Annotated in this window: 42 protein-coding genes (1 of these 42 running past the window's edge); 23 read left to right on the top strand and 19 right to left on the bottom strand. The window is 65.0% G+C overall.

The window, feature by feature from the left end; all coding sequences use genetic code 11:
* From AC1Q6P_RS18430 to AC1Q6P_RS18405, 6 genes are all read left to right on the top strand, one after another.
* Positions 1–927, top strand: partial view of an NAD(P)(+) transhydrogenase (Re/Si-specific) subunit beta gene (locus AC1Q6P_RS18430; RefSeq protein WP_492665409.1) — the 3' portion only. 498 nt of this gene lie to the left of the window's left edge; only the last 927 of its 1,425 coding nucleotides appear in the window; its start codon lies beyond the left edge, outside the window; it ends in the stop codon at positions 925–927.
* 112 nt (positions 928–1,039) lie between these two features.
* The gene (locus tag AC1Q6P_RS18425; RefSeq protein ID WP_492665410.1) at positions 1,040–2,722 is read left to right on the top strand and encodes a long-chain-fatty-acid--CoA ligase; all 1,683 of its coding nucleotides are present in this window, start codon (positions 1,040–1,042) and stop codon (positions 2,720–2,722) included.
* 78 nt (positions 2,723–2,800) lie between these two features.
* The gene (locus AC1Q6P_RS18420) at positions 2,801–3,271 is read left to right on the top strand and encodes a hypothetical protein (protein ID WP_492665445.1); all 471 of its coding nucleotides are present in this window, start codon (positions 2,801–2,803) and stop codon (positions 3,269–3,271) included.
* A 155-nt stretch (positions 3,272–3,426) separates the two neighbouring features.
* Positions 3,427–5,757, top strand: a complete 2,331-nt coding sequence (locus tag AC1Q6P_RS18415; RefSeq protein ID WP_492665411.1) for a M1 family metallopeptidase — start codon at positions 3,427–3,429, stop codon at positions 5,755–5,757.
* Positions 5,754–6,635, top strand: coding sequence for a hypothetical protein (locus AC1Q6P_RS18410; RefSeq protein ID WP_492665412.1), 882 nt, complete (start codon positions 5,754–5,756; stop codon positions 6,633–6,635). Before AC1Q6P_RS18415 ends, AC1Q6P_RS18410 begins: the two co-directional genes overlap by 4 nt.
* A gap of 65 nt (positions 6,636–6,700) precedes the next feature.
* Positions 6,701–7,435 carry a 16S rRNA (uracil(1498)-N(3))-methyltransferase gene (locus tag AC1Q6P_RS18405; RefSeq protein ID WP_492665413.1) on the top strand — a complete coding sequence of 245 codons (735 nt, stop codon included), beginning with the start codon at positions 6,701–6,703 and terminating at the stop codon, positions 7,433–7,435.
* Positions 7,436–7,445: 10 nt separating this feature from the next.
* Here the strand turns inward: AC1Q6P_RS18405 and AC1Q6P_RS18400 are convergent, their stop codons facing one another.
* From AC1Q6P_RS18400 to AC1Q6P_RS18390, 3 genes are all read right to left on the bottom strand, one after another.
* On the bottom strand, positions 7,446–8,036 hold the full coding sequence (locus AC1Q6P_RS18400; protein WP_492665414.1) for a hypothetical protein: 591 nt from the start codon (positions 8,034–8,036) through the stop codon (positions 7,446–7,448).
* A 5-nt stretch (positions 8,037–8,041) separates the two neighbouring features.
* Positions 8,042–9,193, bottom strand: a complete 1,152-nt coding sequence (locus AC1Q6P_RS18395) for an AAA family ATPase (RefSeq protein ID WP_492665415.1) — start codon at positions 9,191–9,193, stop codon at positions 8,042–8,044.
* Between the two features lie 128 nt (positions 9,194–9,321).
* Complete coding sequence (locus tag AC1Q6P_RS18390; protein ID WP_492665416.1) at positions 9,322–10,620, bottom strand: THUMP domain-containing class I SAM-dependent RNA methyltransferase; 1,299 nt, start codon at positions 10,618–10,620, stop codon at positions 9,322–9,324.
* A 393-nt stretch (positions 10,621–11,013) separates the two neighbouring features.
* Between AC1Q6P_RS18390 and AC1Q6P_RS18385 the strand changes: the two genes are divergently transcribed.
* Positions 11,014–12,090, top strand: coding sequence for a pre-peptidase C-terminal domain-containing protein (locus AC1Q6P_RS18385; RefSeq protein ID WP_492665417.1), 1,077 nt, complete (start codon positions 11,014–11,016; stop codon positions 12,088–12,090).
* A gap of 62 nt (positions 12,091–12,152) precedes the next feature.
* Here AC1Q6P_RS18385 and AC1Q6P_RS18380 read toward each other — a convergent pair whose 3' ends face one another.
* The 8 genes from AC1Q6P_RS18380 to argS all read right to left on the bottom strand — a co-directional run bounded on the left by AC1Q6P_RS18380 (position 12,153) and on the right by argS (position 20,586).
* Entirely contained in the window at positions 12,153–13,166 is a 1,014-nt protein-coding gene (locus AC1Q6P_RS18380) for an SGNH/GDSL hydrolase family protein (protein WP_492665418.1), read from the bottom strand.
* 195 nt (positions 13,167–13,361) lie between these two features.
* The gene (locus tag AC1Q6P_RS18375; RefSeq protein ID WP_171827226.1) at positions 13,362–14,891 is read right to left on the bottom strand and encodes an RNA polymerase factor sigma-54; all 1,530 of its coding nucleotides are present in this window, start codon (positions 14,889–14,891) and stop codon (positions 13,362–13,364) included.
* 98 nt (positions 14,892–14,989) lie between these two features.
* Positions 14,990–15,799, bottom strand: a complete 810-nt coding sequence (gene lptB, locus AC1Q6P_RS18370; protein ID WP_492665419.1) for an LPS export ABC transporter ATP-binding protein — start codon at positions 15,797–15,799, stop codon at positions 14,990–14,992.
* Complete coding sequence (lptA, locus tag AC1Q6P_RS18365) at positions 15,796–16,434, bottom strand: lipopolysaccharide transport periplasmic protein LptA (RefSeq protein ID WP_492665420.1); 639 nt, start codon at positions 16,432–16,434, stop codon at positions 15,796–15,798. The genes lptB and lptA overlap by 4 nt, the downstream gene beginning before the upstream one ends.
* Before the next feature lie 193 nt (positions 16,435–16,627).
* On the bottom strand, positions 16,628–17,308 hold the full coding sequence (locus tag AC1Q6P_RS18360) for a thiol:disulfide interchange protein DsbA/DsbL (RefSeq protein ID WP_492665421.1): 681 nt from the start codon (positions 17,306–17,308) through the stop codon (positions 16,628–16,630).
* 47 nt (positions 17,309–17,355) lie between these two features.
* Positions 17,356–18,012, bottom strand: a complete 657-nt coding sequence (locus AC1Q6P_RS18355) for a thiol:disulfide interchange protein DsbA/DsbL (protein ID WP_492665422.1) — start codon at positions 18,010–18,012, stop codon at positions 17,356–17,358.
* A gap of 97 nt (positions 18,013–18,109) precedes the next feature.
* Complete coding sequence (locus AC1Q6P_RS18350) at positions 18,110–18,871, bottom strand: SPOR domain-containing protein (RefSeq protein ID WP_492665423.1); 762 nt, start codon at positions 18,869–18,871, stop codon at positions 18,110–18,112.
* Positions 18,868–20,586: an arginine--tRNA ligase gene (gene argS, locus AC1Q6P_RS18345; protein WP_492665424.1), complete on the bottom strand. Its 1,719-nt coding sequence runs from the start codon at positions 20,584–20,586 to the stop codon at positions 18,868–18,870. The genes AC1Q6P_RS18350 and argS overlap by 4 nt, the downstream gene beginning before the upstream one ends.
* Before the next feature lie 40 nt (positions 20,587–20,626).
* Between argS and AC1Q6P_RS18340 the strand changes: the two genes are divergently transcribed.
* Positions 20,627–21,988, top strand: a complete 1,362-nt coding sequence (locus AC1Q6P_RS18340) for a serine/threonine-protein kinase (protein WP_171827220.1) — start codon at positions 20,627–20,629, stop codon at positions 21,986–21,988.
* Between the two features lie 113 nt (positions 21,989–22,101).
* Positions 22,102–22,503: a hypothetical protein gene (locus AC1Q6P_RS18335; RefSeq protein WP_492665425.1), complete on the top strand. Its 402-nt coding sequence runs from the start codon at positions 22,102–22,104 to the stop codon at positions 22,501–22,503.
* Positions 22,504–22,602: 99 nt separating this feature from the next.
* On the opposite strand, the gene AC1Q6P_RS18330 is transcribed toward AC1Q6P_RS18335, so the two are convergent.
* Positions 22,603–23,514 (bottom strand): LysR family transcriptional regulator, encoded by a 912-nt coding sequence (locus AC1Q6P_RS18330; protein ID WP_492665426.1) that lies wholly within the window; start codon positions 23,512–23,514, stop codon positions 22,603–22,605.
* A gap of 283 nt (positions 23,515–23,797) precedes the next feature.
* On the opposite strand from AC1Q6P_RS18330, the gene AC1Q6P_RS18325 reads away from it, so the two are divergent.
* On the top strand, positions 23,798–26,596 hold the full coding sequence (locus AC1Q6P_RS18325) for a TonB-dependent receptor plug domain-containing protein (RefSeq protein WP_492703283.1): 2,799 nt from the start codon (positions 23,798–23,800) through the stop codon (positions 26,594–26,596).
* A 53-nt stretch (positions 26,597–26,649) separates the two neighbouring features.
* On the opposite strand, the gene AC1Q6P_RS18320 is transcribed toward AC1Q6P_RS18325, so the two are convergent.
* Positions 26,650–26,820 carry a hypothetical protein gene (locus AC1Q6P_RS18320; protein ID WP_271007995.1) on the bottom strand — a complete coding sequence of 57 codons (171 nt, stop codon included), beginning with the start codon at positions 26,818–26,820 and terminating at the stop codon, positions 26,650–26,652.
* On the opposite strand from AC1Q6P_RS18320, the gene AC1Q6P_RS18315 reads away from it, so the two are divergent.
* Positions 26,819–29,041 carry a malate synthase G gene (locus AC1Q6P_RS18315; RefSeq protein ID WP_492665428.1) on the top strand — a complete coding sequence of 741 codons (2,223 nt, stop codon included), beginning with the start codon at positions 26,819–26,821 and terminating at the stop codon, positions 29,039–29,041. The genes AC1Q6P_RS18320 and AC1Q6P_RS18315 overlap by 2 nt on opposite strands.
* 341 nt (positions 29,042–29,382) lie before the next feature.
* Here the strand turns inward: AC1Q6P_RS18315 and AC1Q6P_RS18310 are convergent, their stop codons facing one another.
* Together AC1Q6P_RS18310 and AC1Q6P_RS18305 are read right to left on the bottom strand one after the other, a co-directional pair.
* Positions 29,383–32,469: a TonB-dependent receptor gene (locus AC1Q6P_RS18310; protein ID WP_492665429.1), complete on the bottom strand. Its 3,087-nt coding sequence runs from the start codon at positions 32,467–32,469 to the stop codon at positions 29,383–29,385.
* 405 nt (positions 32,470–32,874) lie between these two features.
* Entirely contained in the window at positions 32,875–36,018 is a 3,144-nt protein-coding gene (locus AC1Q6P_RS18305; protein ID WP_492665430.1) for a TonB-dependent receptor, read from the bottom strand.
* Positions 36,019–36,594: 576 nt separating this feature from the next.
* Between AC1Q6P_RS18305 and AC1Q6P_RS18300 the strand changes: the two genes are divergently transcribed.
* The 10 genes from AC1Q6P_RS18300 (at position 36,595) to AC1Q6P_RS18255 (ending at position 47,254) form a co-directional block, all read left to right on the top strand.
* Entirely contained in the window at positions 36,595–37,821 is a 1,227-nt protein-coding gene (locus tag AC1Q6P_RS18300; protein WP_492665431.1) for an NAD(P)/FAD-dependent oxidoreductase, read from the top strand.
* Between the two features lie 91 nt (positions 37,822–37,912).
* Positions 37,913–38,668 carry a class II glutamine amidotransferase gene (locus tag AC1Q6P_RS18295; protein ID WP_171827212.1) on the top strand — a complete coding sequence of 252 codons (756 nt, stop codon included), beginning with the start codon at positions 37,913–37,915 and terminating at the stop codon, positions 38,666–38,668.
* Positions 38,669–38,767: 99 nt separating this feature from the next.
* Positions 38,768–39,913, top strand: coding sequence for a sensor histidine kinase (locus tag AC1Q6P_RS18290; RefSeq protein WP_492665432.1), 1,146 nt, complete (start codon positions 38,768–38,770; stop codon positions 39,911–39,913).
* A complete protein-coding gene (locus tag AC1Q6P_RS18285; protein WP_492665433.1) occupies positions 39,910–41,043 on the top strand; it encodes a histidine kinase in 1,134 nt (377 codons plus the stop codon). The genes AC1Q6P_RS18290 and AC1Q6P_RS18285 overlap by 4 nt, the downstream gene beginning before the upstream one ends.
* Before the next feature lie 20 nt (positions 41,044–41,063).
* Positions 41,064–42,227 carry a sensor histidine kinase gene (locus AC1Q6P_RS18280; protein WP_492703281.1) on the top strand — a complete coding sequence of 388 codons (1,164 nt, stop codon included), beginning with the start codon at positions 41,064–41,066 and terminating at the stop codon, positions 42,225–42,227.
* Positions 42,224–43,402 (top strand): sensor histidine kinase, encoded by a 1,179-nt coding sequence (locus AC1Q6P_RS18275; RefSeq protein ID WP_492665435.1) that lies wholly within the window; start codon positions 42,224–42,226, stop codon positions 43,400–43,402. The genes AC1Q6P_RS18280 and AC1Q6P_RS18275 overlap by 4 nt, the downstream gene beginning before the upstream one ends.
* 22 nt (positions 43,403–43,424) lie before the next feature.
* A complete protein-coding gene (locus AC1Q6P_RS18270) occupies positions 43,425–44,201 on the top strand; it encodes a LytR/AlgR family response regulator transcription factor (protein ID WP_171827207.1) in 777 nt (258 codons plus the stop codon).
* 100 nt (positions 44,202–44,301) lie between these two features.
* A complete protein-coding gene (locus AC1Q6P_RS18265) occupies positions 44,302–46,005 on the top strand; it encodes a M14 family metallopeptidase (protein WP_492665436.1) in 1,704 nt (567 codons plus the stop codon).
* Positions 46,006–46,200: 195 nt separating this feature from the next.
* Positions 46,201–46,827, top strand: a complete 627-nt coding sequence (locus tag AC1Q6P_RS18260; protein ID WP_492665437.1) for a hypothetical protein — start codon at positions 46,201–46,203, stop codon at positions 46,825–46,827.
* A gap of 19 nt (positions 46,828–46,846) precedes the next feature.
* Positions 46,847–47,254, top strand: coding sequence for a GNAT family N-acetyltransferase (locus AC1Q6P_RS18255; RefSeq protein ID WP_102768506.1), 408 nt, complete (start codon positions 46,847–46,849; stop codon positions 47,252–47,254).
* 15 nt (positions 47,255–47,269) lie between these two features.
* On the opposite strand, the gene AC1Q6P_RS18250 is transcribed toward AC1Q6P_RS18255, so the two are convergent.
* From AC1Q6P_RS18250 to AC1Q6P_RS18240, 3 genes are all read right to left on the bottom strand, one after another.
* The gene (locus AC1Q6P_RS18250) at positions 47,270–50,932 is read right to left on the bottom strand and encodes a beta strand repeat-containing protein (RefSeq protein ID WP_492665438.1); all 3,663 of its coding nucleotides are present in this window, start codon (positions 50,930–50,932) and stop codon (positions 47,270–47,272) included.
* Between the two features lie 135 nt (positions 50,933–51,067).
* Entirely contained in the window at positions 51,068–54,085 is a 3,018-nt protein-coding gene (locus AC1Q6P_RS18245; RefSeq protein ID WP_492665439.1) for an ATP-binding protein, read from the bottom strand.
* Positions 54,086–54,170: 85 nt separating this feature from the next.
* Positions 54,171–54,434, bottom strand: coding sequence for an ankyrin repeat domain-containing protein (locus AC1Q6P_RS18240; RefSeq protein ID WP_171827201.1), 264 nt, complete (start codon positions 54,432–54,434; stop codon positions 54,171–54,173).
* A gap of 956 nt (positions 54,435–55,390) precedes the next feature.
* Between AC1Q6P_RS18240 and AC1Q6P_RS18235 the strand changes: the two genes are divergently transcribed.
* Both AC1Q6P_RS18235 and AC1Q6P_RS18230 read left to right on the top strand, forming a co-directional pair.
* The gene (locus tag AC1Q6P_RS18235) at positions 55,391–56,317 is read left to right on the top strand and encodes a hypothetical protein (protein WP_171827200.1); all 927 of its coding nucleotides are present in this window, start codon (positions 55,391–55,393) and stop codon (positions 56,315–56,317) included.
* A gap of 48 nt (positions 56,318–56,365) precedes the next feature.
* Positions 56,366–57,301 carry a hypothetical protein gene (locus AC1Q6P_RS18230; RefSeq protein ID WP_492665440.1) on the top strand — a complete coding sequence of 312 codons (936 nt, stop codon included), beginning with the start codon at positions 56,366–56,368 and terminating at the stop codon, positions 57,299–57,301.
* A 169-nt stretch (positions 57,302–57,470) separates the two neighbouring features.
* On the opposite strand, the gene AC1Q6P_RS18225 is transcribed toward AC1Q6P_RS18230, so the two are convergent.
* Positions 57,471–57,626 carry a hypothetical protein gene (locus tag AC1Q6P_RS18225; RefSeq protein WP_492665441.1) on the bottom strand — a complete coding sequence of 52 codons (156 nt, stop codon included), beginning with the start codon at positions 57,624–57,626 and terminating at the stop codon, positions 57,471–57,473.
* Between the last annotated feature and the right edge of the window lie 45 nt (positions 57,627–57,671).

The raw sequence follows: 57,671 nt of genomic DNA, 5'->3' as shown, positions 1-57,671 counted from the left end.
GGCACGCCGGTGTCCTTCCCCGGTCAGCACAAGCTGAACCTGGCCCTGGGACTGGCGGCGCTGTTCTTCTGCTTCGGCTTCTGGCATTCGCAGAGCTGGCTGGACTTCGGCCTGATCCTGGCCCTGGGCTTCGCGCTGGGCGTGCTGCTGATCATCCCGATCGGCGGCGCCGACATGCCGGTGGTGGTGTCCATGCTGAACAGCTATTCGGGTTGGGCGGCGGCCGGCATCGGCTTCAGCCTGAACAACAGCATGCTGATCATTGCCGGCTCGCTGGTGGGCAGCTCGGGGGCCATCCTGAGCTACATCATGTGCAAGGCCATGAACCGCAGCTTCTTCAATGTGATCCTGGGCGGCTTTGGTGGGGACACCTCCAGCGCAGCGGCCGGGGCCGCCGTGCAGCGCACGGTCAAGAGCGGCAGCGCCGATGACGCCGCCTTCATCCTTGGCAATGCCGAGACGGTGGTGATCGTGCCCGGCTACGGCCTGGCGGTGGCGCGCGCCCAGCATGCGGTCAAGGAACTGGCCGAGAAGCTCACGCACAAAGGCATCACGGTCAAGTACGCCATCCACCCGGTGGCCGGCCGCATGCCCGGCCATATGAATGTGCTGCTGGCCGAGGCCGAAGTGCCCTACGACCAGGTCTTCGAGATGGAAGACATCAACGGCGAGTTCGGCCAGGTCGATGTCGCCATCGTGCTCGGCGCCAACGATGTGGTGAACCCGGCCGCGCTGACCAAGGGCAGCCCGATTTACGGCATGCCCATCCTCGAGGCCTACAAGGCCAAGACCATCATCGTCAACAAGCGCTCGATGGCGGCCGGTTACGCCGGCCTGGACAACGAGCTCTTCTATATGGACAAGACCATGATGGTCTTCGGTGACGCCAAGAAGGTGGTGGAGGATATGGTCAAGGCGATCGAGTGAAAAGGCCGCGGGCGGCACGCGGGTGCCGCTCTAGAGTCTCGTATCGAATCCCCTGATGAGACCAGGGGTCTCCATCGGTCAGAATCCGGGGCATCGAATGGAGACAAAGAAGATGGACAAGACCTGGCTCAAGAGCTACCCCGAGGGAGTTCCTGCCGAGATCCATGCCGAGCAATATCCGTCCCTGGTGGACCTGATGGACTCGGCCTTCAAGAAGTACCCGCAGCTGGCGGCCTACACCATGATGGGCCGCACCATGAAGTTCGCCCAGGTGGACGAGGCCTCGCGTGCCCTGGCCGCCTATCTGCAGAGCCTCGGCCTGGAGAAAGGCGACCGGGTCGCCGTGATGATGCCCAATGTGCTGCAGTACCCGGTGGCCGTGGCCGCCATCCTGCGCGCCGGCTATGTGGTGGTGAACGTCAACCCGCTCTACACCCCGCGTGAACTGGAACATCAGCTCAAGGACGCCGGCGCCAAGGCCATCGTCATCCTGGAGAACTTCGCCGCCACCTTGCAGCAGGTGATCAAGCAGGTGCCGACCCAGCATGTGATCTTGGCGTCCATGGGCGAGATGCTGGGCTTCCCCAAGAGCCTGATCGTCAACTACGTGGTGCGCCGGGTGAAGAAGATGGTGCCGGCCTTTGAGCTGCCCGGCGCAGTCGAGTTTGGCGAGGCGCTGGCGCGCGGCCGCGGCCTGGCCTACAAGGCGCCCAAGGTCGGCCCCAACGACATCGCCGTGCTGCAGTACACCGGTGGCACCACCGGCGTGTCCAAGGGCGCCGTGCTCTTGCACCGCAATCTGGTCGCCAATGTGATGCAGGCCGAGGCCTGGTACATGCCGGCGCTGAAGAAGGTGCCGGCCGGCGAGCAGGTGGTGGGCATCGCCGCCCTGCCGCTGTATCACATCTTCGGTTTCACCACCAATATGATGCTGGCCATGCACATGGGCGGCTGCAATGTGCTGATCCCCAATCCGCGTGATTTGCCGGCCATGTTCAAGGAACTGGCCAAGCACCGTTTCCATTGCTTCCCGGCCGTCAATACCTTGTTCATGGCCATGGCCAACCACAAGGACTTCAACGCCGTGGACTGGAGCCATCTGGTCATCTCGGTGGGCGGCGGCATGGCGGTGCAGCAGGCCACGGCCAAGCTCTGGCTGGAGAAGACCGGCTGTTCCATCTGCGAGGGCTACGGCCTGAGCGAGACCTCGCCCGTGGCCAGCTGCAACCCGACCGACAGCACGCAGTACACCGGCTCCATCGGCCTGCCCCTGCCCAGCACCGAGCTGCGCCTGCTCGATGACGCGGGCAACCCGGCCGCGCCCGGCGCCACCGGCGAAATCGCCATCCGCGGCCCGCAGGTCATGGCGGGCTACTGGCAGCGCCCGGACGAAACCGCCCAGGTCATGACGGCCGACGGCTTCTTCCGCACCGGCGACATCGGCACCGTGGACGAAAAAGGTTACTTCCGCGTTGTCGATCGCAAGAAAGACATGATTCTGGTCAGCGGCTTCAACGTTTACCCCAACGAGGTGGAAGACGTGATCACCATGATGGACGGCGTGCTCGAATGCGCGGCCGTCGGCATCGCCGATGCGAAAGCGGGCGAGGCGGTCAAGGTGGCCATCGTGCGCAAGCCCGGCGCCGCCAAGGAAGTCAGCGAAGCCGATGTGCGCGCCTACTGCGAGGCTCACCTGACCGGCTACAAGCGCCCCAAGGTCATCGAGTTCCGCACTGAACTGCCCAAGACTCCGGTCGGCAAGATCCTGCGGCGTGAACTGCGCGACAAAACCTGAGCGTGTTGCGGGCGGGGTTTCTGCCTCTCGAGGCCCACTCTCCACTAGAGTCGGGCCCCTGAGGAAGGAAAAACCGTGATGCTGGAACAGGCCTACACCAAGACCGAACAAGGCCGCGCCGAGATCAAGAACCGGGCGCTGCCGCTGTCGCGCAGCCTGCGCAACCTCCTGCTGGTCATCGATGACAGCAAGAGTGCCCAGCAATGGCTGGGCCTGGTGCAGGGCATCACGGCGGCGGACATCGCCTTTCTGATCGACCAGGGCCTGATTGCGCCATCAAGCCGGGCTGGATCCGCAGCCGGGCTGGCGCCCGCCGCCCCGCAAGCCCCTGCGCTGCCAAGCCTGGACTACCAGGCCCTGTACGCCTACCTCACCGGTGCCGCGCGTGAGCACCTGGGCCTGATCAAGGGCTACCGCTGGGTGCTGGATGTGGAGCGCTGTGGCGACCTCCCGGCCCTGCAGCAGCTGGCCCTGCGCTTTGTGGACGAAGTGCGCCAGGCTCAGGGCGATGCGGTGGCGTTCAAGGTCCGCCAGTCTCTGGGCCTGTAGCGGCCATGCAGCGAGCGGGCGATGTTCGCCCGTCGGGGTGGCCGGGCTGTCCCTGGCTGGCACGCCGGCCGGCCGCCTGACTCGGTGATTCCACGGGCTGGCGCCGCGCCAGCACCCGCCTACCATCGCGCGTTCGCCACTTTTGAGCGCCAGCCATGCTTGCACGTCTTTCGCGCCGATCCCGCGCTCCGCTTGCCTTGTGGGCCGGGGTCCTGGCCTCATTGCTGGCATTGAGTGCCTGCCAGAAGGGCGGGGCCAGCGACGGCGCTGCCGCGTCGGCGAGCGGGGCTTCTTCGGCCGCCTCCAGCCCTGCCGTGGCGGCTGCCGCCTCGGCCGTACCGCCTGCGCTGGACGGCATCGCCCTGGCTGCGCCCGATGCTGCCGCGGTGCGTCAGCCCAGCAGCCCGCAGGCCTGGGGCGGCCCGCGCAGCGGCCAGGAGCCGACGCTGTCCGACCGGGTGGTGGACTACCAGATCGAAGCCCGGCTCGACCCCGAGGCCCACACCATCGAGGGCAAGCAGCGCCTGAGCTGGCGCAACCGCAGCGCCGTGCCGGTGCGCTCCGTCTACCTGCACCTCTACCTCAATGCCTTTGAGGGCGAGGGCAGCACCTTCATGAGCGAGCAGCGCCGCCTGGGCTTTGCCTTCCGCAGCGATGTGCCGATCAAGAAGGGCGACTGGGGCTATATCGAGCTGAAGAAGGTGCAGCAGGCCGGCGTGGCCGTGCCCTGGTACTTTGTTCAGCCCGATGGCGGCCCGGCCACCGACCGCACCGTGGTGCGCCTGGACCTGCCGCAGGCGGTGGCACCCGGTGGCAGCACCACGCTGGACATCGATTTCTTCGACCAGCTGCCGCGCGTGCTGGCCCGCACCGGTTATTTCGGCAGCTTCCATCTGGTGGGCCAGTGGTTCCCCAAGATTGCCGTGCTGGAGCTGCCCGGCGAGCGGGGCGCGACAGCGCCGCGCTGGAACGCGCATGAGTTCCATCTGCACAGCGAGTTCTACGCCGATTTCGGGCGTTATGAGGTGCGCATCGACGTGCCCGAGGGCTACACGGTCGGCGCCACCGGCGAGCTGCAGGGCGAGCCCAAGAAGCAGGGGGGCCGTGTCATCCACCACTACGTGCAAGGCGATGTGCATGACTTCGCCTGGACGGCCGACAAGCGCTTTGCCCCGCCGCTGAAAGCGGTCTACGAGGGCGAGGGCAGCCCCAAGGTGCAGGTCCAGGTGCTGTACCCGCCCGAGTACGCCCACAACGCGCCGGTGGTGCTCAAGGCCACGCTGGATGCGCTGGCCTGGTTCTCCAAGACCTTGGGCCCCTACCCCTACCGCACGGTCACGGCCGTGGTGCCGCCCTTCAATGCCAAGGAAGCGGGCGGCATGGAGTACCCGACCTTCTTCACCGCCGACAGCTATGCCGACCAGACCCCCGGCACCCTGGCCCATTTCGGCCAGGAGTTCGTCACCATCCACGAGTTCGGCCATGGCTACTTCTACGGCATCCTGGCCTCCAATGAGTTCGAGGAGCCTTTTCTCGACGAGGGCCTGAACGAGTTCTGGGACCAGCGCATGATTCAGGCCCGCGGCCAGCGGGCGCCCGTGACCACGGCTGCGCTCAAGCGCCTGGGCGTGGGCACCACCGTCGATGTGTTCGAGGGCGAGCGCCTGGGCGCCGGTCTCAAGGACCCGCCGGACGGCCTGGGCCAGAACAGCTGGCACCGCCATTCCAGTGGCAGCTACAGCACGGTGTACTCCCGCACCGCCACCGCCTTGCGCGACCTGGAGGCGCAGATCGGCCGCGAGAAGCTGGAGCTGGCCTTCAAGACCTACTACCAGCGCTGGAAGTTCCGCCACCCGAGCACGGCCGATTTGCGCGAGGTGCTGGCCGAGGTCAGCGGCCAGCCGGCCCTGGTGCAGCGCCTGTTCGAGCAACACATCTACGCCAGCCGCTCGGTCGATGACCGGGTGGAGAGCTTCAAGAGCGTGGAAGAGCTGCCCCTGCTGGGACGGCATATCAGCCCCGATGGCCGGCGCAGCGAGCTGGACAAGGACGCACAGGAGGACCTGGTCGAGAAGCTGCGCAAGCAGTGGAAGAAGGACCACCCGGCCTCGTCGTCCAAGGCCGAGGCCAAGAAGGACCCGCAGACCGGCGAAGTGCTGGCCGAGCCCGGACCTTTCCCCTACCGCACCACGGTGGTGTTGCGCCGGCGCGGCGCGGCGGTGCCGCAAACCCTGCGCGTGCGTTTTGCCGATGGCAGTGTGGAGACGGTGCGCTGGGACGACCAGCAGTCCTGGGCCCGCTTCAGCTGGGTCAAGCCGGTCAAGGCTGTGTCCGCCGAGCTGGACCCCGAACGCCTGCATTACCTGGATCAGAACCAGCTCGACAACAGCCGCGCCCTCAAGAGCGACGGCCGGGCCGCCCGCCGCATCGCCAGCGATGCCGGCAGCCTCTTGCAAACCCTTCTCGCCCTGGTGGCCACGCTATGAACATGCCGGCGCTCTTGACCCCCGCTCCCGATCTGCGCGGCCAGCTGCGCACCGGTGCCCGCCTGGCCTCGCAATGGCGCTTGCTGCTGCTCTGGCTGCTGGCCCTGGCCTTGCCCTGGTTGCTGGCCCTGCTGCCGCTCTGGCGCGCTCTGGCGGCTCAGCTGGACCAATCGCTGGCTGCAAAGCGCCTGGTGGATGGCTTTGAGCTGCCGGTGCTGGCCGAGGCCGTGATGGGCCTGGGCCCCAACGGCTTTGGCGCCTCGGCCCTGCTCAGCAGCGTGCTGCTCTTGGCCTTGCTGTTGCCCTGGCTCAGCGGCTGCCTGATTGCGGTGGTTCGCTCGCCCCAGCCGCTGGGCTTCATGGCCTTGCTGCAGGGCGGCCTGCGCGAGTACGGCCGCATGACGCGGCTCTGGCTCTGGGCGCTTTGCCTGCTGGGCGCGGTGGCGGCACTGGGCGGCGGGTTGATGCATTGGGTGGGCGAGAAAGCGACGCTGATGCAGCTGGAGGCCGAGGCCGATCGCTGGAGCCAGGCGGTGATGCTGTTCACCGGCCTGCTGTTCCTGCTGGTGCATGCCAGCCTGGATGCGGCGCGCGCCCGCCTGGCCCTGGAGCCGCAGCGCCGCTCGGTGTTCAAGGCCTGGCGTCTGGCCACGCGTGACCTCTGGCGCCAGCCGCGCCGCATCGGCGTCTATCTGCTGATCACGGCGCTGGGCTTGCTGGCGGCGGCGCTGATCGGGCTCTTGCGGGTGCAGCTGGCGCCGGTGGGGGCGGGCAGCCAGCTGCTGGCCTTGGCGATGGGTCAGCTGCTGGTGCTGGCCCTGGTGTGGATGCGTTGCGCGCGCGTCTTTGCGCTGGCGGCCGCCGGGCGCCTGGACTGAATGAATGAAAAAGGGCGGCCCTGAAGGCTGGCACACTGGCGACTTCTCGTCCGTCTTTGCCTGCCATGCCGCCGCGTTTTTATGTCGACCAACCCCTGGGCACCTCGTCCAGCGAGCTCAGCCTGCCGCCCAGCGCGGCCCGCCATGTGCAGGTGCTGCGCCTGCAGCCGGGCAGCCCGCTGACCCTGTTCGATGGCAGCGGCGCCGAGTGGCAGGCGGAAGTGCTGGCCATGGGCCGCAGCGAGGTGCGTGTGCACTTGCAGGCTCGCCAGCTGGTGCAGCGTGAGCTGCGTCAGCACATCACCCTGGCCCTGGCCATGCCGGCCAATGACCGCATGGACGGCGTCGTCGAGAAGGCCACCGAGCTCGGCGGCAGCGCCGTCCAGCCCGTGATGAGCGAGCGCTCGGTGCTGCGCCTCAGCGGCGAGCGCGCCGAGAAAAAGCAGGCGCATTGGCGCGGTGTGGCCATTGCCGCGGCCGAGCAATGCGGCCGCACCCGCATCCCCGAGATCGGCGCGGTGCAGTCCCTGGCTTCATGGTTGGCCCAGCTGGGCCCGCAGCCAGCCACGCAGCGCCGCTGGCTGCTCAGCCCCACGGCCGCTCAGCCCCTGCAAGCCCTGGCGGCCGCGCAGGCGGAGGCCAGTCACACCTTGGTGCTCAGCGGCCCGGAGGGCGGCCTAAGCCCCGCTGAAGAAGAGGCGGCCCGCGCCCAGGGTTTCGTCGCCGTTCAGCTGGGCCCGCGCATCCTGCGCGCCGACACGGCGCCGCTGGCGGTGCTGGGCTGGCTGGCGCTAAGTTAGGCGCGTTGAATCAGAAAGAGCGTGCAGCCAAGTCTTGTAAACGACGGCGTGCGCGAGCGAGGCTGGGTGATCGTTCAGAAGCTCGCTCAGGGCTCCAAGACGATGAAACTAAAGCCCGAAGTCTTGCGTTATAGCCAATACCCTGGCTAGCGACTGCACCCTTTTCTTTCACGAGATCTTCTCTGACTTCTCGCGGCGCAAGCTTTGCAAGTTGTAGCAAGTGGCTTTTCGGATCCGGCAAATCGTCGGGGACCTGTGGAAGTTTGCCCTTGGCACCTATCAGTTGGCGCATCGCTTCATGGTCGGCTAAGACCCAGGACTCGACTTCTCTCACGGCGATACGTAGCAATAGATTGGGAGGTGTCGGTGAGCCGGTCAGCCATGCGTCCCTTAACTGCCGGGGGCATGCAAGTCGATCTAGGTCAGTTATGAGTAGCACCGGTTTGAGGCGCGCCAGAGCTTTCCAGGACTCGATCTTGGACTGAAGGTAGCCGAAGCCGTCTTTACGCAACAGCTGGACGCTCCTTGGCGCTAAGTTGATCTCCGCCAGCAATTGGAGGCCAACTGATTCACTGAGTACATCTTCAGTTGCCAGGGCCATCTTCGTCATTGCCACAGGCCCAATTGATTGACCTCTGAGGGGCGAGTTTTTGGCAAAACTACCTCAGCGACCGAAAGCCCGGCTTCAATCGCCTGTGCTTCGTCAGGCGCCAGGGCCCGCGCAGTTGTGCCCTGCGGTCCAGATTCGAGCAAAACAACACCTCGCCCGTCGATACCCGCATTGCTGAGCAAGGCTTCGCTGTGAGTGCTGAGAATGATTTGTCGTCTTACTTTCTTGTCACGCTGCAGTCGTTGCAAGATCAACGGAATTTCTTTGACGATCGCATCGTTTAGAGAAATTTCCGGTTCTTCCAAAAGCAGCAGGGAAGAACCTTCAAGCAAGGCCCATAGCAACCCAAGCAAGCGCAAAGTTCCATCAGAAAAATGCTCCTCTGATTGCCAGCCCGCATTGGGGCGGTGGTGGGCATAGAGCGCTTCCAAATGGGGGTGGCCCAGCTTGTCTTGGATAAAACGCAGCTCCTCAAACTGGGGCACTGCAAGCTTTAAAGCCTTGCTGATTTTCACCAGGCGAGCTGATCGGGTCTTCTCTGGAGTTTTGGCAATTCGCTCTAAAAAGCCTTGACCAAAGGGGTCATCCTCTATCCGATGCCCCCCCATTTTCTCCGCGAACTTCAGCAGCTGCGGCACCAGGTGAAGGTAAGTGATTGAGCCAAAAAACTCTGGCAAGTCACGGAATTCTCCATTGGCTGCGATCTGTTCCAGCCGTGTCTGCGTGAGCAGCATAGGATCGGCGCGATCCTTGTTGTCTGGGCGAGTGAAGAGGTTGCTCCCGCCTTTCCAAACCTGTTCATCGGAAATCAAAATGCGTTGCGCCCCCTTGCCCTCGGGCTTGAAGCCAAGCACATAACGCCATGAAACCGGGGCGTCTGTCGAAGGTGCCAACTCAATTTCCAATCGGACTTCCGGATCGCGTCTAGCATGCAGACAGCGCACTTTGGAGATTCCTCCGCGATCTGCCACCGCAGTTTGCAAGCCACCGCCCTTCGCTTTGCTTACGTCTCGTAGGAAGCGCAACGCGTCCAGCAGATTTGACTTTCCAGAAGCGTTTGGCCCCAGCAAATACGAGACCTCCCGAAGAGAAACATCGATCGCTCTAAAGTTGCGCCAGTTCTTGAGCTTTATCCTGGTCACCAACATTTTTGAATTCCCAAAGGCTGTGCACCTGCGAAAAAGTGCTGCTGTTTCAAGAGGTGGATGGGCTTGAGCATGGTTACGAATGTAGCGCCCAAAGATGCTTCATGGCGCCTGCAAATTAGCGCAAGAGCTCAGTTGGAGGCTGCGTCATCCTCACGCCCAGGCTTGTGCTGTCGCGCCGAACCCTTGATCAGATCGAAGCGGAACAAGCGGCACTCGATAGGGCCGTTCCACATCGGGAACTTGCGCGATTCTTTGAGGCGCATCTTGCTGGGCAGCTTCATGTCGGGGCAGAGCAACCAGGCGGTCCAGCCGGCCGGGTTCTGGGTGTAGGCGCGCTTCCAGTGGGCGGCCAGGCGAGGGAAGAAGTCGTCGCCGGCGTCGCGCGCCTCGGAGCCGCCGGCATCGCGGCTCATCTGCACATTGCCGGCCTTGCCGCGCACTTCGATGCGCTCGCCGTAGGGCGGGTTCATCAGGATGGTGCCGGGCATGCCCTCGGGCAGCTCGGGGGCGGGGCGTTCGAGCGCATCACCGCCGTTGAACTGGATGTACTGGGCCACGCCGGCGCGTTCGGCATTGCGGCGTGCGAAGTCGACCATGCGGAAGGCCACGTCGCTGCAGAAGATGGGCACGGCGGGGGCGTGTTCGCGGTCCTTGGCGGCCTGCTTGATGGCCTGCCAGCGGCCGCGCAGAGGCACAAAAGGCAGCTGGCGCTCGAAGGCAAAGCGGCGCTGCATGCCGGCGGCCATGCCGCAGGCGATCTGTGCGGCCTCGACGGCGATGGTGCCCGAGCCGCAGCAGGGGTCGTGCAGGGCGCCGCCGGTCTCGGGCGTGCCCTTCCAGCCAGCCGCGGCCAGCATGGCGGCGGCCAGGGTTTCCTTCAGCGGGGCGTCGCCCTTGTCCTCGCGCCAGCCGCGCTTGAAGAGCGGTTCGCCCGAGGTGTCGATATAAAGCGTGGCGTCGGTTTCGCTGAGGTGCAGCATCACCGGCAGGTCGGGGAAGCGGGTGTCGACACTGGGGCGCTCGCCGGTGGCATCGCGCAGCACATCGCAGATGGCGTCTTTCACGCGCAGGGTGGCGAAGTTGAGGCTGCGCAGCGGTGAGCGCTGGGCCACGGTGTCGACGCGGATGGTCTCGGCCGGGGTGATCCACTCGTTCCAGTCGACCCGGCGGGCCAGGGCGTAGATGTCGTCCTCGTGGCGGTAGCCGCCCGAGACCAGCTCGATCAGCACGCGCTGGGCCAGCCGGCACTCGAGGTTGAGCTTCATCACGCCCTCGAGATCGCTCTTCAGCGCGATGCCGCCGCGCAGCACCTCGATATGGGTCTTGGGCAGGATGGCCCGCACTTCCTCGTCGAGCAGACGCTCCACGCCCGAGGGGCAGGAGACGAAGAGGTAGTGAAGGTCTTTGGGGGATTCTTTGGCGGCCATGGGCCGATTGTCCCAGGAATGGCGAGGGAGGGCCGCGGCCCTCGGCTGCAGCGCTCGGGCGGAATCCGGCGCGAAGTCTGTCGCCAAGTCACCCTGTCAACTCTGACAGCTCCGCCCAGAAATTCGAGATAACCCTGTATTCAGGCGGCGCGGCTGCGGTCAATCTTGTGCTGCGGGCGCTGAATAACGTGCATCTCCGACGTCAAGGACCGAAGCTGGACCTGGTCGCGGCGCATGAAGGACGTGGCCCGCGGGCGGCCGGGATCGATCTGCCGGCTCGCCTACGGCGTTCTCCATCCACCACCCCGGCTCTCAGCGCCGGTGCGGCGCCGCACTTCACAAGAGTCCGCGCCGCTCGGCCGGAGTCACTCTGTGAAAGAAAGCCTCATCACCATGTCTCAGCACACACCCTCTCCGCGCCGCCAGGCGCTCAAGCTCATGGGCGTGGCCTCGGTGGCCGCGCTCGGCAGCAAGGAAGCCAGCAGTCAGTCGCAGACGCCCTACGGTGCCGCCGCGGCCGCCTGCAAGGCAGACACGGAATCGACCGCCGGGCCCTACCCGAACATCAGCGCCGCCGAGCGCCGCGATCTGCGCGCCAACACCAGCGGCAACACCACGCCCAAATCCGGCGCTCCGCTGACCCTGCGCCTGCGCGTGCTCGATCTGGAGAGCAACTGCGCGCCCATCCCGGGCGCCGTGGTCGACATCTGGAGCTGCGAGGCCACGGGCCTCTACTCCAGCTACGCCCCCTTCGGCACCCAGGGGCAGAACTTCTGCCGCGGCTACCAGAAGACCGGGGCCGACGGCGTGGCCGAGTTCCTGACCCTGTTTCCAGGCAGCTACAGCGGCCGGGCCCTGCACATCCATTTCTCCATCCAGAGCGCGGCGCGCAACATCCGGCCCAATGACGATGGCCGCAATCTGCCCGACGTCTTCGTGGCCCAGCTCTACTTCAACGCCGCCACGGCGGATGAGGTGTTCCGCAGCTTTCCCATCTACCAGCAAGGCGCGCCACGCACCCGCAACGAGGCCGACAGCATCTACGCCAGCGATGGCGGCGCCGGCTATATCGTGCAGGTCAGCAAGAGTGGCAATGCCTACACCGGCACCATCGATGTGGGGGTGAGGCGCTCAGCCATCGGCATGGGCAACAGCCAGAACGTCACGCCCCTGGTCAGCGGCCAGGCTCAGACTGTCAGCCTGGGCCTGCGTCAGTCGCGGCTGTACAGCATCCAGGTGCCGCCGGGCCGTCGGCAGCTCAAGTTTCAGCTTTCCGGGGGTACGGGCGATGGCGATCTCTACGCCCGCCTGGCATCGGCGCCGAGCACCACGGTGTATGACAAGAAATCCGATGGCTCGAGCAATGCAGAAACCATCAGCTTCGCCTCACCCGTGGCGGGCACCTACTATCTGCTGCTCAATGCCTACGCGGCGGTCAACAACGCGCGCCTGCTGGCGACCTTGAGCTGAAGCCGGGCGGCGCTGGCCGCCAGCTTCGGGGCCGGTGCTCCAGGCGACCGGCCCTTGTCTTTTCAGCTGCGGCGCTGGCGACCGGCGCGCAGACCCAGGGCTGCCAGGCCCAGGCCCATCAGCAGCCAGGTCTGCGGTTCCGGCACGGCGGCCAGCATGCCCTGGCCGAGGTAGCTGTGGGTCAGCGTGGTCGGGTGGATGCGGTCCCAGTACATATAGCTCTCGGGGTTGCTGCAGGTGCTGCCGTCGGGCTGGCCGACATAGCCGGTGAAGCAGGCCGCCGTCACATTGCTGAAGCCGTAGAGCGCCGCGTTGTCGACCAGGGCTTGCTGCGTGCCCAGGGTGTCGAAGTAACGGATGTCGATGCCGGGCAGGGCGCGCAGCTGGCCGATAGCCTGATTCAGGCCGAGGTTGAAGCCCAGGGAGAGCTGGTGCAACTGGCCCGAGAGGCCGGAGGACAGGCCGGCCGGCGTCTGGCCCAGATCGGGCAGGCCCGGCATCAGGAAGTTGCGTGCGCCCAGGCCGTAGAGGGTCTGCACGGCATTGCTGAGGTTCTGGATGGCCGCTTGCGCCGTGGCCTGCGAGAAACCCAGGTACTGGAAATCATTGGCCCCGCCCCACAGCAGGTACAGCGCCTGGCTGTCGGCGGCCGTGCCGGCCAGGCCGGACTGGAAGGCGCCCACTTGCGAGAGCATGCCCGTGTTCTGCAAGGCGGCCGGGGCACCTGCGGCCACCGCCGCGCCGTTGAGCCAGCCGGTTTGGGCACCGCCCCAGGCGTAATCCTGCAGGCTCACGCCCAGGCCTTGCGCGAGGTGCTCGACGGCCACCTGGCCGTTGGAAAAACGACCCTGGAAATAGTTGCCCGGCTGGGGCACTGCGCCGCCGGTGGCGCGGTAGAAATTGCCGTTGTCCGAGAGGCTGTCGCCGAAGGCGATCACGCGGCTGTAGCTGGTGGCGGCGCTGCTGCCCGTGGCCTGAGCCTGAGCTTGGGAGGGGGCGGCCCAGGCCAGGTTGGCGGCGAGTATCAGCAGGGCGGGCAGGCGGGCGCCGGCCGGGGAGCGGAGGGTGGTGTTCACGGCAGACCTTTCAAGTAACGATCCAAGTCAGCGGCATGATGGCATGTCTCGAAATGGGAATCACCTGAAATCGGTGTGCGTGTTCACGTTTGGGGGTGAACAGGTGAACGGGTGAACAGGTGAACAGGTGAATGGTGAATCGTGGGGTGTGGTTCACCAGTTCACTGATTCACCCGTTCACTCAAGCTTCAACCTTCAAACCACCCGCCGCATCGTCGTCGTCCCGATGTGCATGCCTTCGCGGTATTTGGCGACGGTGCGGCGCGCGACCTGGATGCCTTGTTCTTCCAGCATGCTGGCCAGGGCGCTGTCGGACAGGGGTTTGGCCGGGTTCTCGGCGGCGATGAACTGCTTGATCAGCTCGCGCACGGCGGTGCTGGAGGCTTCACCGCCAGCCTCGGTGGACAGGCCCGAGCCGAAGAAATACTTGAGCTCGAAGGTACCAAAGGGCGTGGCCATGTACTTGGCCGTGGTCACGCGCGAGATGGTTGATTCGTGCAGGCCCAGCTCGTCGGCGATCTCGCGCAGCACCAGGGGTTTCATGGCCACGGCGCCGTGGCTGAAGAAACCTTTTTGCCGCTCGACGATGGCGGTGGAGACGCGCAGGATGGTGTCGAAGCGCTGCTGGATGTTCTTGATGAACCAGCGCGCCTCCTGCAGCTGGCCGCCCAGGGCGCTGTTGCTGATGCCGCCGCGCGTCTGGCGCAGGGCGTTGGCGTAGAGCTCGTTGATGCGCAGCTTGGGCGCGACCTCGGGGTTGATGATGACGCGCAGCTCGCGGCCGACCTTGCGCACGATCACGTCCGGGATCACGGCCGGCGCCTGGCCGCGGGCAAAACGCCGGCCGGGCTTGGGCTCCAGGGCCACGATCAGGGCTTGCGCTTCACGCAGCAAGGCATCGTCGGCGCCGGTCAGCAGCATCAGGCGGCGGCTGTCGCGCTTGGCCAGCAGGTCCAAGTGCTTTTTGCAGATCATGATGGCGATCACCTGCGGCGCGCTGCGCGGCAGCTGGCGCAGCTGCAGCTCCAGGCATTCCGTCAGTTCGCGGGCACCGACGCCGGGCGGGTCCATGTGGTGCAGCCATTTGAGGGCGATGCGCAGGTGGTCGAGCAGCTCCTCGCGCTCGGCGGCGCTGTCCTCGTCGCCGTCCGGCACCAGGGCCTCGGCGATGGCTTCCAGGCTGTCCTCGAGATAGCCGTCCTCGTTGAGCGAATCGATCAGCAGGCGCAGCGCCAGCTGGTCGGTATCGCTGAGGTGCATGCCGGCCATCTGCTGGACCAGATGCTCTTGCAGGCTGATCTCGGCCGATTCCTGGTCGCTGCGTTCGCCGTCTTCATCGTTGCTGCCCGAGCCGCTGCCGTTGTTGCTGGGCAGTTCGCGGATGCCGTCGAAATCGTCGCCCTCGGTGCCGTTCTCCCAGTCCTCGCGTTCGGTGCTGCCGAAGTCTTCGGCCTGCAGCTCGGGCGTGGCCTCGGCCTCGGCGCCGCCGCCCAGCTCACGGTCGGCGCCGCTGTCCTCGGCGGCACTGGCCGGGCGCAGCTCGGGCAGCTCGGGCGTGGCGACGGAGAAGTCTTCTTCGGTTTCGAGCAGCGGGTTCTGCGCCAGCATCTGCTCGACTTCCTGATTCAGCTCCAGCGTGGACAGTTGCAGCAGGCGGATCGATTGCTGCAGCTGCGGCGTCAAGGCCAGATGCTGGCTCAGTCGAACCTGGAGTGACTGCTTCATGGCGCGGGCTCAGGGGCAGTCGTGAGATGCAGGAATCCCAGCATCAGCCCCGCGCGGGGCTGCCGTGGCAGCGGGCGTGTAGGCATCCATGGCCGGCTCTACATGCGGAAATGTTCGCCGAGATAGACCTTGCGCACATCGGCGTTGGCCACGATCTCGTCCGGCGTGCCCTCGGCCAGCACCGAGCCCTCGCTGATGATGTAGGCCCGGTCGCAGATGCCCAGGGTCTCGCGCACATTGTGGTCGGTGATCAGCACGCCGATCTGGCGCGCCTTCAGGAAGCCGATGATGCGCTGGATCTCCAGCACCGCGATCGGGTCCACGCCGGCGAAGGGTTCGTCCAGCAGGATGAAGCGCGGCTGAGTGGCCAGGGCGCGGGCGATCTCGACGCGGCGGCGTTCGCCGCCCGAGAGCGCCGGCGCCGGGCTGTCGCGCAGCTTCTCGATGCTGAGGTCGTGCAGCAGCGCTTCCAGCAGCTCCTTGATGCGCGGCTCCTTGAGCGCGCGGCCCTGCTCGTCGCGCTGCAGCTCCAGCACGGCGCGGATGTTCTGTTCCACCGTGAGCTTGCGGAAGATCGAGGCCTCCTGCGGCAGATAGCTCAGGCCCAGGCGGGCGCGCTGGTGGATGGGCAGGTGCTCGACCGACTGGTCGTCGATGTGGATCTCGCCGGCATCGGCGCGCACCAAGCCCACGATCATGTAGAAGCTGGTGGTCTTGCCGGCGCCGTTGGGGCCGAGCAGGCCAACCACCTCGCCGCTGTTGACGCCCAGATGCACGTTCTTGACCACGCGGCGCACGCCGTAGCTCTTGGCCAGGCCCTCGGCTTCCAGGCGGCTGCGCGGGCCGGATTCGAGGGCGGCCACGGGCGCGTGATGGGGGCTGGCGACGCTGCTGTTGCTGCTGCTCATGGCGCTTTGCGGGGGCTCAGGCTGGTGCTGGGCTTGAGTTGCACGCCGGAGGCCGCGGCCGCGGGTGCCGAGGCGGCCTCGGGCGCGCCGCCGCGCGGCATCATCACCACACGGACCCGGCCGCTCGGGTGGGGCGAGGTCTGGCCGCCCTCGAGGGTGAAGACCTCGCTGCGGTTGTCGAACAGAATGACTGCGCCGGTCACCTCGTCGGCCACCGTCGTGCCCTGCAGGCGGCGCACCACGGCATTGCCGATGAAGCGCACGGTGTCGCTGCGGGTGTCGTATTCGAGCTGGTCGGCCAGGCCTTCGATGGCCTCGCCCGGCACATCGCGCGCCTGGCGGAAGCTGACCTGCTTGCCGGTCTGGCCATTGGCATAGACCTGGTAGTAGCCGTCGCCGGTTTCGCGCACATCGAGCTTTTCGGCGCGCAGCACCAGGCTGCCCTTGCTCAGCACCACATCACCGTTGAACTCGGTGCGCTGCTTGGCGATCTCGACGCTGCCGCCGTTTTTGGAACTGATGTTCAGCGGCTTGGCGCGGTCGCCTTTTTCCGCCCAGCCCGGCGTGGCGCCCAGGCCCAGCAGCAAGGCTGCCAGCAAGCCGGGCAAGACGGAAGGGCGCGGTGACAGCTTCATGGACAGCAGCGGGTGGGAGGATGGAGGAAGGGCAGGCCGGGCAAACACATCAAGCAAGGGTTCGCCGCCCAAGAAGGCGGCACAAAACTTGCAGATCATTCTAGTACGGGCCTGAGCCAGCCCGACGCGCCTGCCGCGCGTGAAACCTGAGCATCACGCCGCAGTGCCTGCGGTGCCATCACATCATCAGGCTTCAGGCCTTGCCACTGCCGCGCAGCTGTTGAATCAGCTGATTGCTCAGGCTCAGCGAGGCCTGGCGGCCTGCATCGGCGTTCTGGCTGGCGCCGGCTGCCATGCTGGGGCTGGTCAGGAAGCGGCCGCCGATGCCGATGGCCGGCACGGTCTCGACCCCATAGCCCTTGGCCAGGCTGGTGGCCTGGTCGATGCGCCGCTGGGTGTTGAAGCGATCGTTGAAGGCCGCGCTGAACTTGGCTTCGTCCAGGCCCAGGCTGACCGCGAACTTGATGATGGCCTTCTCATCGCTGAGGTCCAGGCGCTGCACATGGACGGCCTTGAAGACCGCCTCGTGCAAGTCGCCCAGGCGGCCGAGGGATTCGAGGGCCGCCATCAGGCGCTGATGCAGCTTGTGCATGGCACCCACGCCGACATGGATGCGGCGGAAGCTGACATCGGCCGGCAGTTGCTTGACCCAGGCCGAGACCAGAGGGTCGAAAGCAAAACAGTGCGGGCAGGTGTAGAGAAAGAACTCGTACACCTCGATCTTGCCCGGCGTGGCCGGCAAGGGTTGGGGCAAGCGCAGGTACTGCTTGCCCTCGACCGGGGCGGCACCCTGAGCCAGGCTCAGGGCTGGCAGGCCGGCCAGGGCCAGCCCGAGGGTTGAAGAGAACTCACGGCGAGAGATCAAGGTCTTCATGTCAGAGCGGGCAGAGGCAGAGCGGGGTTCAGCCAGGGATGGGGCGATCAGCCCTTGCTGGCGCGGGCCAGCTGGATCAGGTGCTCGGCAACGGCCAGGGCGCGGCGGCCGTTGGCCTGCTCGTTGTCGCCACGCAGGCCGGCGATCGAGGGCGAGGTCAGGTAGCGGCCGCCAATGCCCAGCGCCGGCACGCCGTCGATGCGGTAGGCCTCGGACAGCTTGGCGCCCTGGCCGGCCTTGGTGACCACGCCGAACGCGTTGAAAGCATCCTTGAACTTGGCGCCGTCCACGCCCAGTCGCACCACCAGTTCGGTGAGGCTTTTCTCGTCGTTGAGCTCGAGGCGCTCGACGTGGAAGGCATGGAAGATCTTGTCCTGCAGCTCGGCGGCCTTGCCCAGGGCTTCCAGGGCGTAGAACAGGCGCTGGTGCAGCTTGATCATGGCGTTGAAGCCAACGTGCACGCGGCGGAAGGCCACATCGGCCGGCAGCTGCTTGATCCAGGGCGCCAGCACCGGCTCGAAGGCATAGCAATGCGGGCAGCCGTACCAGAAGAACTCGACCACCTCGATCTTGCCCGGGGTGCTGCTCGGCAGGGCTTGCGACAGGGTTTGGTACTTGCCCGCGAAGGGGTCGGTCTGGGCCAGGGCCAGCTGCGGCGCAGCGGCCAGCGTGCCCAGGGCACCCAGGCTCAGAGGTGCGGACAAGAGGGCAGAAAACTCGCGACGTTTCATCATCTTCATCTTCTCGTTCATCTCGGTGGACAAAAGAGGCCTCGGCAGGCCCTGGGTGATGGACAGACGATCAGCGCTTGACGCCGACCAGATTGGCTTCGATGCCGGCGGCTTCGATCTTGCGCTGCATGCCTTCGGCTTCATCGCGGCTGTCGATGGGGCCGATGCGAACGCGGAACACGGTGCGCCCCGACTGTTCCTTTTCCATGACCTTGGCGCTGAAGCCCAGCAAGGCCAGGCGGGCGCGTTGCTGCTCGGCGTCCTCGTTCTTCACATAGGCACCGGCCTGCACGAAGTAGAGATTGGGGTCGGCTGCGGCCGCGGCGGCGCTGGCGGCGGCTGCCTTGGCCTCGGCCTTCTTGTCGGCCGGGGATTTGTCGGCGGCCTTCTCGGCAGCTTTCTCGGCAGCCTTGTCGGTGGCCTTGTCAGCTGGCTTGGCGGCCGGTGCTGCCGCTGTGGAGGCAGCTGGAGCGGGCGCAGGCGTTGTCACGGCGGCAGGGGCGGCCGGAGCCACCACGGCAGGAGTGGGCGCCGGGGCGCCGCTGACTACGCCGCTGGCCACCTTGGCGCCGGCCTTGCCGGCCAGGGGGGCGTTGGGGTCCCAGTTCTTGTTGCGCTGGGCTTCGGCCGCATCCTGCTCGGCCGTGCGCTGGGGCACCTTGTCGATGAAGGGGATGGGCACCTTGGCGATGTAGAGCGCCACGCCCAATGCCACGGCCAGGCCCAGCAGCAAGCCGACAATCAGGCCGAGGACAAAACCGCCCCGTTGTTGCTTGCTCTTGTTGCCGTTTCTGCTGTTGTTGTTGCTGCTGCCAGATTGAGCCGTGCTCATGCCTTCTCCGTCGCTTCAGGGTTCGCTTCGCGGGACATCACCTCGGGTGCGCTGACCCCCAAAACTGCCAGGGCATTGCGCAGGACCTGGCGCGTGGCGGCCAGCAGTGCCACCCGGGCTGCGCTCAGCTCGGGCGCCTGGTCCAGCACGCGCTCAGCCGCATAGTAGCTGTGATAGCTACCGGCCAAATCGCGCAGATAGAAAGCCACATCGTGTGGGGCCAGGCCGGCGGCCGCGCCGGACAGCATGGCCGGGTACTCGGCCAGCTTGAGCATCAGGGCCGCCTCGGTGGGCGCCGTCAGCAGGCTGAGGTCGGCCTGGGCCAGGGTGCTTTCGTCACCGCCGCGGGCCACCCAGTTGCGAATCACCGAGCAGATGCGGGCGTGCGCATACTGGACGTAGAACACCGGGTTCTCGTCGTTTTGCTTCAGCGCCAGGTCGACGTCAAAGATGAACTCGGTGTCGGCCTTGCGGCTGATGAGGAAGAAGCGCACGGCGTCGCGGCTGGTCCAGTCGATCAGGTCGCGCAGGGTGACGTAGGAGCCGGCGCGCTTGGAGATCTTGACCTCTTCGCCGCCCTTCATCACCGTGACCATCTTGTGCAGCACGTAGTCCGGGAAACCCTGGGGGATGCCCACATCGGCCGCTTGCAGGCCGCCGCGCACGCGGGCGATGGTGCCGTGGTGGTCGGTGCCCTGGACGTTGATGCACTTGGTGTAGCCGCGCTGGAACTTGTCGATGTGGTAGGCCACATCGGGCACGAAGTAGGTGTAGCCGCCTTCGGACTTGCGCATCACGCGGTCCTTGTCGTCACCGTAGTCGGTGCTGCGCAGCCAGAGTGCGCCGCCTTCTTCGAAGGTCTTGCCGTTGGCCACCAGCTTGGCCACCGTGTCTTCGACCCGGCCCGAGCTGTAGAGGCTGGATTCCAGGAAGTAGTTGTCGAACTTGAGGCCGAAGGCCTGCAGGTCCAGGTCTTGCTCGTGGCGCAGGTAGGCGACGGCGAACTGGCGGATGCCGTCCAGGTCTTCGACATCGCCCGAGGCGGTGAATTGGCGGTCGTCGGCGACCACGGTCTTGCCGGCGCGGAAGTCGTCGGCGATGTCCTGGATGTAGTCACCGTTGTAGGCGCTCTCGGGCCAGCCGGCGTCACCGGGCTTGAGGCCCTTCAGGCGGCACTGGGTCGAGTTGGCCAGCGTGGCGATCTGCACGCCAGCGTCGTTGTAATAAAACTCGCGCGTGACCTGGCTGCCCTGGGTTTGAAACAAACTGCAAATGGCGTCACCGAGTGCAGCCTGGCGGGCATGGCCCACATGCAGGGGGCCGGTGGGGTTGGCCGAGACGAATTCGACCATCACATGCTGCTCATTGGCGGGCTGTTGACCGAAGTGATCGGCGGCGCCCAGCACCTCGGCCACCACGGCCTGCTTGGCCGCAGCGGTCAGGCGGATGTTGATGAAGCCGGGGCCGGCGATCTCCAGGGCCGAGACCCAGCGCTGGAAGGCCGGGCGGCGCTGCAAGGCCTCAATCAGGGCCTGCGCCAGCTCGCGCGGGTTCTTCTTCAGCGGTCGCGCCAGCTGCATGGCGGCCGTGCAAGCGAAGTCGCCATGGGCGGCTTGCTTGGGAGATTCGAAGGCGGCAACCAGGTCGGTGCCGGGGCTGAGTTCTTGAATGGCTTCGGCCAGGGCGGCGAGCAATTCTTGCTTGGCTTGGATCATGGGCGAATTCTACGGGGCGGGCGTCAGTATGATGTTCGGCATGTCCCTGGATTCAGCCCCCGTCCTCGAGAGCGCTTCGGACCTGCCCGCCCACATCGGCAAGTACAAGGTCTTGCGCCGCCTCGGCGAGGGCGCCACCAGCGATGTCTTCCTGGCTGTGGACGAGTTCCACCGCAGTGAGGTGGCCATCAAGCGCATGCGCGCCTGGGCCGCCGTCAGCCGCGCCGGGCAGGGCAGCGATTTCAGCCTGCGCTTCTACGCCGCCGAGGCGGCATTGGCTGGGCGACTGCAGCACCCGAATGTGGTGCAGATTCTCGATGCCGTGCCCGAGGAAGACGCACCTTACCTGGTGATGGAGTATGTGCCGGGCGTCACGCTCAAGCATTTCTGCCGCAGCGACCGCCTGCTGCCGCTGGACCAGATTGTCGAGCTCGGCTTCAAGTGCGCCATGGCCTTGAGTTATGTCTTCCGCCAGGGCTTGATCCACCGCGATGTGAAGCCGGCCAATCTGCTGGCCGTGCTCGATGCCCAAGGCCAGGTCACCGATGTCAAGGTCAGTGATTTCGGCAGCGCGCTGAATCTGCATTCCGACTCGACCCAGGTGCACCGGGTCGGTTCGCTCGCCTACATGCCGCCCGAGCAGATCGAGGGGGGTGATGTCGATTGCCGCGCCGACATCTACGCGCTGGGCGCCGTGCTCTACCACCTGGTCGCCGGGCGCGCGCCCTTCGATGCGCCGAGCCAGATGGCCTTGATGCACCAGATCTACCACCAGGCGCCACCGCCGCTGCAAGGCCTGCGGGGTGGGGTGACGCCGGAGCTGGAGGCGGTCATCCTCAAGGCCCTGGCCAAGCATCCGCAAGAGCGCTATGCCGATTGGGAGGCTTTTGCCAAGGCACTGTCGGAGCTGGTCTCCAAGCAGTTGGTGCCTCTGGCGCGGCTTTACGAGGTCAAGGATTCGGAGCGCTTCAATATGTTGCGCGAACTGGAGTTCTTCTCCGACTTTGGCGACGTGGAGCTCTGGGAGGTGGTGCACCGGGCGCGCTGGCGGCGTTTTCCGCTCGACCATGCGCTCTACAAGCGCGGCCAGGAAGGCAATACCTTTCACATCATTGCCCAGGGGGCGGTCGATGTCTTCCGCGATGGCAACAAGGTGGCGACCCTGGGTCAGGGCACCTCGGTCGGCGAGATGGCCTATCTGGCGCCCAACCCGGACCTGCGCCGCCACAGCACCGATGTGCGGGTCAGCGAGGTCTGCATCACCATCTCGTTCACTCCGGAATCGCTAGGCCTGCTCAGCCCTGAATGCCAGCACCGATTCGACCGCGCCTTCATCCAGGTGTTGGTGCGCCGCCTGCATGCCGCGCACGAGGCTTTGGCGCATCCGCGCCGCATCATGTAAACCCGTCTTGAGGCTGTCGCGTTGCCGTGCTGGAATCAAGTTCGAGCGGATGCCACGCGATCTTGCCTCTGACCCTGCCCCCTTTCTTTGACGCCTTTGAAGGACATTTGCACATGAAGACGACGACGCTGAAATCCCTGCTGGCCCTGACGCTCTGCGCGGTGGCCGGTTTCGCCCAGGCTGCGGCCAGCTGCGATGCCCAGGCGACCGAGAAGAAGCTCGCCGGTGCTGCGAAGACCAGCTTCCTGAAGAAGTGCAATGCCGACAACCCGGCCGCCGCTGCAGGCAATGCCGCTTGCGACGCCGCCGCCGCCGAGAAAAAGCTGGCCGGCGCGGCCAAGAACAGCTTCCTGAAGAAGTGCAATGCCGACGGCGGCCCCAGCGCTGCCGCTGCACCGGCGGCCAACGACGCGCAAGCCAGCTGCGAGGCCAAGGCCGCCGAGAAGAAGCTGGCCGGTGCCGCCAAGACCAGCTTCACCAAGAAGTGTGTGGCGGACGCTGCGGCTGCCAAGTAAGCCGACTCGCCTGCCCAACCCCGGGGAGCACCCCTGCCGCCCGGGGTTTTCTTTTGGCCCGGTGTGGTGTGGCGGGTGATGGGTGATGGGTGATGGGGTTCAGGCCTGCCGGCCCCAATAGTCCGGCCGGCCGTAGTTCGCCTTGAGGAAGTCGATCCACAAGCGCACCCGCAGCGGCAGGTGCTTGGCCTGCGGGAACAAGGCGTAGATGCCGTTGGGCGGCGCGGCGAAATCATCGAGCACGCTGACCAGGCGGCCGGCGGCGATGTCACCCTCGACCTCCCAGGTGCTGCGCCAGGCCAGGCCCTGGCCGGCCAGGCACCAGTCATGCAGGACCTGGCCGTCGCTGCAATCGAGTCGGCCATTGGGCCGCAGATGCTGCACCGTGCCGTCGATGGCAAAGGCCCAGCCACGGGTCTGGCTGGCATCCGAGCTCAAGGTCAGGCAGGCATGCCGGCCCAGCTCCGAGGGATGTTGGGGCACGCCGGCGCGTTTCAGATAGGCCGGGGTGGCGACGCAAAGGCGTCGGTTGTCGGCCAGACGCACGCTGATCAGGCTGGAATCAGGCAGATCGCCGACCCGCACGGCGCAGTCAAAGCCTTCGGCCGCGATGTCCACCACCCGGTCGCTGAGGTTGAGCGACACGCTCACGTCTGGGTGACTGGCCAGGAACTCCGGCAGCAGCGGTGCCACATGACGGCGGCCGAAGCCGGCCGGCGCTGTGATGCGCAAGTGCCCGCTGGCCTTGACCCCGCCCGCGCTGACACTGGCTTCAGCGCTGTTGAACTCGGCCAGCAGGCGCTGGCAGTCCTCCAGAAACGCGCTGCCCTCATGCGTCAGGCTCAGCCGCCGCGTGGTGCGCAGCAGCAGCTTCACCCCCAGCCGGGCCTCCAGCGCATCAATGCGACGCCCCATCACGGCCGGCGCCACCCCCTCCAGCTGCGCCGCTGCCGTCAGGCTTCCCTTGGTGGCGACGGAAACGAAGGATTCGATCTGTTTGAGGCGGTCCATGACGCTAGATTGTGACTTCTAAAGTTGTAATAAGGTTATTTATGCCTTTATTGCTTCTTTGTGGGTGAATCATGTCAAAAGTAATAGATCAAAAAATTTGATTAACGAGTGGGCGATATGACGACCAAGTCGTTGCTAGGGTTATACATACCGTGGAGAACCCTTACTTTTGGCTCTAGAGGGCCTTCCTAGACTTTGTTCACTTTTGTTACGCCAGACGGCACGGACCACAAGCCAGCGTCTGGCTCCCTTGTTTCAAAAGCCACAAAGCATAGGAAACGACATGTTGAGGAATTGCAAGTTCAGCGCCGTGAGCGCGGCTGTTTTGGCCATGGTGGCCGTCTCGGCTCAAGCACAAACGCAGGCCCCGTCGGAGCGCCTGGAACGCGTGGAAGTGACGGGTTCGAACATCAAGCGTGTTTCGGCTGAAACCGCCTCGCCGGTGCAGGTGTACAGCCGCACCGAAATCAAGCAGACCGGCGCCAACACCGTGCGCCAGGTGCTGGACACCATCACTGCCACCTCGACTTCCGAACTGGTGGACAACGGCAATTCGAACAGTTTTGCTGCGGGCGCATCGGGCGTGTCCCTGCGCGGCCTGGGCAAGGGCGCGACCCTGGTGCTGTTGAACGGCCGCCGCGTGGCGTACTACGCCCTGGCCGATGGCGCCAAGGAAAACTTCGTCAACGTGGACGCCATCCCCGCTGACGTGATCGAGCGCATCGAAATCCTGAAGGACGGTGCCTCCGCCGTCTACGGTTCCGACGCCATGGCCGGTGTGATCAACATCATCACCCGCAACGAGTACAACGGTATTGGCATCAGCGCCTCCTACCAAACCGGCGTGGAGCCGAAGCTGCAGAAGCAGGCGACGGCCGCCGTGGTTGCCGGTTTCGGTGATCTGAACAAGGACAAGTTCAATGTCCTGGGCAATATCGAGGTGTACAAGCGCGAGGGTTACACCATCGCCGACGTGCGGCCCTCCTTCGCTCCGTGGCACAAGGAAATCGTCAACCCTGCGTTTGGCGACCCGAGCCTGAACTCTTACCCTGGCAACCTGATCAAGGGCAAGCTGGTCGGCGGTTCCTTCGTCCAGGCTTCGGGCAATCCTCGTGTGCCGACGGCTGCTTGTACCAACAAGAACGCCGCCGGTGCTTGCGTGATGGATATCAACGGCCTGAACCAGACCTATGACCCGGCTTCGCGCGTCAATGCCTTCGTCAGCGGCCGCCTGGCATTGAACAACGACCTGGAAGCTTTCGCGGAAGCCAGCTATTCGAAGACCAAGACCGAATACTTGTCCCTGCCATTCGCCATCAACGCACCGGCCACGCCTTTCCGCTGGTTTGACGGCAATGCCAAAAAGATCCAGATCGTGCCCAAGCCCGTGCTGGCGGCCAACAACCCGGCCAACACCACCGGTGATGTGGCCGGCTTGGAGTACCGCTTCATGGATCCTGGCATGAACTGGGACATCCCCGGTGACGCCAGCCAGTACCGCGTGTTGGCCGGCGTCAAGGGCTCGACTGCCGGTTGGGATTGGGAAACCACCATCGGTCGTGTGGGTGCTGATGGCACGAAGGAAGGCATCGGCGCACATCGCGTGGACTTCATCAACGCGATCAACAGCGGTGAGTACAAGATCGCCGGCAGCAACAGTGCCGATCTGCTGAACAAGATGTTCCGTAAGACCGAGCTGAAGGGTGAGAACCACCAGAACTTCATCGATGCCAAGGTCAGCGGCGAGCTCTACAAGCTGCCGGCCGGCATGATGATGGGCGCCTTCGGTGTCGAGTACCGCGCGGAAAGTGTGCTGGTCAAGTCGGGCCAGAATCTGCTGAACGCTGAGATCATCAACAACGGTTCAGTCTGGGTGGAAGGCAGCCGCAAGCTGGGCTCGGCCTTCGCTGAAATCGAAGCGCCTTTGGCCAAAGGCTTGCAAGCCAACGTGGCAGCCCGCTTTGACAAGGCATCGGGCTCAGACAGCCGCCTGTCTCCCAAGTTGGGTCTGACCTATCTGGTGGCCGACAACTTCAAGGTTCGCGGCACGGTGGCTGGTGGTTTCCGCGCCCCCAACATCCCTGAAGCCATGGGCAAGGTGGGCTTGACCGGTTTCTACAACAGCATGGTGGACCCCAAGCGTTGCGAGACGGCCACCAAGATCCGCGACATCTTGAAGAAGGGCAACGACAACGACAAGGCCGATGCCACCGCCGCCTTCAATTCGGGCTGTTTGGTGTCCATCCCCGCCATGATCTCGGCCAACCCCGGCATCAAGCCTGAGCTGTCCAAGAGCATGACCTTTGGTTTTGTGTTCGATCCGGTCAAGGACCTGTCGATCGCTGTGGACTACTACAAGATCGAACGTCGCAATGAGATCGCCAACCGTGATCCTGACTACGTCCTGGCCCGCGAAGGCCAAGCGGGCTATGACAGCATGATTGCCCGTGCGCCCGTCAGCGGCACCGACCTGGCCCGCGCGGCTCGTGCCAACGAGCTTGATCCTACGGCCAAGATCAGCTGGGCTGCCGGCGACTTGACCACCTTGTTGCTGCAGTATGAGAACTTCGGCAAGACTGAGCGCTCGGGCATTGACCTGGACGTCAAGGGTCGCATCGGTCTGGGTGAACTGGGCAACCTGAACCTGGGACTGACCACGACTTACGCCCTGACGGCCAAGGAGTGGGACATCGAAGCCAACGAGTACCGCCCGAACCGTGTTGGCCTGCGCAATGAGCCGCGTGTGCGTGCCGTGTTCAGTGCCGCTTGGAGCAACGGTCCCTGGGGTGCAGGCCTGCGCTTCAACTACACCACGGCTCGCGCGCTCAACAACGACGAGACCGATGAAGCCAACTGGGGCGAAGCTGCTTGCCGTAAGCGCCTGAACCCCACCGGCACTTACCCTTGCATCCAGCAGCGCGATCTGCGTACCGACCTGAGCGTGCGTTACAGCGGCTTCAAGAACCTGAACCTGGGCCTGAACGTGCAGAACCTGTTCGACGAGCCGGCACCGATCAGCCTGCGTGACGGCTTTGTGCTGCGTCCGCGCGCTGTGAAGGTCACTATGGACTACAAGTTCTGATCTGAACCCTGCGCTGGTTTGCGGGCTGTCTGTGGGCAGCCTTCGAACCCACTTCAAAACCCGGGCTTGGCCCGGGTTTTTTCATGCCGATTCACTTTGAATTTCATCTGTATTCCTGCAAATATCTCAAGTAATTCATAAATTTCCGGGTTCGAATCGAGCAGCCCTTTGCGGCTAAATTGCCGAGCATCCCGTTTCACTGTCTTGCCGAGGAACTCTTTCATGAACGCCCCCCACACCCCAGCACGCACGGCGGTTCACGGCCTTCAGGTCGCGACCGAGTTGTTTCGATTCATCGAAGACCGGGTCTTGCCCGGCACGGGTCTCAGCAGCGAGCGCTTCTGGACGGGTTTCGACGCCATCGTCCGGGACTTGGCACCCAAGAACCAGGCTTTGCTGGCCGAGCGGGACCGCTTGCAGGCGGCGTTGGACGATTGGCACCGCAAGCATCCGGGACCGATCCGCGACATGGCGGCCTACCGGGCATTTTTGGAAGAGATCGGCTACCTGGTGCCGCCGCCCGGCGCGGTGCAGGTGAGCACCGCAAATGTGGACGCCGAGCTGGCGCTGCAGGCCGGCCCGCAGCTGGTGGTGCCGATCCTGAATGCGCGTTATGCCCTCAATGCCGCCAATGCGCGTTGGGGCTCCTTGTATGACGCGCTCTACGGCACCGATGCCATTCCTGAAGCCGGCGATGCCGAGCGTGCGGGGGCTTACAACCCGGTGCGCGGTGCCCAGGTGATTGCCTATGCTCGCCGTGTGCTGGACCAGGCCGCACCCCTGGCCGGCGCTACGCACACCCAGGCGAACAGCTACCGCGTGGAAGCTGGCCGTCTGGTGGTCGGCTTGATCGGTGGCGCCAGCACCGGCTTGGTCGACCCCGCGCAGTTTGTGGGTTATCAAGGGGAGGCCGCGGCGCCCAGTTCGGTGCTGCTGCGCCACAACGGCCTGCATCTGGATGTGCAGATCGATCGCAGCACAGCCATCGGCGCCAGCGATGCGGCCGGCATCAGCGATGTGGTGCTGGAGGCGGCGTTGTCCACCATCCTCGACCTGGAGGACTCGGTGGCCGTGGTCGACGCCGAGGACAAGGTGCTGGCCTACGGCAACTGGCTGGGCATCTTGCAAGGCACGCTGACCGAAACGCTGAGCAAGGGCGGCAGGACCCTCACCCGCCGTCTCAACCCCGACCGTGTCTACACCGCGCCCGAAGGCGGCGCGCTGAGTCTGCACGGCCGCTCGCTGATGTTTGTGCGCAATGTCGGCCACCTGATGAGCAACCCGGCGATTCTCTACACGGACGCGCAGGGTCAAACCCGCGAGATTCCTGAAGGCATCATGGATGCCGTCGTCACGACCACGATCGCTCTGCACGATTTGAAGGGCGAGGCGGGCCGCGCCATCCGCAACTCGCGCGCTGGCTCCATCTACATCGTCAAACCCAAGATGCACGGCCCGGCCGAGGTGGCATTTGCGGCAGAGCTGTTCGCCCGCGTCGAGCAGATGCTGGGCCTGCCGGACAGCACGGTGAAGCTGGGCATCATGGACGAAGAGCGTCGCACCAGCGTCAACCTCAAGGCCTGCATCGCCGCAGCGGCCAGCCGTGTGGCCTTCATCAACACCGGCTTCCTCGACCGCACCGGCGACGAGATGCACACCGCCATGCTGGCCGGACCCATGTTCCGCAAGGGCGACATGAAGACCAGCGCCTGGATCCAGGCCTACGAGCGCAGCAATGTGCTGACCGGCCTGGGCTGCGGCCTGCGCGGTCGGGCCCAGATCGGCAAGGGCATGTGGGCCATGCCCGACCTGATGGCCGCCATGCTGGAGCAAAAAATCGCCCACCCCAAGGCCGGCGCCAACACCGCCTGGGTGCCCTCGCCGACCGCCGCCACCTTGCATGCCCTGCATTACCACCAGGTTCATGTGCAGGCGGTGCAGCAGGAGCTGCAGCAGATCGACGCCGACGCCGAGCGTGACGCCATCCTGGACCGCCTGCTGCAGATCCCGGTGGTCGAGCAGGTGAGCTGGAGCGCAGCCGAGATCCAGCAGGAGTTGGACAACAACGCCCAGGGCATCCTGGGTTATGTGGTGCGCTGGGTGGACCAGGGTGTGGGTTGCTCCAAGGTGCCGGATATCCACAACATCGGCCTGATGGAAGACCGCGCCACCCTGCGCATTTCCAGCCAGCACATCGCCAACTGGCTGCACCACGGCGTGACCCATGCCGCCCAGGTGCACGAGACCTTCCAGCGCATGGCGGCGGTGGTGGACGGTCAGAATGCGGGCGATGCGGCCTACCAGCCCATGGCCGGCCATTTCGAAACCTCGGCAGCCTACCGCGCTGCGCTTGACCTGGTGTTCAAGGGGCTGGAGCAGCCGAGCGGCTACACCGAGCCCCTGCTCCATGCCTGGCGTTTGAAGGTCAAGGCGGGTTCAGTCTGACGGACCGCCGGCCCCTCCTGAGGCCGTGAACGAACAGAGCGGGCCTGTGGGCCCGTTTTTTTTGCTCGAGACTTGATCGTTGCGCGCCGCTTGCATGGCGCGAGCTTTTGGCCCGAATCAACCGCCGTCAATCCCCTCTTCGCCCCAGCGTCCGAATCAGGAAAATCCGAAGCCGAAGGTATGGCGACAGGTTAGCTTGTGGATCGAGGTCGTATGCAGCGCGATTCACGGGCATACAGTGCTCGTCAGCTTCTCCGTGTGCGTAGCGTCGCGCTGGAGCTTGTTGCAACAAAAAAGGCCCGCTCGCCTAGCGAGCGGGCCTTTGCCCTGGGGGGACGCTTTTAGAACTCGTAGCGTGCGCTGAACTGAATTGACCGCGGCGACTGGAAGTTTTGCGGTTGATCGTAGTTCGGGTTCAGCTTGCCGGGAGCAGGAGGCGTGGCCCACTGTGCGTTGGTGTCTGCACGGCTGAAATCGCGGACTTCATTCAGGCGAACGGCTTTTTGCGAGTTCAGAACATTGAAGACGTTGGCTTGCAGCGTGAGGCGACCATGATTTGTCTTCGGTGTGAACGAGAACTGCAAGTCCAACTGACCGGTCCAAGGTGTGCGACCTGCTGCACCACGTTGGGTCAGCTGGGTTTTGCCGTTGTCATCCAGGCAGTAGTAGCTGGATGCGCTGGTGTAGTCCCCTGAGCCGCTGTGACCATCGACCTTATTGAAGTCCGCCACTGTTTTCGGGACAAAGCCAATGCAGCTCTTTGGGCGACCCGAGGAGATGATGGCTGTTGCGCCGACCTTGAAGGATTCCGCCACAGCGTAGTTGCCAAAGAACTTGAAGACATGAGTTCGGTCATTCGGCAGGTAGCCGCTGGAGCCGTGGCTGAATGAGCCGAAGTCAAAGTCCTGAGTGATACCGGCGTCTTCTTGCTGCAGGGTGGACTGGACATAGCCTTCAGCGCTGCCCTTGGATCTCGACCAGACGTAGCTAAAGTTGCCACCCCAGGTGCCATCAAACGGGTGCTCCAGCGTCAGCTCAAGAGCCTTGTACGTGCGCTTGTAAGGCTCCAAGCCAAAGTAGGAAGCCGGTATGGTCACTTCCTTCAACACGCCATCGTTCTTGACGTCTACCTTCAGGGACACATCGCGGCCAGGGTTCAGCAAGATGCAAGACGCTACATCGGTAGCCTTGTAACTGGGGTAGCCATTGGCAACAGCCCAGTTCTTGATCGCGTAGGCACCGCAGAAATCGTCCATGCCATCATTGATCTTCCGATTGACGAACTTGGCGCCGACGGTCCAGTCTTTGCTGAGAGCACGCTGAATACCCAGAATCCACTCATCCTGGTTCATCGGCCGCAGTTTGGTGTCAGCCACGGTAGCAGGATCAGGCAGTGCGAAGTTCTCTCCGCCTGTCACGGTGCCCACTTGGGTGACGTTCTGTGGCGCTGCGGTGACGGGATCCATGCCGTTGTAGGTGTACCAGGACTCTGAACTACCTTCAGCGCGCGTCATGCGGATGTTTGAGTTCGAAGCCACCGGAATGTAGTAGCGACCAAACGAGCCGTACACCTTGGTCGAACCATCGCCCAGCGCATTCAGCGAGAAGCCTGCGCGCGGGGCCAGCAGATTGTCTGCCTTCACGAAACTCACGCCATCGCCATTGCGGTTGTCAAAGGACTCGCCTCGCACGCCGCCGTACACGAGCAAATTCTTCGTAGCTTGCCAGCTGTCTTCCAGATACCAGGCCTTGTTTTCGACTTCGAAGGTTCCGGATGTGGACAGATAGGTGCGCTTGCGAACGACGGGTGTGCCGGCAGGAACGGCGACGCCGTTGACAGTGCCTGTTGACACAAAATACCGCCAGTACGCACCGCCGGAGTAGGACGAGCCGCCGGCTTGACTGGAAGTGAACTTTTGATTGTCGAGGCCGCCGCGGATCACATGGCTGCCGATCGAGTACTCAAGATCCAGACGCCAAGAGGTGCGGATGTCGTCATCAGTCGCCGGAGCCTTCGGATCACGACCGGGGGCGCCAGGGAAAATGCCGTTCCAGCAGCCCAGCGCCTTGGTGGCGCCGACGTTGTAAACCGTCGGGCAATCTGCGCCGTCTTGTCGGCTACCAAGCACCAAGGGCTGTTGGTTCTTGACCCGACCAGCAAGCGCTGAAACGGTCAGGGAGTCAGTCAGATAGCCCGTGTACTTGCCAATGGCCACGGTGCCACCGGAAGCTTCTTCGCTTTGACCTGCGACACCGGCATGTTCCGTCGCGTACCAGTACTTGGCTCGTTGCGCATCGGACACCCCGCTCATCAATGAGCTTCCGGCCTTGTCGCGTTCGTAATCTACGAAGCTGCGCTCGCGCTTATTGTCAATCGCAGTCAATTCAAACGAATGACTGTCGTTGGGCTGAAAGTCAACTTTGAGGAGGCCGCGGGGACGGCTGTCACGGATGATGGTGCTGCGAGTCTGTCCAAAGGTCTCGTCACGGTTGTGACGACCTTCGACCAGGGCGAACACGAACAGCTTGTCCTTGATCACCGGTCCGCCGATGTAGGCGTTGTAGTTCAGTCGGTCGTAAATGCTGTCTTGACCGAAGACGGTGTACGCAGGCAGCTTCGTTTGGGTGTCGATGGTGTCCTTGTCGAGATTGACAACATTCTTGCCCTTGCTGCGGAACTCCGAGGGAGTCCAGTAGGCCGAGGCGCCACCCTTCCACTCGTTGGTGCCACGCTTGGTCACGATGGAAACCACCCCGCCCAGCGAGCGGCCGTACTCGGCTCCATAGCCACCCGCCTTAACCTGCTGTTGTCCGACTGCGTCGAACGGCAGTTCTGCATAGGACAGGAAGTTGCGGATGTTGGTCACATCAAAACCATTGATGTAGTACCCATTCTCACCAACCGATGCGCCGCCAAAGGAGGGGAGGTCACCAGTGCCCATGCCTGGGTCGCCCTTCACCACACCTGGAGCCAGCAGTGAAATGGCATTCGGGTTACGCGCGACAGGCAGTTCACGAATCGACTCAGCTGTGAACACCGAGTTTGTTTCCGTGCTCGACATGTCGATCGTGCGGACGCGCGAGCCCTTGATGTCGATGCGCTCCAATGTCTCTGCCTGTAGGGAAACGGAGGACGTGGTGCCGACAGCCACGAAAACATCCTTGCTGATACCCTCGGTTGTCACTTTGTACTTGCCCGGGACCATCTTGGTCAGGGCAAAGTTGCCGGACTTGTCTGCCTTGACGGTTCGAGTCTGTCCCGTTTCAACGTTGACGACGGTGATGGTCGCTTCTGCCTTGGCAGAGCCGGACAGCGAGCCTTCTGAGCTCTGTGCCATGGCAACGGAAGCCATGAGCAGGCTGGTGGCGACGGCGATGGCCGTTCTGGAGGTCAGGCGGATCGCGCCTGTTCGATTGCTAGTTCCCATTGATGCCCTCTGTTTGTTGAATGCATGGAGTCGGCCAGTGCATTCCCGCGAGCGCGTGGTCAGCAAATGGCCCGAGCTGAGTTTCCTTGTGTGGGCGCTGGTCGCCCCTAGGGGTATGCCTAATGGCAGGTGTCATTCGTCACAATGGATGTCAATCAGTCGGGTGAGCTGTCAGTCGTAACAGTTTGATTCAATTGGGTTTTTGGCTTGAGGGTCGGCCGGTTTCGGTGGCCGACTGATACTGCTGATGAGCGTCTGGGGTGGCATGACTGCAACAGTCTTGTTTGGATTCGAAGGTGAATTCAGTCGCTCAGAAATGAAGCGGCCCACTGGTTTGCACCAGCGGGCCGGGATCGCTTTCATCAAGTACCTTGACGCGTCAAGGTACCCGTTGAATCAAGCGCCTTAGAACGGCTTGTTGTAGGTCACCGTCAAGCGCATGCTGCGCGGAGCGGCGTTGCCGACCGGCATTTCATAGATGTTGCGCTTGCCACCACCGTTGGTTTCACCGCGCTCTTCAACCGCCAAAACGGCCTGGTTGTTGAACACGTTCAGCACTTCACCGGTCAGAGCCAGGCCAGGAACCATGCTGGGCTTAAACGTTGCGCTCAGGTTGAGGCGCGAGTTCTCAGCCAAGCGGCCCACAGCACCGCGCGGGGCTGGCTTGCCGAAGCAGTAGTGGTAGTTCGAGCCGTAGTTGTTACCCGCGGCCCACCAGTTGGGGTTGTTCCAGGCGGTTGGCAGGCCTTCATGCTTGCCTTGGTAGGTGCCCAGGCAGCTACGGGGACGGCCGGACTCGTAGGTGAACGTGCCGCCCAGTTGGACTGCCGAGGTCACTTCATAGAAGCCATAGGCCTTGATCTGATGGCGACGATCATTGGGCAGATAGCCTTCGCCGTACTGCATGAGTTCGGGGTGATCCCAGGTCATGGTGGCCGACACGTCGCGTTGAGCGCGGTCAGACAGGGTTTGACCCTCTGTATTGCCCTTGCTCTTCGAGTAGGTGTAGGTCATCTTGCCGTACCAGCCGTCGCGGAACGGATGCTCCAGGAAGAAGTCGAAGGCGGTGTAGGTGCGCTTGGGCTTGACGCTGCCGTAGCCCATCTCTTCTGGTGAGAAGGTCACACGGGTGTAGGTCTTGCCGTCGCCATTGAAGTTCATGTCGAAGGTGTTCGACCGGCCTGGATTGAACGAAGCGCAGCTCCAAGGGGCGTGAGCATCGCCGTCGCCGGCATCAGCCAGGGCGATGAAATCGCGCCAGGGCTTGGCGTCCAGTTGCGGGTTGTCCTTGACGTACTTGCTGAAGGGGCGAGCGTCGCAAGTGTCGTCGATCGTCGACTTCATGGTGCGGTGGGTGAACTTCACACCACCCGTCAAGCTCTTGCTGAGAGCCCGTTCGATACCCAGGATGATTTCGTCTTGGTAGGCCGGCTTCATGTCGATGGCCGCCACGCTGCGAGGATCCTTCGGTTGACCGTACTCGCTGTTGGACGAATAGGCCTTGGCTTGGTCAATACGACCTGTAGGCATGCCGTTCGCGTCCACGCCGGTGTAGGTGAAGACCTGGGTGGTGTTGGTCGAGCCGTTGGCACCGCGCAAGGCGATCAAAGTCGGGATCTGGATGGAGTAGCGGCCAGCGCTACCAAACACCTTGGTGGAGGAGTCCCCCGACACGTCCCAAACTGCCGAGAAGCGAGGATTCAGCTGATCCTTGATCTTCAGGAAGGCAACTTTGTCCGAGTTCAAGTTCTCGTAGGTTTCGCGACGCAGGCCGAAGGTCAGTTGCAGGCCCTTGGTCACGGCCCACTTGTCTTCGATGTACTGTGCGGTCTGGTTGGAGTACGCGCTGCTGGTGGTCGAATTGACGTTCTCAACGCCATAGAAGCCCTTGGCAGCGAGAGCGCCGTTGGCGGGGTTGCCGATCCAGAGCTTGGTGCCGCCGGACTGGGAAAGGATCAGCTCTTTGTTGGCGATCGCGGCAGCATCCAGTGCGCCGGAGTAGGTGATGCTACGGCCTCCCGGGGGCGCTTCCTTGCCGCCATTGAGCGTGGACATCTTGTTGTCGTCCAGACCCACCTTGATCGTGTGCTTGCCGAGCTTGTACTCGACATCCAGTCGGAAGCCCTTGACCTTGTCTTCGTTGTTCGCGGGGTAGAGCTGGCCCGTGAAGGTGTTCAGCTGGGGGTAGCTAACGCCAGGTGCTTGAGAGCTGACGCCGTTCTCGAAGCCAACGTTGGGAACTTGGGTGTTGATCCCGCTGGTGGAAGCTTCGCGACGCGTGCTGCTTTGGCCGGCAAGTGCCGTCACGGTCAGATTGTCGGTCAGTTCACCGACATAGCGCAGGATCTGGACATTGGCGCCCGAGGCGGTCAAGCCGTCTTCGTCGTTCTTCCACTTCTCAACGTGGTCAATCTTCCCGTTGCGTTCTCCCGTGACAGCGTTGACGCCGGAAACGGTCCGGGTCAACTTGGGGGTGTCGCCAATCAGGGTCAGGTCGAGGCGATGGCCATCGGTGATGTTGAAGTCGAACTTGCCCATCACGCGGGTCGTGATGGTCTTGTCATCGTTCCATCCGCTGGTAGCGGCGGCCGCAGGAACCGAGGTGTTCCCGTTGGTCGCGTCCATATTGCCGGACTTGACCGTGCGCTGTTCCGCAGACACGAACATGAACAAGCGATCCTTGATCAGCGGGCCGCCGACATAGGCACCCAACTGAGTTTCGCTCAGGGTGTTCTTTTCGCGCAGCAGGCGCAGCTTGCCGTCGGTAGCAGCAACGCCCGCATTGCCGTAATAGCGATTGACCGGTGCGTTGCGGAAGCTGGCGGGCGAGAAGCTGGCTTGGGCGCCGTACTCCCAGTTGTTGGAGCCGCTCTTGGTGATGACGTTGACCACGCCGCCGATGGAGCGGCCGAACTCAGCACCGAAACCGCCATTCAAAATCTGAGCTTGTTCAATGGCGCCAAATGGCAATTCCGAAGAGCCCAGCTGGTTCAGCGGATTCGTCACCGGGAATCCGTTGATGTAGTAAGAGTTTTCCGATGCCGCGCCGCCGCCGATGCTGGCGCCGCCGGGGTAGCGAGGGTCAGCGTGGGTGGTGTTCGGCGCCAGGGCAATGATGGCGCCGAGGTTGCGAGCGGTCGGCAGTGCGTCGAGTTGCTTGGCGGTGAAGCTGGCGCCACTGTCAGCATTGGTCACGTCCAGCAGCTTGCGCGTGCCCGAAACCGTCACGGTTTCGAGCTGCTGACCGAAATTGACTTCAGCGCCCTGGCCGATCTGCACCTGAATGCCTTCGCGCGTTTGGATGGCCTTGCCATCGCGCATCAAGGTCACTTTGTAGGTACCAACAGGCAAGTTGGTCACTTGAATGCGGCCGGTCGAATCCGGTGTCGTGACACGACGGAAGCCGGTCGCCGGGTTTTCGATCACGACGGTTGAGCCTGGGGAGACTTGGATGCTCCCGTAGATGCTGCCGGTCGCGTTGGACTGCGCGTAGACCGTTCCGGTCGCAACGAGCAGACTGACAGCGGCCGCAACGGCGGATCGCTTCACGAATAGATTCATAGACATGGATTGATTTCGATTCGACATGAAAGCCCTCACTTCTTTGGTAAAGAACATCTCGTCCGGAAGCTCCGGTTCTTTTGGTGGCCGGAACGCTACAAAGGCAAATGCGCCGGGCGATTGTTGATTCGGGCGTGAAATCGCTGACTAGGGGAAGTCCTTGAGGACGCATGGCAATCGGCACCAAATGCCATGCGGTTTTTGTGTGCCTTTCGTAAGTTGTTGAAAAGCAAGGTGTTTTGTCGAATGGGGCGTCGATGCGCACGCCCTTGAGGGCGCGGCACTAGGGTTCGCACGTGTGGAACTACGGCAACGAGTCGACACGCATGGGGCGTCGAGGGGGACCCTTGTCAGCGCCATTTGCCGCTTGAAACGAGGCCTAGCAACAGATCGGCTTGACGATTGGCACGCTCAAGGCCCAGTGATCTGGTGTACGCGTCGAATGCGCCGCTCGGCCCATGAGCCCCGCGCCTCTTGTGCATGCCTGCTGACTAGAATGCGCTCCCGACCTCTTCTCAGACTCGCACCGGTGCTGGATGTCCGCCTGGCTTGCGTCCGCCATCCATGTTTGCCACCCCCCCCTCCAATTGCTCCACCCTCATCATCGGCGCCGGCCCCGCCGGCAGTGCCTGCGCGCGGGTGCTGGCGCAAGCCGGCTTGGACGTGGTGCTGGTGGACCAGCAGCCGCAGGGGCGGGACAAGATTTGCGGGGATGGCTTGATTCCGGACAGCCATGCGGCGCTCAAGCGACTGGGGCTGTTGGATCAGGTGATGGCGCGGGCCCAGCCGGTGCAGCATGTGGCATGCATTGGGCCGCGCGGCGGGCGCATCGAGGTGCCCGGCACGCTGGCGGTGCTGCCTCGGCGTGAGCTCGATGAAATGCTGTGCCAGGCGGCGCAGGACGCGGGCTCGCGCTTTCTGGCGCCGGCGCGCTTCGAGGCGCCGCTGGAGGATGAGCAGGGCCGGGTCTGCGGGGCGCGGCTCAAGATCGGCGATCAGTTGCACGAGATTCGCGCGGACTGGGTGATTCTGGCCACCGGTGCCGTGCCCAAGGCCTTGACCGCGGCCGGCCTGTGCGAGCGCCACACACCCAGTGGCGTGGCTCTGCGCGGTTATGTGCGCGCACCCTCGATGGTGGGGCGCATCAAGGCCATGGATGTGGTCTGGCATGAGTCGGTGCGCCCGGGCTATGGCTGGATCTTCCCGGCGCCCGATGGTTGCTTCAACATCGGCGTCGGTGTGACCGACAGCCACAAGGCCGTCGGCGGCAAGGGCGAGAAGAAAGAGCTCAATCTGCGCGCCATCTTCGACGCCTTCGTCGCCCACTACCCACCGGCCGCCGAGCTGATGCGCGAGGGTGAATTGGTGGGCGAGCTCAAGGGCGCGCCGCTGCGCTGCACCCTCAACGGCGCGCGCTGGAGCCGCCCGGGCTTGCTGGTCACCGGCGAAGCGGCCGGCAGCACCTACTCCTTCACCGGTGAAGGCATTGGCAAGGCCATGGAGACCGGCATGCTGGCGGCCGACGCCGTGCTGCTGGGCCGCAGCCGCGATTGGCAGGATGCCCAGGTCCGTGCGGCCTACGAGGAAAGCCTGCGCGCGCTCAAGCCCAAGTTCGATCTGTACGAGCGGGCCAACCGTGTCAACGCCCACCCCTGGCTGGTCGATCTTCTGATCTGGCGCGCTAAACGCAGCCCGCGCCTGGTGCAACGCATGAGCGGGGTCTTGAATGAAACCAGCAACCCGGGCAATCTGATCAGCCTGAGAGGTTTCAAGCGCCTGTTCCTCGAGTGAGGTCGGGCGCTCGGCTTCCGGTTTTAGTCCCCTTCTTTTTTCCTCAACCCAAGCCAGGATGGGCCGCCCGCGCGGCCCCGGGATTCGCGCCATGTGTCAACTGCTGGGCATGAATGCCAATGTGCCGACCGATGTGATGTTCAGCTTCACCGGCCTGGCCAACCGCGCCGATGAGCACAAGGACGGCTTCGGCATCGCCTTTTTCGAAGGCCGCGGCCTGCGCCATTTTGTCGACCACCACAGCGCGCGCGTCTCGCCCCTGGCCGAGCTGGTGCAGCGCTACCCGATCCGCAGCGACAACGTCATTGCCCATATCCGCAAGGCGACGCAAGGCCAGGTCTCGCTGGAGAACACCCATCCTTTCGTGCGCGAGCTTTGGGGCCGCTACTGGGTCTTCGCCCACAACGGCAACCTCAAGGATTTCCAGCCGCGCCTGCATGCCGCCTTCCGCCCCGTGGGCCAGACCGACAGCGAGCTGGCCTTTTGCTGGCTGATGCAGGAGCTGGCCAAGGCCCACTGCACCGTGCCCAGCATTGCCGAGCTGAGCCTGACTCTGGCCGAGCTGATGCCGCAGTTGAACGCCTATGGCACCTTCAACATGCTGCTGTCCAATGGCCAGGCGCTCTGGGCCCATGGCTCCACCCACCTGCACTACCTGCTGCGCCGCCATCCCTTTGGCCGCGTGCATTTGCAGGATGAAGACCTGAGTGTCGATTTTGCGCCCCAGACCACCGAGCAGGACCGCGTGGCCATGATCGCCACCCAGCCGCTCACCCGCGACGAGCCCTGGGTGGCCTTCCAGCCCGGCGAGCTCAAGGTCTTTGTGGGCGGCGAGCTGCTCACTTGATCCGTCGCCGCCCTCGGGCCGCCCGCCATTCGCCGCAGGATCCTGCCATTCGCCGCCTGAGCCCGGCCTCGCCGTTCGGCCTCGCCTAGACTGCCGCCCATGCAGCAAGCGCCGTCATCCCGGGATCACCCCGCCCATCTCGCGCTGGACTGGACCCAATGGGTCTGGCCCGGTCCGCGTCGCGTCTTCAGCGAGGAGGAGCTGGCGCGTGCCGGCCGGCAGCCCTGGCCGGTGTCGATCGATCTGTATGTGCTCAGCAATGTGCTGGTGCTGCTGGCCATCAATGTTCCGGAGTTGCCGCGTCAATGGGCGGGCTGGATCAGTGCCGGCGTGCTCGCCGTCCTGGCTCTGGTGCTGGGACTGGCGCGCACCCTGTGGCGCCGGCCCAGCCGGCGGCGCCTGAACCTCATCAGCTATGCCGCGGTGCTGGCCTTCGTGCTGGCCACCCTGCCGATCTCGCACCCCGAGCTGGCCTCGCCCGAGTTGATCGCCAGACTCAAGGCGCACCGCGAGGCCGTGACGTTCTTGGCCATGTTCGGCATGTCGGCCTTCCTGGTCACCTACACCTCTTTCCTGTTTCTCACCGTCATGCGGGCGCAGCAAATTGAAGCGCGCCTGCGCGAACTCGACGAGCAGGCCCATGCGCTCAAGCTGGCCCGCCGTCTGGCCTCGGCGCAGATGCAGCCGCATTTCCTGTTCAACACCCTGGCTTCGGTGCAGCACTGGGTGGACACGCAGGACCCACGCGCCGGCAGCACCTTGCGCGCCTTCACCCAGTACCTGCGGGCCACCCTGCCCATGTTCGAGCGTGAGAGCCTCAGCCTGGCCGAAGAGCTGCAGATCGTGCGCAGCTATCTGGAGGTGATGCAGGCGCGCCTGGGCGAGCGCCTGCGCTGGGCGCTGGAGATCGAGCCCGGCCTGGACGAGGTATTGGTGCCGCCGGGCCTGCTGCTGACCCTGGCCGAGAACGCCATCGGCCATGGCATCGAGCCCGCCCTGCGCGGCGGCCGCGTGGTCGTGCGCGCCTGGCGCCAGGATCAGCAGGTGATGCTGGAGGTGGAGGACGATGGCATGGGCCTGAACTCGGTCGAGCCGGTCGAGCGCCTGGGTCTCAGCAATTCCCGCGATCGCCTGCGTCAGCTGCATGGCGAGCAGGCGCGCCTGAGCCTGCTGCCCCGCGCGCCGGGCGCACTCGCGCAGGTGCAGATTCCTTGGGCCGCGGCCGCGGGAGTGCCCGCCGCATGAGCCCGTCCGAGCTGTGGCTGAGGGCTTGGCGTCGCGTGCGCGGGCGCTTCATGCCTTGTGAAGCGGCGGCGGAGCGCCTGCCCGACGAGGCCGGCATCCGTCGCCTGGGCCTGCCGCCGCTGCGTGGACTCGCCCTCTGGTGGCCGATTGGTTTCACGGCGACCGTGCTGGCCCTCAGCTCGGTGGGGGCGCTGCACAGCCTGCAGGGCCGTGCCCTGCTTTTGTTCATGCTGGCCTGTGCCGGCCTGGGCTTTGCGTGGCTGGCACGCTGGGTCTGGGCCTGGCCCAGCAGCTCGCGCGTGTTTCGCAGCTCTTTGTCCGGCGCGGTTGGCATGGTGCTGGTGGCCCTGGTCATACGCCACGGTGCATCGGCCGATGAGGCCGAGTGGCTGCGCCTGGTCTTCATGGGCCTGGGCGTGACGGTCATGGGCGGTGTGAGCTTTGTGTCCATCTACCGCCGCCACCAGATCCTAGCTCGCCAGCGCGAGCTGGCCGAGCGAGAGCTGGCCCTGGCCGCCCAGGCGCAGCTGGCGCAGGCGCAAATCCAGCCGCACTTCCTCTTCAACTCCCTGGCTTCGCTGCAGCATTGGGTGCACCAGGGCGATGCGCGCGCGGCGCCCTTGCTGGATGCGCTGACGGCTTATTTGCGCGCCACCCTGCCCCTGTTCAACCGCCGCCAGCTCAGCCTGGGCGAAGAGCTGGAGGCCGTGCGCCAGTACCTGGCCGTGATGCAGGCGCGCCTGGGTGCGCGGCTGCAGGTGGACATCGAGGTGCCCGAGGCGCTGCGTGCCGTGCAGCTGCCGCCGGCACTGCTGCTGACCTTGGTGGAGAACGCCATCGAGCATGGCGTGGTGCCCAAGCTCGGCGCCGCGTTCCTGCGCATCGAGGCCGAGCAGCAAGGCCCAACGCTGTACCTGCGCGTCATCGACGACGGCCCCGGCCTGCCCGAGCAACTGCCGCCCGCGCGTGCCGGGCGCGGCGTGGGCCTGAGCAATTCGCGCCTGCGCCTGGCCCAGAGCTTTGGCGACGAGGCCAGCCTGAGCCTGGAAAACTCCGCCGAGACCGGCGGCTGCGTCGCCACGCTGCGCCTGCCTTTGGCCATGGCCATGCCGCCCGGGGCGCCGGCGTGATGGATGAAACAAGACCACCGATGGGAATGACACGCCGTTTGAAAGCGCGCTTGCAACAGGCCTGGGACGATGCGAAGGCGCTGGACTGGCATGTGGTGTTCATGCTCGGCCCGCGCCACAAGTTCAGTGAGGCGCAGTGGGCCTTGCTCGATCAACGTTCGGCCATCACCGCCAGCGTCAAGCTCTGTGCCTGGCTCAACGCGCTGCTGCTGGGCGTGCTGGCCGCTTGGCAGATGCCGCCGCCGCTGCAGCTGGGGGGCTTTGTGGTCGGTTTCTTGATGGCGCTGGCTCTGCTCTGGCAGGCCGCCCGCCTGTGGCGTCGGCCGACCATGCGCACGCTGTATCTGGGCTATGTCTGGGTCTGCGTGATGGCCTTCGTCAGCACGTTTCTGATGGGCATGTTTTCCGGCGCCATGCGCCTCGAGGAGAGCATCGGCAAGGAAGAAGCCGGACAGTTGGCTCTGGTTCTGGTCTTGCTGGGCGTGGCCGGCATCTGGGTGCTGGCCATGGCTCGCAACGAGATGTTGGCCGGCTGGCTGCGCGAGCACGAGCAGCAGCAGCAGGCCTTGGCCCTGGCGCAGCAGCTCAGCAGCGCCCAGATCCAGCCGCATTTCTTGTTCAATTCCCTGGCTTCGCTGCAGCACTGGGTGCGCAGCCGTGACGAGCGTGCCGCCATTCTTTTGGATGCCCTGACTGCTTACTTGCGCGCCACCTTGCCTTTGTTCAACCGCCAGCTGCTCAGCCTGGGTGAAGAGCTGGAGGCCGTGCGCCAGTACCTGGCCGTGATGCAGGTGCGCCTGGGCCAGCGCCTGCAGGTGCAGATCGAGGTGCCCGAGGCGGTGGCTTCGGTGCAGCTGCCGCCGGCGCTCATGCTGACCCTGGTAGAGAACGCCATCGAGCACGGCGTGGTGCCCAAGCTTGGCGCTGCTCTTCTGTGCATCGAGGCCGAGCGTCAGGATCAAACGCTGTGTCTGCGTGTCATTGACGACGGTCCGGGCCTGCCTGAGCTGCCGGCTGCGCCCGCGCCCGCCGGCCGTGGCGTGGGTTTGAGCAATTCCCGTTTGCGCCTGGCGCAGACTTACGGCGAGGCGGCCCGGCTGAGCCTGCGCAATGCCGAGGAGCCGGGTGGCTGCATTGCCGAGCTGCTGCTGCCCTGGCCGACGCAGGAGGCGGCCGCATCATGAGTTTGAAACAGACCTTCGGGACTTGGCGCGCGTTCTTCCGCGAGGTGGATTGGCGCCTGGTGTTCTTGACGGGGCCGCGGCACCATTTCACGCCCGAGCAATGGCAGCGCCTGGATCGTCTGCAGGGCATCTCGCCCACCATCAAGGTGGCTGCCTGGATCAATGTGCTGACACTTGCCGTGGCCGCATCCCTGGAGTTGCCACTGGCGGCGGCGCAGATGGTCTTTGCCGGCACCCTGCTGATGGGCTTGCTGACACTGTGGATCGCTGCCGATCTGTGGCGCCGCCCGACACAGAAGCGTCTGTTCCGGGCCTATGGGCTGAGCGCCTTTCCGCTCGGTGCGGCGCTGGGCTTCTTGATCGCCGTCATGCCCGAGCACTGGATGCAGGACCGCTGGAACCACGAAATCCTGATCCGCGGCTGCGCCATCGGTTTTTTCTACTCGATGGCCACCTGGGCTCTGGCCATGTGGCGCAACGAGTTCATGGCCGATTGGCTGCACGACGAAGCCCTGCGCGAGCAGAAGCTGGAGCTGGCCCAGCGCCTCAGCAGCGCGCAGATCCAGCCGCACTTTCTCTTTAACTCCTTGGCCTCGCTGCAGCATTGGGTGGCGGTCAAGGACGATCGTGCCGCGCCGCTGCTGCAGTCGCTCACCTCCTACCTGCGGGCCACCTTGCCCCTGTTTGACCGGCCCCTGCTCTCGGTCGGCGAAGAGGCCGAGGCCGTGCGCCGCTACCTTGAGGTGATGCAGGCCCGCCTGGGCGGGCGCCTGCGCTTTGTGCTCGACATCGCGCCCGATGCCGCCACCGCCCAGCTGCCGCCCGGCGTGCTGCTGACCCTGGTGGAGAATGCCGTCGAGCATGGGGTGCAGCCCCAGCTCAGCGGCGGCGAGCTGCAGCTGCGCGCCTACCTGCCGGCCGAGGGCGGCTTGTGTGTCGAGGTGCTGGACGATGGCCCCGGGCCCTCGGAGGCGCTCTTGCAGCTGCCACCGCTGGACCCGGCCGCCATGCTGCGCGACGCCCAGGCCAGCCTGGGCCTGCAGAACAGCCGCCTGCGCCTGTGGCAAGCCTTTGGCGACCAGGCCGAGCTGAGCCTGAGCCACCGCAACGAGGGGGGCTGTCGGGCGCAGGTCTGGGTGCGCACGTCACCGCCCGAAGCTCAATCACGAACCTGATGAAACCCTGCGAGGACTTTCGATGAACATCGCCAAATCTGCCATCACCGCCCTCATCGCCGACGATGAAGAAGGCCCGCGCGAGCAATTGCGCGCCGCGCTGCAACGCCTCTGGCCCGAGCTGCAGATCGTGGCCGCCAGCGAGCATGGCGTCGATGCCTGGGACGACTTCCTGGCCCATGAGCCCCAGGTCTGCTTTCTGGACATCCGCATGCCGGGCCTGAGCGGCATCGAGGTGGCCCGTCGCATGGCCGCCACCGCCAGCCCGCCGCAGGTGGTCTTCGTCACCGCTTTTGGCGACCATGCGCTCTCGGCCTTCGATGCCGGTGCGGTCGATTACGTGATGAAGCCGGTGGACGACGCCCGCCTGGGACAGGCTATCGAGCGGCTCAAGGCGCGCCTGCAAAAAGACGGTGGCAGCGGCCCCGATCTGAATGCCTTGCTCAAGCAGCTGCTGCCCGCCGTGGCGGCCCCCAAGCCCAAGCCTATCCAGGCCTCTTTGGGCCGAGAGATCAAGCTGATCGCCCCCGAGGACGTGATCTTTTTCGAGAGCGACAACCGCTACACCCGGGTGGTGTTCGACGGCGGCGACGCGCTGATCCGCACCCCGCTCAAGGAGCTGCTGACGACGCTGGACACCGAGCTGTTCTGGCAGGTGCACCGCAGCGTGCTGGTCAACAGCCGCCACATCGCCAGCGCCGTGCGCGTGGACGAAAACTCCATGCACATCACGCTCAAAGGCCGCGAGGAGAAACTGCCGGTTTCGCGCCAGTTCCAGGGCCTGTTCAAGGGGCAGTGAGCCCTGGGGCGAGCTGAGGCGCCGTGGCAGGGTCAGTCCCGGGGGCAGGGCCTCGGGCCTTTCGGCACAATGGCCCGCACCCGTACCTCCACGAGCAGCCATGGCCGCCTTGCCCACCCCGAAGTTTGACGAGTTCTACCGCTACGACGCGCTGACCGAGCTGCTGTTTGCCTACGCCGAAGCCCGGCCCAATCTGGTCTCGGTGCGCTCCATCGGCCGCAGCCATGAGGGCCGCGACATCTGGGTGCTGGTGCTGACCAACACCGCCAGCGGTGCCGACATCGACAAGCCCGCCTTCTGGCTGGACGGCAATATCCACGCCGCCGAGCTGACCGCCTCGACCACCTGCCTGTACTACCTGCACCAGCTGCTCAGCGGTTTCGCGGTCGACCCTCAGATCACCTACCTGCTCGACAGCCGCGTCATCTACATGGTGCCGCGCCTCAACCCCGATGGCGCCGAGCTGGCCCTGGCCGACCGGCCTCGCCACATCCGCTCCAGCACCCGGCCCTACCCCTACGACGAGCACCCGGTCGATGGCCTGACGCCGGAAGACGTGGACGGCGACGGCCGCATCCTCAGCATGCGCGTGCCCGACCCGCATGGCACTTACAAAAAGCACCCGACCGAACCGCGCCTGATGGTGGCGCGCGAGCCCGGCGAGTTCGGCGGCGACTACTACCGCCTGATCCCCGAGGGCTTCATCAAGAACCACGACGGCCTCACCGTCACCGTCAACAAGGACCGCGAAGGCCTGGACCTGAACCGCAACTTCCCCAGCGAATGGCGGCAGGAGTACAAGCAGCTGGGCGCCGGCCCCTTCCCGACCAGCGAGCCCGAGGTGCGGGCCATGGTGGAGTTCATCAGCAGCCATCCGAACATCGGCGCCGCCATCAGCTTCCACACCCACAGCGGCGTCATCCTGCGGCCCATGGGCACGCAGAGCGACGAGGACATGATCCCCGAGGACCTGTGGAGCTACAAGCGCTTCTCGGCCCTGGGCGAGAAGCTCAGCGGCTACCCCGCCATCAGCATCTGGCACGATTTCAAGTACCACCCCAAGGAAGTCATCACCGGTACGCAAGACTGGGTTTACGAGCACCTGGGTGCCCTGTTCTGGGTGGTGGAGCTCTGGTCGCCCAACAAGGAAGCCGGCATCGAGGGCTACAAATGGATCGACTGGTACCGCGACCATCCCGTCGAGGACGACCTCAAGCTGCTCAAGTGGAGCGATGAGCAATGCGGCGGCCAGGCCCATGTGGACTGGAAGCCCTTTCTGCACCCGCAGCTGGGCCAGGTCGAGATCGGCGGCTGGGACAAGATGAACTACTGGCGCAACCCGCCGCCCGCCCTGCGCGAGCGCGAGGCCGCCCGTTTCCCGGCCTGGATGAACCAGATCGCGCTCAGCCTGCCCAAGCTGGAGCTGCTGCGCACCGAAGTGCGCGCCCTCGGCCCCGACAGCTGGCGCATCCGCATGGCCGTGGCCAACAGCGGCTACCTGCCCGCCTACGTCACCAAGCGGGCGCTGGAGCGCAAGGTCGTGCGCGGCGTGATGTTCGAGATCCACCTGCCGCCGGCCGACCCGACCGTCAGCCTGGTCAGCGGCAAGGAGCGCATGGAAGGCCCGCAGCTCGAAGGCCATGCGCCCAAGAGCTCGCAGCTCGCCTTCCTGTCCAGCCGCGAACTCACCGCCGACCGCGCCATCGGCGAGTGGGTGGTGCGCGCCCCCAAGGGCACGCGCCTGGCTCTCACCGCCAGCGCCGAGCGCGCCGGCACGGTGCGGACCGAGGTGGTGCTTGACTGAGATCGGACCGAGGACAAGCCAAGTGGCTTGTCCGACGCCGATCGAAGGCCCGACCGCCTGCCAGCGGGCGGGCTGAGCGGGCAGCGACTCTACGACGCCCGCTCCCTCAGCTCCCGCATGGCCCGGCCGGCAGCAGCCCGGCCGTGCTCTCCCTTTTTGTTTCCTTGATCAACCCTTCTCCTGCCTTCTGTTGCGATGAAATCTGTGCGCCTTTCGTCCCTGCGTTTGCTGCCCTGCGTGGCCGGGCTATGTTCTTTCCTGGCCTTGCCGGCGTTGGCCGCGCCGGCGGTCTGGTCGGTGTCCGTCGAACAAGGCGGTCAGGTCTTGCCTGAGGCGAGCGAGCTGCGCCTGAAGAAGTCGCCGTTTTCCCTGATCTTCAACGGCCCGGCTGATCTGGGCTATGCGGTCCTGGCCAGCCACGATTGCGCCGACTTCGCCGGCCTGAAGACCAAGGCCCAGATCGCCGCCGTGATCCGGCCCGATGCCCTGGCCTCGGAGAGCGAGAAGCCTGAGGACAATCTCTTTCTGCTTGTCAACGGACCCGGCGCCATCAAGTCGGGCGACAACAGCGCCCAGGCCTGGTCCGAAGAGCCCGAGGCCGGCACCCACAGCTTCCAGGTTCTGAAGCCCGGTGCGGACAAGACCCTGCGCGCCATGCGCGAGATCCGCGAAATCCTGCTGCACCGCAACTACAAGGACACACCCATGCTGCCCTTGGCCCAGTACCCCTACGCCTCCATCTGCCTGTTCTTCACCGGCCTGCCGCCGGTGGGCCATATGGCCCACGAATCGCCGCGCATGCTGCAGCTGCGTTTCGATTGAGCCGTATCTGCTTCCCGTGATGGAGATCCGCCCCATCCGGCTTGAAGAGCACGAGGCCGCCCGCGCCCTGCTGGCCGCCAACGGCTGGGCCTCGCGCGTGGCCGATCCGGCGCTGTTTGCTCGCCTGCTGAGCCAGTCGCAGCTGGCGCTGGTGGCCGTGCAAGGCGAGGGCGATCAGGCCCGCGTGATCGGCTTTCTGCGCGCCCTCACCGATGGCATCTTCAATGGCTACATCTCCATGCTGGTGGTCGATGCCGCCTGGCGCGGGCGTGGCGTGGGCCGGGCCCTGGTCCAGCAGGCCATCGGAGAGCGCCCGGAGATGACCTGGGTGCTGCGCGCCGGCCGCGAGGGCGTGGCCGGCTTCTACGAGAAGATCGGCTTCAGCCGCTCCGAGGTGGCGATGGAGCGGCCGGGGCAGCGCGGCTGAGCCGATGAGCGCGTTTCAGGCGCACGCCTGGCCTTCGTCACAGCGGCGGCGCTGCCGCAGCGCCGCCACGCCCAAGAGGCCCAGCCCCATCAGCGCCCAGCTGCCCGGCTCGGGCACGGCCGTTGTCACCCGCAGCGTCAGGCTGTTGGCGCCGTACTCGGTCGCGAAGCCGTAGCCGCCGGCCTGTGTCAGGTCCAGGTTGGCGAACTGGCTGTTGTTCAGGCGCTGGTTCCAGGTCATCACGGTGAAGCTGTCGCCCACATTGAAGTGCGCGCCGTGCAGCAGGTTCACGGCCAGGGTGCCGGTCAGCGAGGCCGCGCCGCTGACGGTGAGCACATCAAAACCGCCGGCCGCCGTGCTGCCCAGGTCGACCAGAAAGATGCCGCCGGTTTGCTGCGTCAGGCCGCCCACCAGGCTCAGCGTGCCCGCGTCGTTCAGGCCGCCGGCCGCCAAGATGCCGGTATTGCTCAGGCTGAACGCAGAGCCGACCGTGCGAACCGTGCCGTCGCCGGCCAGCGTGCCGGCGTTGGCAAAGTCCACGACGGCGCTGGCAACTTCCGCGCCGGCCGCCACGTTCAACTGGCCTTGGTTGTTGAAGGCCTGGCTGATGCGCAGGGTGCCTGCATTGACCTTGATGGTGCCGGTGTTGTTCAGCACCAGGCCGTTGCCGATGTCGGTGACGAAGGCCGAGGTCTTGATGAAGCTGCCGACGTTGTCGAAGCGGCTGAGCGCACCGCCGGCGAAGTTGCCCAAGCTGACGTTGCCGTTCGCCGCTTCGACCCAGCTGCCGAGGTTGACCAGCCGAGCACCGCCGCCGGTGTTGAGGCTGCCGCTGCCGGTCTGCGCGGTGCTGCCGGTCAGCTCCAGCGTGTGGCCGCCGGTCAGGCTGCGGCCGTTGCTGCCCGACAGCGTGACGGCGCCTTCCATCCTTGTGCTGCCACTGCCGGTCAGCGTGGCGGTGAGCCATTCGGTGTTGCCGCTCAGCACAAGTTGGCCGGTGCTGTTGAGCGTGCTGCTGTTGAGCGTCGTCAGGCCACCTTGCACGGTGGCGCTGTCCGTCACCTGCACCGTGGCGCCGCTCAGGGCCAAGGTGCCCGCGTTCTGAACCGTGCCCTTGAGTGCGATGTTGCCGCGGGCCAGGTCGAGCAGGGCGCCACTGGCGATCTGGATCTGCCCTGCCGTGAGGCTGGCGTTGTCGCTGATGCGCAGGGTGCCGGCATTGATGTTGATCGTGCCGGTGTTGTTCAGCACCAGGCCGTTGCCGATTTCGGTGACGAAGGTCGAGGTCTTGATGAAAGTGCCGACGTTGTCAAATTGACCGGCGGCGCCGCCATTGAAGTTGCCGATGCTCACACGGCCAGGGGCGTCGTCCAGCCAGGTGCCGAGATTGCGCACGCGCGCGCCTTGGCCGATGCTGAAGCCGCCCGTGCCGGCCTGCCGGGTGGTGCCCGTCAGTTCCACGGTTTGCCCCCCGAGCACGCCGCGGCTGCGGTCGCCGATCAGCATGACAGTGCCGTCCATGCGGGTGCTGCCGCTGCCGCGCAAGGTCGACTCATGCCAGTCGACGCTGCCGGCGATGCGCAAGGCGCTGTCGTTGTTGACGATGCTTTTCACTCGCGTCAGGCCGCTGCCCTGCACGAGCAGGTCGCCTGCGATGGCGAGCACGCCGCCGTCCAGGCTCAGCGTGCCCTCGTTGAACACGCTGCCGCCCAGGGTGGCGTCCTGGCTCACCACGCTGAACTCGGCGCCGGCGGCGATGGTCACCGTGCCGGTGCTGCTGACCCGGCTGCCGCTGAGGCGCAGATAGCCAGCGTCGACATTGATGCGGCCGGTGTTCTCGAACAGCAGCGTCGTGCCTTCGCCAATCAGCGTGTTCGTGCCCGAGGCCTTGGTGAAGCTGCCCTGGTTGATGAAGCGGCCGATGCCACCGTTGAAGTTGCCCAGGGTGGTGTTGGCCGGCGCCTGGTCGACCCAGCTGCCCTCGTTGATCAGCGTGGCGCCATCGCCCACCGAGAGGCCGCGCCGGCCAGTGAAGGTGGTGCTGCCGGCCAGGGTCAGGGTGTGGTTGCTGCGCACGATGGGGGTGCCATCGAAGTCACTGCCGCTGATGGCCAGCGGCCCCTCGATGCGCGTGAGCCCTGGGCCGCGCAGGGTGGTGCTGGTCCAGCTGCTCGCCCCGGTGGCCACGAGCTGGCCGCTGTTGCTGAGCTCGCCCTGCTGCAGGGCCAGGCCGCCGATGCGGCCGAGGCCGCTGATCAGCAGGTGGCCGCCGCCCTCCAGGCGCAGGCTGCCGTTGCCGCTGAGCTCGCCCACCGAATGGACGCTGCGGATGCGCGTGTCGGCGCCGCCCAGCAGGACGGTGTCGCCCGCTTGCGGCAGGCCATCCTGGCCCTGGTTCCAGTTGTTGGCCACGTCCCAGAAGCCGCCGCTGGGGGCCCCGGTCCAGACGAAGGGGATGGCGGTGACGGTCACGCTCAGGCTGCGGGTGTCGTAGCGGGTGGCGAAGCGGTAACCCGAGGCCTGGCTGAAGTCCAGGCTGTCGAACTGGCTGTCGTTGCGGCGCCCGCCCCAGCTCATGACGGTGAACTCGCTGCCACGTGCCAGGCGCTGGCCACTGGCCACCGCAAGCTGCAGCGTGCCGCCCAAGGTGACCGCGCCACTGACGGCCAACAGGTCGGCCTCGCCGCTGGCGATGTCCAGCAGCAGGCGGCCGCCCTGCTGCAGCCCGCCCTGCAGGCTCAGCTGGCCCTGCTGCCCCAGGCCTCCCGGGGCCAGGGTGCCGGTGTTGGTCAAGGCCGCCAGTGCCTGCACGGTACCGCTACCGGCCAAGGTGCCTGCGTTGGCAAAGCTGGCATGGGCGCCTTCCAGGGTGGCGCCGCTGGCGAGCTGGATCAGGCCCTGGTTGTTGAAGCTGTCGAGCAGGCGCAGCGTGCCAGCCTGAACCTGGACCGTGCCGCTGTTGTGGAACTGGACGCCGCGTTCGAAGGAGGTGACGGTGGCCGTGGTCTTGGTGAAGCTGCTCTGGTTGTCGAAATGGCCCAGGGTGCCAACGAAGGGGTTGGTGAACGAAGCGTCGGCGCGGGTCTGGTCCAGCCATGAGCCGGCATTGACCAGGCGCGAGCCGCTGCTGATGCCCAGCGAACTGCTGCCGTTCAGGCCTTCTCTTTGAACCCGAGTGCTGCCTTGGAGCACGAGGCTGTGGCCGCCATCGAGCACGCCCGCGCCGGCCATGTCCAGGGTCGCAGCACCATCCACCCGGGTTCGGCCCGTGCCACTGAAATTGCCCTGGCGCCACTGCAGTTCGCCGCTGATCACGGTGGTGGCGCTGCTTCTGAAGGTGCCGCCGTCCTGGGTCAGTCCGCCCAGCGTGCTGTCGCCGCTCAGGCTCAGGCCGTTGTTGCCAAAGCCGAAGATGCGCAGGGTGCCGGTGCCGCTCACGCTGGAGACCGCCACCGGGCTGTTGATCAGGGTGTTGAATGCGCCCAGGTCGACCGCGTCCAGAGGGCCGGGCAGGGCGTTGCCGCTCCAGTTCGAGCCCAGGCTCCAGACATCGCCATGGGCGCCCACCCAGCGCACCACGGCCGCCTGGGTCGGGGCGACCTGGAAGGTGCTCAGCGCGGGTACGAGGGCCAGGGCGAGGCGGGTGAGGGCAAGGCGGTGCGGTCGGATCGTGTTCATGGCGGTGGGCGCGGTGGCTGTGAATGCCCGGCCATGCTGCGCTGGGGCCGTCTCAGTGGCGTCTCAGCGCCCGGCTCGAGGCGCCTGCTGCGGCCTCGGGCCACCCCCGCAAGCACGGGGGGGGGGCGGGTGTACTCAGTCCCAGCGCGGTTCGCGGCGGGCGGCGGCCGCGGCATCGAACAGCGAGGGCTGCTCGTGGCCGCGCAGCAGCGCCAGGGCGGCATCGGCCTGCTGCTGCTCCGCGGCCGAACCGTCGTGGGCGGCCAGCCAGGCGCTGGCGCGCCAGTGCAGCTCGGCGTAGCCCTTGGCGGCGGCCAGGGCCTGAACTTCCTGGGCCAGCGGCCGCAGATCGGCTGGCGCTGCACCCAGCAGCATGCGCGCGCGCAGGGTCAGCAAGCGGGCTTCGGCCCACAGTTCCTGCAGGCCCGCGTCGCGGGCCAGGGCCGCCTGGCGCTCGGCCGCGTGCAGGGCGGCGCTGCCGTCACGGGCCTGCAGGGCCAGTTCGGCCTCGGCCCGTCTGGCCCGGCATTGCACCAGGGGGTGGGCGGGCTGCTGGCCCCGTTCGCGCAGCCAGGCCAGCGGGGCCGCCGCCGGCGTCTGCCCGAGGGCCGAGGCCACCAGGATCGAGTTCAGCATCCACTTGGAGCGGTAGATCGGCTCCGGGTTGTCGCCCAGGGTGGCCTCCGCCTCGGCAATGTGGCGGGCGGCCCATTCGGGCCGGCCACATTGCAGCATCAGGCGGGCCAGATTGAGCAGACCCTCGGCGGCCAGCCAGTCGCTCGCTTGCAGGCGAGCGAGGCGCACGCCCGCTTCCATGGCGGTCCTCGCCTCGGCATGCCGGCCTTGTCCGGCCAGGAGCACGCCCAGCACGCCGTTGGAGCGGGATTCGACCTGGGCGAAACCGGCCCAGCGCTGCAAGCTGCTGCGCACCAGGGCCTCGGCTTGCGCCAGCTCCCCCAGCGTCCCCAGCATGACCGCCAGATCGTTCTCGACCGTGAGGCCACTCGTGTAGTCGGGGTGGCGCTCCAGCAGGCGCTGCAAGGCATCGTGAGCGGCACGCACCTGGCCGCCGAACCAATGAATATGGCCCTCGATATTGAGCAGCTTGGGCTGCTGCGGCCAGGCCTCGCGCAGACGGGCGAACCAGCGCCAGGCGGCGGGCAGGTCGCTGTCGCGCAGGGCCAGCTCGATCATCACTTCGCAGGCCGGGCCATGTTCGCTGGCGGGCAGCTCGGGCACCCGCGCGTGCAGCCGCGCTGCATGGTACCGGGCGCTCGGCACATCGCCGGCGTAGACGCGGTTGGCCACCAGGGCGCCGCACAAGCGGCCTTCGAGGTGCAGGCGCTGCTCGGGGTCGGCCACGCCCACCAACTGCGCCTGCACCGCCAGCAGGGCCGCATGGCCACGCGCCAGGTCGGTGTAGAAATCGCAGGCGGCGAGCTCCAGCCGGGCACGCAGCGCCAGCGCCAGGTCCTGGGCGTGTTCGGCCACCTCGCGCCAGGCGGCACGGGCCTCGTCGAAGCGACCGCGGGCCTTGAGCTGCTCGGCCCCACGGTGGCGCCAGGCCAGCGCGGTCTGCGGCTCAGCAGCCGCAAGCCAATGTTCGGCGATGGTCATGGCATCGGCCCAGGCCTGTTGGGCCAGCCACAAGGCGGCATGCCGATGCAGGGCGGCGCGGCGCTCAGCCGGCAGGGCGTCGACCGTGGCCGCACGGATCAGATCGTGCGAGCAGGCCAGGCCGGGCGGCCGCTCGCACAGCATGCCGGCCTTCAAGGCTTCGCTGCGCAGCTGCTCCCAGGCCCGATCGCTTTCGGCATGCTCGGGCAAGCCCATCATCATGCGCAGGCCGGCCTCGGGCAGGGCCTGCACGCTGATGGCCGCGGCTTCAACCACCCGGCGTGCCGGCGCCGACAGCGCGTGCAAGCGCCGCTGCACCATCTGCTGCACCCTTTGCGGCAGCTTGGCGGAGCCTTCCAGCGCCTCGGCGCCGGCGGCCACCAGCTCGCCCAGGGCAAAGGGATTGCCTGCGCTGATGGCGTGCAGCCGGTCGAGCTGGGCTTCGCCAAACGCGCGCTCCGGCCAACGTGCCTGGCAGACGGTGGCCAGCGCCTGACGGTCCAGCGGGGCCAAGTCCAGCCTCTCCAGCCGGCCCTGGTCCTCCAGCAGCCTCAGGGTCTGGCCGAGTGCCGCCGCCAGCTCATGCGGGCGCGCCGCGCCGCGCCAGCGCAGCCGCTCACCATGGGCCAGCATCAGCAGCCACTCGACACTGGCCGGATCGCACCACTGCAGATCGTCGACCAGCACGACCGGGGTCAGCGCTTCGAAGGCGCGGGTCAGGGCCTCGGTCAGGCGCGCCTGGGCGGTCAGCGCGTCCAGCGGAGGGAGGGCTTCATCGGGGGCCAGTTCCGGCAGCACGCGGGCCAGGTCGAGGCGGTAGGGGCGCAGCGGGCTGCCCGACTCCTGCAGCGCGGCCTCCAGGCGGGGCAGCTGTGCCCGCAAGGCTTCCAGCAGAGGTCGGTAGGGCATGCCTTGCAGGCCCTCGAGCCCGCGCAAGCAGGGTGCGTGGGGGAAGGCGCTGCTCAGCAAGGTGCTCTTGCCGGCGCCCGGCTCCCCCAGGATCAGCAGTGCCGGCGCGCTGCTGTGGCGCAGGGCTTGGTGTTCGGCCTCGCGTGCCGGTGGCGCTGGTGCCGAGCTGCGGTGCTGGGCCGGCTGCGCTTTGCGGCTGAGTTGCAGCCAGCGCAGGTGCAGGCGCCGCGCCGTGGCGGCGCACCACTGCGCCATCCCCTCGTGCCCGGGCAGGCGCCAGCCCCGCGGCCAGTCCTCGGGATCCAGGGGCGGCCCGTCGGCGGCGTTCAGCCAGGCGCTCAGATCCGTGGGCAGTTCCAGCCGCAGCTGCGAGCCCTGAGTCTCCAAGCGATCCGCCACCCCCCAGCGCTGGAGCAAGGTGCGGCAGCGGTGCAGATTGACGCGCAGATGGTGCAGGGCTTCGGCGGTCTCGCTGTCGGGCCACAAAAGCTGGGCCACCCGCTCGCGCGCTTGCCATCCTTCACCCAGGGCCAGAACCAGAAGCAAGGCGCCAGGCAAGGTGGCAGGCAGGGCCTGGGGCGCTTCACCTGAGGGCGCCCAGGCGGGCAGGTTCAGTAGACACAGCATGTCTGGGCATGGCGCCGGTCGAAGCGGCAGGGCGGCTGGGGTCAGGTCTTGACTGTAGCGGAAGCCACTTTTCTTTCTTGAGCGCTCAGCGGCCCTGCTCAGGCTCCGTGTCGTCCAGCCAGGCCATCACATCGCCGCCATAGCCATTGCGCTCATCCCAGCGGGCGCCATGCGCCAGCAGCCGCTGAATCAAGGCCGCATCGCCGTTGAAGGCGGCCTGGTTCAGGGCGCTGGCCTCCCAGTCGCCGGGTGTGTTCACCGGCCAGCCCAGGGACAGCATCAAGGCCACCGACTCGTGCGCGCGGCGCTGGGCCTGGTCGGGCAGCAGGCGCAGCGCTTTCGCGGTCAAGCGTTGCAGCAACCCAGGCGCTGCGCTGTGTTTCTCCGATATTGCGGCTGGTCAGCTGGAAAGCTGCCTTCTCTGGTGCAGACGTTGGGTCGTAGTGGCGCATGAACTGGCCAGTCTTCGGCGGGGCGCAATCGGGCTTTCACTCATGAGATGCGTCTGATTTGGTGGTTATGATTTCTCAATCATAAATTAGTAGGGAGAGAGTTGAAATGTCGCGAGTTCTTAGAGTTTTTTTTCGGCTTGGCAGTTATCCTCGTTTCATCGCAAGCTGTTTCTGTTGAGGCGCCTAAGCCCATTGTCAGTACTGGGTCCGGAGCCGGCTTCCCGAATTTGCCGCACGCAAGTCGATGGATCGGCTCTACAGATCGCGCCACACCCGGGAAGGGTGGAAAGACGCCACTGAGCTATAACCCACCTTGCACAGAACCTGATAAGCCGTGCAATGGCGATCCTTGGAACGGCGACCCGCGTGATGCGTTCAACAATGGTGGTTGGACTGAGGTCTTGGATACGCAGGTTGGCGGTATTACCAATTCGCTGGAGCGAGTGACCGTCTACGGGACTAGTAACGGCGGCTTGTGGCCCAATGCGGTTTGCATCAGTTCAGAGTGTCGTATTTACGAACTGCCGCTGATTGACGTCGCCCAACAGAGTCCAGAGCCGGTGTCGGAGGTAATTTTCGAGTTTCTCCGAACGCGGCCTGTCGCCAAAACCAGAGTTTGCAGGGAGCCGCGGGCTGCTGCTTATCTTCACGTTACTTCGGACACAGGAGATCGAGGAATGTATGCTCGCGGGCTATACATGACTATGTATCCAAATACCGTGGTGACCAGTCGCATTGATTTTGAAGTCACGTGGTCTGATGGGACGCTGGAAATGTTTAAAGGTAACACATACGGCCCATTCTTCACGAAATCGACTCAGGATGGAACTGGAGTGGTAGGGTCGGATTGTCGATGAATTTCCGTCGCCTCGCGTTTATGGGCCTGGTCGCAGCAGGTTGCGTTGCTTGGGTGTATTGGGGAGCAAACTTTGATGCGTCAAACAATAGCCCCAATAGAAATGGAAAGTTAGACGTGCAGCTGGAAGATATGCTAGTTCTACCGGCTGAGCGTCCAGTCATAGGGCCACTTCTGAAGCGCGATTTGACAGACTTGGATGAGGCGGAACAATTAGTCCCTGACTTAAAAAAGCAAGAATTTGCTGCCAATTTTCTACATAGCAAGAATTATCGACAATTTATTCACTCAGCACTTGCTTATCCAGAGTCGGGTGGGTCTTTTTATGCAAGAGAAGCTTTCTTCCTATGTAAACAATGGCGGGCTCTCGCTCATTCGTGGAGTGAAAGTGCAATCAAGCAAAATGCTACGCTGAGTCAGTTGCGTGCGGCTGAAAGCGTTTTGGAGAGGATTGGTGCTTGCGAAGGGGTTGAGGAGCAAATGGGTAGTGATCTGCAGTTCTTGTCTAGAATAATGAAGCTTGCAAATCGCGATCCATTGGTAATTGTTGAGAAAAAAATATTGGAGAAAAAAGGCGTAGTTTCAGCAGAGCTCTGGAGTCTGGTCATTCGTGAAAAGGCGCCGATTTTAGTGAGGGCAGTTGTTGCGGGGCGCTTGGAAAGCTTGGTGTCCAGCAATGGTCGTATTAGAGTTCTCGTTGATGGCGAGGCGAAATTTGAATATGCATCATCATATTTGGCCTGTGAGCTGGTCAATGATTGTCTCGGAGGCTTCGCGGCCGTAAGCGACTGTTTGCAGAATTTTGGTTGCCAATCCCTGGATTTGCGGGAACAGATCCTCTCGCGAATGACTACTGCAGAGCGAGAAAAATTTCAACAATTGCTCTCAGAGATTAGAGCGGCGGGAGTCGGCTTTGTGCAATGAGCCGATGAGGGGCTTTGGGGATGGCGCTCTAGCCGTAAGCAATATGCCTTGCAAATGACTCTGTCTAACTTAATGGCCACGGCTTTAAAGTTTGTTTTTGTTTGCGTTGTTTTTCTGGTGGCGTGGTGGGTGTGGAGCCTGTTTGAGGTGGATCGGAATCAAGACCCGAGCGTCGCGGGTATTTCCGAGCCTGTGGGGGCGAAGTCGTTTCCTTCCGCTGCTGACTCCAATGGTGAAGGGCCTTTGCCCGCGGGCGAGGAAAAAGAGTCGCGACAGCCTGATTCCAGTTTCGCGTCGAACTGGTACTTTGGGTTCGCCAAGTCTGAGCCCTATCCTTTGATCGTGTCTCTGCGAGATGCGCGTGTCAAAGGTAGTTATGCGGCCAGTAGATTGCTGGCCAAACCATGTACAGCGCTGAACTTCATGGTCAGAGATCCGATTGGGGAAGGACGGCAAGTTCCGAATAATCAGGAAAGGTTGCAGGCAAAGTCCCGTCTTAGTAGCTACTGCAGCCAAATTCCGGCAACCATTCAGATGTCAATGGATGTGCCCTTGGCCGACGATTTGGAGGGCATCAAGTACCGAGCGGCTCAGAAGATTCTCGATGCATTCATGGTGAAGCCGAAAGATGAGGTGCGAGCTGCATTAGAAGAGCTTGCGCGTCAGGGCGGGCTAGCTGATGCGAGAGATATCTTGCAGCTCAATGCGAAGTTCCAAGGGCGTTCTTGGAGAGGCTCTCGCGAAGTATTCTCTGCCGCATTTGAGATCGCGGAGTTGCGTGCATCTTCTTCAGGCCCTGAAATGGTTGGCAGCGACATTCGACTCCACCTCAGATGCTGGAAGGCGGGGCGTTGCATGAATGCGTATGAAGTATTTCCTGATGACTTCTCAGACGAGATGAAGCAAGAAACTCTGAGTTTGGCCGCCGCTATGGAGAGTGCTCTGCGCAATGGAGATGTTTCGGCGTTTGTTGGGAAGCCTTGAGCTACTGAACTTCGGCGCAAAAGCGCGGATGTAAGCCAACGCAAGATTTGCATGAGGCCTTGCGCTTGCCTGCTTGGGCTGGAACTGCTGATATCTGTCGAGTTCGCCTGAAGCGACTGGGTCACTGCTGCCGCATTTACTCGCGTGATCCGGTGGCACAACCAATGGCTCAACCTTTGGGCAAGCCCTCACTCAGATCGGTCTCATCCAACCAGGCCTGCAGCGCCTCCGGCAGGTCCTCTTGCTCCTCCGCGTCCGGCCGGGGCGCGCCAGCGGCCAGCAGCAGCTGCAGCGTGAATCGCCCCGGGTTTCGAGGAGGCTCCAACTCTGGAGAATGGAGCCATGAAGAAGTCCCCGAAGTTTTCGCCCG

It is taken from the genome of Roseateles sp. GW835-FHT13E02, from assembly GCF_058794035.1.
The sequence above is the reverse complement of the archived record's forward strand: the minus strand, read 5'-3'. Positions and strand labels throughout refer to the sequence as shown.

Excerpts from the sequence above, each read along its gene's own strand:
- AC1Q6P_RS18425 (WP_492665410.1), top strand. The coding sequence starts at position 1,040 with ATGGACAAGACCTGGCTCAAGAGCTACCCCGAGGGAGTTCCTGCCGAG.
- AC1Q6P_RS18420 (WP_492665445.1), top strand. The coding sequence starts at position 2,801 with ATGCTGGAACAGGCCTACACCAAGACCGAACAAGGCCGCGCCGAGATC.
- AC1Q6P_RS18415 (WP_492665411.1), top strand. The coding sequence starts at position 3,427 with ATGCTTGCACGTCTTTCGCGCCGATCCCGCGCTCCGCTTGCCTTGTGG.
- AC1Q6P_RS18410 (WP_492665412.1), top strand. The coding sequence starts at position 5,754 with ATGAACATGCCGGCGCTCTTGACCCCCGCTCCCGATCTGCGCGGCCAG.
- AC1Q6P_RS18405 (WP_492665413.1), top strand. The coding sequence starts at position 6,701 with ATGCCGCCGCGTTTTTATGTCGACCAACCCCTGGGCACCTCGTCCAGC.
- AC1Q6P_RS18400 (WP_492665414.1), bottom strand. The coding sequence starts at position 8,036 with ATGGCCCTGGCAACTGAAGATGTACTCAGTGAATCAGTTGGCCTCCAA.
- AC1Q6P_RS18395 (WP_492665415.1), bottom strand. The coding sequence starts at position 9,193 with ATGTTGGTGACCAGGATAAAGCTCAAGAACTGGCGCAACTTTAGAGCG.
- AC1Q6P_RS18390 (WP_492665416.1), bottom strand. The coding sequence starts at position 10,620 with ATGGCCGCCAAAGAATCCCCCAAAGACCTTCACTACCTCTTCGTCTCC.
- AC1Q6P_RS18385 (WP_492665417.1), top strand. The coding sequence starts at position 11,014 with ATGTCTCAGCACACACCCTCTCCGCGCCGCCAGGCGCTCAAGCTCATG.
- AC1Q6P_RS18375 (WP_171827226.1), bottom strand. The coding sequence starts at position 14,891 with ATGAAGCAGTCACTCCAGGTTCGACTGAGCCAGCATCTGGCCTTGACG.
- lptB (WP_492665419.1), bottom strand. The coding sequence starts at position 15,799 with ATGAGCAGCAGCAACAGCAGCGTCGCCAGCCCCCATCACGCGCCCGTG.
- lptA (WP_492665420.1), bottom strand. The coding sequence starts at position 16,434 with ATGAAGCTGTCACCGCGCCCTTCCGTCTTGCCCGGCTTGCTGGCAGCC.
- AC1Q6P_RS18360 (WP_492665421.1), bottom strand. The coding sequence starts at position 17,308 with ATGAAGACCTTGATCTCTCGCCGTGAGTTCTCTTCAACCCTCGGGCTG.
- AC1Q6P_RS18350 (WP_492665423.1), bottom strand. The coding sequence starts at position 18,871 with ATGAGCACGGCTCAATCTGGCAGCAGCAACAACAACAGCAGAAACGGC.
- argS (WP_492665424.1), bottom strand. The coding sequence starts at position 20,586 with ATGATCCAAGCCAAGCAAGAATTGCTCGCCGCCCTGGCCGAAGCCATT.
- AC1Q6P_RS18340 (WP_171827220.1), top strand. The coding sequence starts at position 20,627 with ATGTCCCTGGATTCAGCCCCCGTCCTCGAGAGCGCTTCGGACCTGCCC.
- AC1Q6P_RS18335 (WP_492665425.1), top strand. The coding sequence starts at position 22,102 with ATGAAGACGACGACGCTGAAATCCCTGCTGGCCCTGACGCTCTGCGCG.
- AC1Q6P_RS18330 (WP_492665426.1), bottom strand. The coding sequence starts at position 23,514 with ATGGACCGCCTCAAACAGATCGAATCCTTCGTTTCCGTCGCCACCAAG.
- AC1Q6P_RS18325 (WP_492703283.1), top strand. The coding sequence starts at position 23,798 with ATGTTGAGGAATTGCAAGTTCAGCGCCGTGAGCGCGGCTGTTTTGGCC.
- AC1Q6P_RS18315 (WP_492665428.1), top strand. The coding sequence starts at position 26,819 with ATGAACGCCCCCCACACCCCAGCACGCACGGCGGTTCACGGCCTTCAG.
- AC1Q6P_RS18320 (WP_271007995.1), bottom strand. The coding sequence starts at position 26,820 with ATGAAAGAGTTCCTCGGCAAGACAGTGAAACGGGATGCTCGGCAATTT.
- AC1Q6P_RS18310 (WP_492665429.1), bottom strand. The coding sequence starts at position 32,469 with ATGGGAACTAGCAATCGAACAGGCGCGATCCGCCTGACCTCCAGAACG.
- AC1Q6P_RS18300 (WP_492665431.1), top strand. The coding sequence starts at position 36,595 with ATGTTTGCCACCCCCCCCTCCAATTGCTCCACCCTCATCATCGGCGCC.
- AC1Q6P_RS18295 (WP_171827212.1), top strand. The coding sequence starts at position 37,913 with ATGTGTCAACTGCTGGGCATGAATGCCAATGTGCCGACCGATGTGATG.
- AC1Q6P_RS18290 (WP_492665432.1), top strand. The coding sequence starts at position 38,768 with ATGCAGCAAGCGCCGTCATCCCGGGATCACCCCGCCCATCTCGCGCTG.
- AC1Q6P_RS18285 (WP_492665433.1), top strand. The coding sequence starts at position 39,910 with ATGAGCCCGTCCGAGCTGTGGCTGAGGGCTTGGCGTCGCGTGCGCGGG.
- AC1Q6P_RS18280 (WP_492703281.1), top strand. The coding sequence starts at position 41,064 with ATGGGAATGACACGCCGTTTGAAAGCGCGCTTGCAACAGGCCTGGGAC.
- AC1Q6P_RS18275 (WP_492665435.1), top strand. The coding sequence starts at position 42,224 with ATGAGTTTGAAACAGACCTTCGGGACTTGGCGCGCGTTCTTCCGCGAG.
- AC1Q6P_RS18270 (WP_171827207.1), top strand. The coding sequence starts at position 43,425 with ATGAACATCGCCAAATCTGCCATCACCGCCCTCATCGCCGACGATGAA.
- AC1Q6P_RS18265 (WP_492665436.1), top strand. The coding sequence starts at position 44,302 with ATGGCCGCCTTGCCCACCCCGAAGTTTGACGAGTTCTACCGCTACGAC.
- AC1Q6P_RS18260 (WP_492665437.1), top strand. The coding sequence starts at position 46,201 with ATGAAATCTGTGCGCCTTTCGTCCCTGCGTTTGCTGCCCTGCGTGGCC.
- AC1Q6P_RS18255 (WP_102768506.1), top strand. The coding sequence starts at position 46,847 with ATGGAGATCCGCCCCATCCGGCTTGAAGAGCACGAGGCCGCCCGCGCC.
- AC1Q6P_RS18250 (WP_492665438.1), bottom strand. The coding sequence starts at position 50,932 with ATGAACACGATCCGACCGCACCGCCTTGCCCTCACCCGCCTCGCCCTG.
- AC1Q6P_RS18245 (WP_492665439.1), bottom strand. The coding sequence starts at position 54,085 with ATGCTGTGTCTACTGAACCTGCCCGCCTGGGCGCCCTCAGGTGAAGCG.
- AC1Q6P_RS18235 (WP_171827200.1), top strand. The coding sequence starts at position 55,391 with ATGAATTTCCGTCGCCTCGCGTTTATGGGCCTGGTCGCAGCAGGTTGC.